The following is a 57,671-nucleotide window of genomic DNA, read 5'->3' as shown; positions in this document are numbered from 1 at the left end:
GCCATTGAAGGCCAGTCCGTAGGCAATCAGCAGGAATACGGCGAAAATAACGCTCATCCAGCGCTTGCCGAGGCCTCGTTCCATATAATAGGCCGGGCCACCGCGGAAGGAACCATCGGCATGAGGCTCCTTGTACACCTGTGCCAGCGTGGACTCGATAAAGGCCGTGGCCAGCCCCACCAGCGCCGTCATCCACATCCAGAAGATAGCGCCCGGACCACCGACCCACAGGGCAATGGCCACACCTGCCAGGTTACCGGTGCCTACGCGGGAAGCAAGCGAGGTGGCAAAGGCCTGAAAGGCACTGATGCCTTCGCCGCTGCTACGCCCGGAAAAGGTGATTCGCCCCATATGACCTAGCAGTCTGAACTGCATGAAGCGCGTGAAAACAGTAAACCACAAGCCTGCGCCCAGCAGCAGATAGATCAGGACGTAGCTCCAGATGAAGTTACTGACCGGATCCATTACCACATGGATGGCACTCTCGATCTGTTGGATGAATTCCATTATTGGCGTGCTCCAGAGTTACCCGTTTTCATTGCAAAAACGATCACTTGCAGTGACGGGTCTTATTAATGTTATGTGGCGTTTATCAATTTACGCGGGGGGAGTGTACACGATGAAGGAAAAAATCGAATGGATGGCCGCCTGTTTTAGCGGATTCATTGGTGTCATGGCAGGGGCATTCGGCGCGCATGGCCTTCAGGACACCGTCTCAGAGGCCCTGTTTCATGCCTGGGAAACCGCCGTGCGCTATCAGATGTGGCACACCCTCGCCATCATGCTGGTACTGGTCTGGCGACAGCAGCATGCCTTTACCGCACAACGTGCCGCCGTGCGGCTGTGGATGGCGGGCACCGTGATGTTTTCAGGCTCCCTTTATGCACTGACACTCGGCGCCCCGTCCTGGCTGGGGCCGGTAACCCCCGTCGGAGGCACACTTCTGATGGCCGGCTGGCTGACACTGGCCTGGGGCATTTTTCGCCACCAGCGTTGTTAAACCGGAGCCCGGCAGGCCTGATTCGACAGGGCGCACTGACAGGCCCTCATGAAACACCTAGGCTGTGACCTCGGCACTACTGCCCTTTCCATGCGGAAAACGTATTCATGAACCCGATTGTTCACACCATTGTCATTGGCATATGCAGCTACCTGACCCTGATCGTCATACTGAGGCTTTCAGGCAAGCGCACCCTGTCCAAATGGAATGCCTTTGACTTCGTGGTCACGATCGCACTGGGCTCGACGCTGTCTACCGCGCTGACCTCAAGCCAGGTGCCCTTTACGCAGAGCGTTACCGCGTTCGTGATCATCATTTTGCTGCAGTTTATTATCACCTTCACGTCCGTTCGCTCGAAACGCGTCAAGAACCTGGTCAAGTCCAGACCGTCACTTCTGCTGTTCAACGGCAGGTACTGTGAAGACACCCTGCAGCGTGAACGAGTGGTCCGGGCCGAAATCTGCGCCGCCATTCGTGAAAAGGGCATCACTGACGTAGAGAGCGTATATGCCGTAGTGCTTGAAACCGACGGCAGCTTCAGCGTATTACCTCAGGCTGGCAGCAGTAATTCAGCGCTGGAAGGCATCGCCGGCATCCCCGGGTCCACGTAAGCATCAGGCAGGGCATGAAGCACGACCTGCTGACAGGGCGTTTCGGGCCTAAATACGGCCCGGTCATGGCCGAGACATCATGGCAGAGCCCCCTTGACGCCCACCATCGGCCCGGTACCGCTACACTACAGGATTCCAGCCAGGTGCTATCCCGGGTACCATTGCCCGTTATGGCCCGCTTCACGTCAGGTACCCATGACCGATCCACTGCCCGATTTCTGCACGCTGTCCCAGACAGGCCCGCTGGCGCCCGTAACCTCATTGGATGGCGTCCTGGGCGACTACATGGCTCATTACGGGCTGGACCACTGCCTGCCGCATGCCAGAACAGTGCACTGCGGCATGATTGATGCCACGGCCTGGCAGTTGTGGGCGCAGGTCTGGTGTCCTCCCGGCCCACGCGGCACCGTATTCATCGTCCATGGCTATTTCGATCATCTGGGCCTTTATGCCCATATTCTGGAAGCCCTGCTCAAGGCGCACTGGCAGGTCGTACTGTGGGACCTCCCCGGGCATGGCCTTTCAAGCGGAGAGCGTGCCTCGATTACCGCCTTTGACGACTATGTAGAGTGCCTGCACCAGGTGCGCAGCCATGTTGATCGGCAGCGACTGGCACCGACGCCATGGGTCGGTCTCGGGCAGAGTACCGGCAGCGCAATACTCGCCACCGATGCCCTGGCGGATACGCCCACCCCCTGGCAGAGCCTGTGTCTGCTGGCACCGCTGGTACGTCCCAGAGGCTGGCAGCAGACCCGCTGGATACACTGGGCACTCAGCCCCTTTGTCAGCAGCCTCAAGCGCACGTTTCGCCCCAACAGCACCGATGCAGCCTTTGCCAGATTCCTGCGTCAGGATGATCCACTGCAGGCCACGGCGCTGTCGGTGGCCTGGGTCAGTGCCATGAAGGTCTGGATCCGGGATATTCGCCAGCGACCATCCATCTGTCTGCCTGCGATGATCCTGCAGGGCGAGCAGGACCTTACCGTCGACTGGCGATGGAACCTGCCGCTGCTCAGGGAAAAATTTCCCGAAGCACGGGTAGTTCGCCATACCCGCGCCAGGCATCACCTGGTCAATGAATCACCCGAGATACGGGAGCCTTTGTTCAACGCCCTGCTGGCCTTCATTGACGCACCCCTCACCCCGGCTGAGAGGGACATCACCCTATGACACGCCTCGCTGCCCTGTTACTGATGACGCTGTGGCTGGGAGGCTGCTCCCTGTTTTCCTCCAGTGAAACGCCCAAGGAACGTGATCCCCTGCATGATCTCGGGCGTCAGGTCGCGCATACCCTGGCAGAAAAGGCCCCATGGGCCGAGGCTTCCACGCCGGACATCCTGCTGTTGCCACCCACCACCATCGACCAGTTCTTCCCCGCGCCGGTGGGTCACTTCAGGGAAGCCCTGCTGCGTGCAATGCTGACCTCCTCCAGCACACTGCAGGTACTGGCCTGGCCGGACGCCACCCCCCCGGGAGAACTGCAGGCGGATCAGTGGCAACTGCTTACCCGCCTCGACGCCGGCAAGGCGCTGCATCTCACGGACCGCACCCTCTACCCTTATACGCTGGCACTGACCCTTTACCATGGTCATCAGCCTGCCCCGGTGTGGCAACACACCCTTCGCGGCGCGCTGGATGCCAGTGCCCTGAACGAAACCCGACGTTACTGACAGGGTTTGAATCTGCTGTACTGCCTGAAAGGATCTTCCATGCCTCGCTACGCCTCACACCTGACGCCCGATAGTCCGCGCAACCCGTTCCCGGGGCTCAAGGCCCTCGAGCGTCGGCTTGACCGCCGCCTGCCCCATCAATTGGGGTCCAATGAAGGGCTGGACATGCCACACAATGCGCTGGCCACGTTGCTGGGTGAGGAAACCGCCCGTCATGCCCGCGCCTACGGCGATGCCGACGCCTTTGGCGTGCGGACCCGGCTTGGTAAACACCTGGGGCGAGCCATGGATGAACTGATTGTCGATGCCGGCGCAGACAGCCTGATCGCACTGGCACTGCGCGCCTGTTGCGACACAGGAAGCACCGTGGTAACCAGTGCCGGCACCTACCCCACCTTCCGTTACTTTGCTGAAGGTCAGGGGCTTGTAGTGCATGAAGTGGCCTATCAGGATCGCCCCGGCGTGCTCGCACCGGACCTGGTTGCCCTGGATCAGGCGGTGAGGGAGACCGGCGCCGTGATGGTCTACCTGGCCAATCCAGACAACCCCAGCGGCGCGGTTTATACCCAGGAAGAGATCAACACCTTTGCACAGGGGTTGCCCGAGCACTGCTGGCTGCTGCTCGACGAGGCCTATTACGAATTCGGTGCCGAGGTGATCGACAGCCACCCGCTTCCCAATGCCCTGCGGCTGCGCACCTTTTCCAAGGCCCATGGGCTGGCCGGGCTGCGGATCGGCTACGCCATCGCCTCGCCCGAGGTGATTCAGGCGCTGCATACGGTGCGCATTCATTACGCGGTCTCCTCCGTCGCCCTGGCAGCAGCGGAAACCGTACTGGATCATGACACTGAAGTGCAGCAGCACGTGCAGGATGTCATCGACAGACGTACGCGCCTGGCCACACGACTGGCCGATGCCGGCGCTGATGTCATGACAAGCCACACCAACTTTGTCGCCCTGCGCCTGCCCAACAGCGACATGGCCGAAAATATCCAGCGCGACCTGCTTGATGGAGGTGTGGTGGTGCATCGCCCGCCCCATCCGGCGCTGGGACACGTATTACGCATCAGCGCCGTGGAAGATGCCCTGATGCCGGGCCGGCTTGCCCCTCTGATGGAACGCCTGGCCGCTTACGCTTGAAGCGGGCACATTGCCGGGCGATACTGTGCATACATACATGACTCGGGAGCCCGTCGGTCGAATGAACCGGCGGGATCAATCACGAATGGTGCCATCACCCTGTATAAAGCATTGCACGCTGGATGAGCACAGAGTATGCCAGGGCTGTCTGCGTCATATTGATGAAATCGTGGCCTGGGGCGGTCTGAGCGAGACCGATCAGCGCGACATCCTGGCGCGATGTGCGGCTCGTCGCGCCGAACGTGAAAGCCCTCTCACGCCTGCCGGCCTGCATGAAAAAGATTCTTCACGCTGATTGCGACTGCTTCTACGCCGCCGTCGAAATGCGCGACAACCCGGCGCTGGCTGATCGCCCGATCGCCGTAGGCGGTCGCGCCGATCACCGCGGCGTCATCGCCACCTGTAACTATCCGGCCCGCGCCTTCGGCGTACGCTCCGCCATGCCCAGTGCCCAGGCACTGAAGCTTTGCCCGGAACTTGAAATCATTCGGCCGGACTTCGAGAGGTACCGCGCCGTTTCCGCCGATATTCAGGCGCTTTTTTTCGAGCTGACGCCAAAGGTGGAGCCGCTATCACTGGATGAGGCTTATCTCGACGTCAGCGATGTCATCCGGTTTCAGGGCAGCGCCACCTGGATGGCGCGCTGGCTGAAGGAACAGGCGTTGTCGAGGACCGGCATCACGCTTTCAGTCGGGGCAGCGCCCAACAAGTTTCTCGCCAAGATTGCCAGTGACTGGGACAAGCCCGATGGGCTGCGCGTCATTACCCCTGACCAGGCAGATGCCTTCATCGACCAGCTGGCCGTCAGCAAGCTGCACGGCGTAGGCCCGGCGACCGCTGCCAAACTAGAACGGCTGGGCATCCGCACCTGCCCGGAACTCCGGGACGTGTCACTGGCCCGTTTGCTCGAGAACTTCGGCAAGTTCGGCCAGCGCCTTTATGAACTGTCGCGTGGCATCGACCACCGGGAGGTCAATATCACCCGCGAGCGCAAGTCCGTCAGTGTGGAAACCACCTTCGATCAGGACCTGCCCGACCTTGCGGCCTGTCAACAGGCCGTGACAGCGCTGGTCGTCAAACTCGACGAGCGGCTGGCCCGTCACGAGCATCCCCCGCTGAACAAGCTGTTCGTCAAGGTGCGTTTCAACGACTTCAGCATCACGACCCTTGAAACCAGCGGCGTCACGCCCGGCCTTGAGATCTATCAGCACCTTTTGGATGAAGCCTGGCACCGCCGGGCCAGACCGGTACGCCTGCTCGGTGTCGGCGTACGCCTGACCCCGCCCGATGACTTGAAGCAACTGGGGCTCTTCTAATCAGGCCTCAGCGCAGCCCCAGACGCTTGCCCAGGGAAGGCAGGCGGGTCGAAATGGCCGGTAGCCGCAGACTCATCAGTGCCACCGCGGCCAGCGCGTACCCGGCCCAGTCGGTCATGTCAGCGCGTACGACCCAGAAAAAATGCAGCAGCACCAGCGCCAGCACGAGATAGACCACCTTGTGCAGGGGCTTCCAGCGCTTGCCCAGTCGGCGCATGGCCCAGCGATTGGAGGTCAGCGCCATGACCAGCAGCCCCACCAGCGCCAGCATGCCAACAATCACATAAGGGCGGCGCGCGATATCCTGCAACAGCACACTGAAATCCAGCCCCAGAATGAATACCAGATAGCTGCTCAGGTGCAGCAGCGCATAGAAAAATGCCCATAGTCCCAGCTGACGGCGAATGAGGGTAAAGCCCTTCCAGCGGGTCAGTTTCGATAGCGGCGTCAGGCTCAGGGTCAGCAACAGAATCACCAGGGCGCACAGGCCAAACCCCAGCAGCAGATACTTGCCAGGCTCCGGACCGGCCTGCTGAAGCGCAACCTGAGTGCTCCAGTACACCAGTGGAGACAGCGCTGCCATGAAAACAAGCACTCGCCAGAGCAGCAGTACACGCGGCGACGACAGGGTCATCAAAAGTGTTTCCTCAGGTCCATGCCGCTGTACAGCGAGGCTACTTCCTCGTACCCGTTGAACATCCGAGTATCCATGCGGTTGGGGTTGAACAGGGAGTTCGGCAACCGGCGCTCAGTGGCCTGGCTCCAGCGGGGGTGATCCACATTCGGATTGACGTTGGCGTAAAAGCCATACTCGCTGGAGGCAATCTTCTGCCACGAATTCAGCGGCTGGTCACGGACCAGCGATATCCTGACAATCGACTTGATGCTTTTGAAGCCGTACTTCCAGGGAACGACCAGCCTGAGCGGTGCCCCGTTCTGATTCGGCAGCACCCGGCCATAATTGCCTACGGCCAGAAAGGCCAGCGGATGCATGGCTTCATCGAGCCGCAGACCTTCCACATAAGGCCAGTCGATCAGGTTGAAGCGCGATTGCTGCCCGGGCATTTCCTCGGGACGCACCAGCGTCTCGAACCGCACATAACGGGCTTCGCCGGTCGGGTCGGCGCGGCGAATCACGTCCGCCAGCGGAATCCCCAGCCATGGAATCACCATCGACCACGCCTCGACACAGCGCAGACGGTAGATCCTCTCCTCGAGGCGGGAAGGCGTCATCAGCGCTTCAAGCGACAGCTTGCCCGGGTTATTGACCTCACCATCGATCATCACCGTCCAGGGCTCGGTCGTCAGCTGGCCGGCCCGATTGGCGGGATCACTCTTGTCGGTCCCGAATTCAAAGAAATTGTTGTAGCTGGTCGCGTCCTTGAACGGTGTGGTCTTGTCGACCGATTGATCCTCGGGCACTACCGCGTCCCATGCCACGTTTTCCTTCATGGCCGCAAACCAGGCCGGTGCCTCGGCCGGGGTGACATCCTTCCAGGGCGGTTTGGCCCAGGCCGTGCCCGGCAGGGCCGCCGCCAGACCAAGTCCGCCCATCGCCCCCATGAACCAGCGCCGATTGCGGTACATGGCCTCCGGCGTCACATCATTTTCTGTCGGGTCCTGCGGACGTCGTGAACGAATCAGCATGGCGGGGTCCTCCCGTTAAAATACAGCCAGTAAGGTTACTGACCGTTACAAACGCATCAAGTTCCGCACGATGCTCCCTGCGGTGCCGAAGGAAAGGCCGCAGGCCATGCCTTCAGAAAGGCGTGGCAGGCCCGCAGAAGTCTGGCGTCATCAAAACGCGCCCCGGCGAGCTGAATCCCTACCGGCAACCCGTCATCGGTAAAACCGCACGGCAATGAGGCAGCCGGCTGCTGGGTCAGGTTGAAGGGGTAGGAGTACGGCGTCCACTCCATCCAGTCCCGCATGCCGCTGCCCGGCGGTACATCATGACCAGCCTCGAAGGGCGGAATGGCTACACTGGGTGTCAGCATCAGATCATGGCTGTCGAAGAAGCGATCAAGATGGCCATTGAGTCGCGTGCGGGCAGTCTGGGCATCAAGCAGGTCCACGGCACTGAACTGCTCGCCGAAGCGGGCAATTTCCCGAAGCCCCGGATCCATCACCCCGTGATGCTGCGCCGGGATATGACTGAGCTGATTGGCAGAGGCCGACGCCCACAGCACCCGATACGTTTCAAGCGAGCTCTCTATTTCGGGCTCGATGCGCGTGACCGTCGCGCCCAGAGCCTCCAGCCGCTCGGCGGCCTCGCCCAGATGCTCCAGAATCCGGCGGTCCGGTGCGGCACATCCCAGTGTCGGACACATCGCAATACGCAGGCCATCCAGGCGGCCATCGGCCCTGCACTGCTCCCCCCAGTCCGTCGGCTGACCCGGCACGCTGAAGTAGTCATGTGGATCGAACCGCCCGATGACGTTGAGCATCAGCAGAGCATCGTCCACCGTCCGGGTCAGGGGACCAATGTGAGACAGGCTCGCCATGGTACTCGGGGGCCATTGTGGCACCCACCCGAACGTGGACTTGAATCCGAACACGCCACAGAAGGCGGCCGGAATACGAATCGAGCCGCCGGAATCACCTCCCTGGTGCAGCACCCCCATGTTGAGGGCACAGGCCGCTGCGGCCCCACCGGATGATCCACCCGGCGTCCTCGACAGATCCCAGGGATTTCGCGTAATACCGTAAACCCGGCTGTCGGTCACGCCCTTGCACCCGAATTCAGGCGTGGTGGTCTTGCCAAGCAATACCGCACCAGCCTCGCGCATGGCTCGCGCCGGTGGCGCATCCCGAGTACAGGCCGCTGTCGAAGTCGTCAGTGAGCCTTCACGTGCCGGCATGCCCCTGACCTCGGTCAAGTCCTTCATCGAGGTGGGCACTCCATCCACCGCGCTCAGGGGGGATCCGCGCTTCCAGCGTGCTGCCGAGGCACGCGCCGCCTCCCGCGCGCCCTCGTAATCCACATGACAGTATGCATTGACGGCATCGTTGAAACGCTGAATACGCTCAAGGGAGGCGTCGACAGCCTCAACCGGTGTCCAGTCACCGCGCTGAAACCCGGCCACCAGTTCGGTGGCGCTCAGATCGCCCAGTTCATGCTCTACGCTCACATCCAGATCCTGTTATCGTCCATGAATCCAGAGTGTGGTTCAGGCCGGCTTACAACACCAAACGATACATGGCAGGGAAAAGATCCGACCGCCATACTGCGACATCACCTGCTAAAAGCGAGATACCATGGCCCGAAACGTCTGCCTGTTGTTTGATTGCGATGGCACGCTGGTTGACAGCGAACCCCTGCTGGCCGATGTGCTGACCGAGACCTTTAACGAACTGGGGCTGCCCTTCGTCCCGGCGGATTACATGACCCGATTTCGAGGCACGGCCTTTCCCACCATCCTGGCCACCCTCGAACGCGAACACGGTGACATCACCCCGGATGCCCGGGAAGCAGCCATGCCGGCCATGCGTCGTCGCCTGTATGCCAGAATGGATCAGGGCGTCCCTCGCATTGCAGGAATCGAATCCGCACTCGAACGTCTGCCCCACCCCAAGGCCGTCGCCTCCAATGGCCCCATCGAGAAGATTCGACGAGCCATGGCCGCTTCGGCGCTGGCGCATCATTTTGGTGATCACCTTTATTCGGCGTATGAAGTGGGTAGCCATAAGCCTGACCCCGGGCTTTATCTGCATGCCACCCGAGCGCTGGCCTTTGCACCGGAAAACGCCATCGTGATCGATGATGCGGCCGTAGGCGTCGAGGCAGGTCTGGCTGCCGGCATGCAGGTCATTCACATCAATCATTTCCCGGATCAGGAAGCGACCCCGGCAGGCGCCCACGCCCTTTACCACATGGAAGAGCTGCCGGCACTGGTCAATCATCTGACCCGGTAGGTAATGAACCTCTTCCGGCAAATGCATTCAAAGCCTGAAAGCCCCTTTTACGTGAGGACACATTAATGAGTAATGATGCCAACCGTTTTATCGATGGCCTGTTCGACCGGCTGAAAACAGCCGAAGAGAAAAGCGGCGAGCGCGATACCGATGCCGAGCAACGTATTCAGCAACATGTCGAGGCACAGCCTGCGGCGCCCTACTACATGGCGCAGACCATCATCATGCAGGAAGCAGCCCTCAAGCGGCTGCAGCAAAAGGTGGAAGCACTGGAGAAGAAACAGGCTGAACAACCCGCCGGTGGCGGCGGTTTTCTGGCCGGCCTGTTTGGCGGCGGCAGTAATGCCGGTGCCGCGCCGGCCTCTCGCAGTGGCAGCGGCCGCGACCGGGTCCCGGGCACCGGTGGCGGCAACGCCGGCATGGCCCCTGGGTTTGGTGCTCGAAACTCCCAGCCAAGTGGTTACGGCGGTTCTCCCATGGGAGGCAGCCGGGGGGGCGGTTTCATGAGCGGGGCACTACAGACCGCCGCCGGTGTCGCCGGCGGGCTGATGCTCGGCAACCTGATGATGGACATGTTCCACGATGACAAGCCCGAGGATGTCGCCAATACGCTCGATGACAATGATACCGGCAGCGACATGAGTGACCCCGGCGCCGAGGACATGGGCGGTGACATGAACAATGACATGGGCCAGCCTGATTTCGCCGATAACGGGGGCATGGATGACCCCTCCCGGTATGACGATGGCGGCTTTGACGATGGTGGCGGCTTTGATGATTTCGGTGGCGGATTCGACGACGTCTGAATACCCGATAAACAAAAGGGTCGGCCAGAAGGCCGCCCCTTTGTTAACCATGAGCCTGCGCACGATCTACTTGCGCACCGCTTCCTTCTCTGGCCAGACACTGCCGTCCACCTGTTCGGGGTGCTTCAGCACCCTGCGAGGATCAAAGCGAGGCTCACGCACGCCATCGCGGCGCTGCTGCTCATAATCCCTGAGCACCTTGAGGGCCACCGGTGCCAGCAGCACGATGGCCACCAGGTTCACGGTTGCCATCATCCCCATGGCCAGATCCGCGAAATGCCAGATGAAATCCAGCGACGCAACGGCCCCCACCATGACCATCAGCAAAACGACGATACGCAGCACCTGATCCGCCTGTTTCGCATGGCGCGGAAACAGATACTCGATATTGACCGATGAATAGGCGTAGTCCGCCAGAATCGAGGTAAAGGCAAACATGAAAATGGCCACGGCAATAAACCAGGTGCCGAATACACCAAGATGGTCGGTCATGGCATCCTGGGTCAGTTGAATGCCCTGAATATCGGCACCGGGTGAGCCGGCCATCAGCGTTTGATACACACCGGACAGCAGGATCACTACCGCCGTGCAACTGCAGATGATCAGCGTGTCACACACGACCCCGAAGGACTGAACCAGCCCCTGGGCCGCCGGATGACGCACCGTGGCGGTGGCTGCAGCATTGGGTGCCGACCCCATACCGGCCTCATTGGAAAAAAGGCCCCGCTTGACGCCGTTTTCCATCGCTGCCTTGATGGCAAACCCGGCCGCCCCGCCGACGGCAGGACCGAACCCGAAGGCACTTTTGACAATCAGCGCCAGCATCGCCGGCACCTCACTGGCATTGGCGAACAGGATATAAAGCGCCACCAGCAGATAGGCAATCGCCATGAACGGCACGATCTTCTCGGCGGCCTGCGCCACGGACTTGATGCCGCCATAAATGATCATCGCCGTCATGATCACCAGCACAACGCCTGTCAGCCAGGACGGTACCTCAAACGCCGCATCCAGCGCCCGGGAAATGGTATTGGCCTGTGCCCCGCAAAAGGCCAGCCCGAAGGCGATAATCAAAAAGACGGCAAACACGCATCCAAGCCAACGCTGTCCCAGGCCGTGCTCGATGTAATAGGCCGGACCACCGCGAAATACGCCGTCTTCATGACGAACCTTGTATACCTGCCCAAGCGTCGACTCGATGAAAGCCGTCGCCAGCCCGACCAGGGCTGTAATCCACATCCAGAAGATGGCCCCCGGCCCGCCGACCCACAGCGCCAGCGCCACGCCTGCCAGGTTCCCCGTGCCGACTCGCCCGGCAAGCGATGTAGAAAAGGCCTGAAAGGCACTGACACCATCACCACTGCCGCGACTGGTGAAGGTAACCCGAGCCATGTGACCGATCAGCCGAAACTGCATGAATCGGGTGATAACGGTAAACAAGACACCGACCCCCAGCAGCAGATACACCAGAATATAGGTCCAGATAAAATTGCTGACAGGATCCGTCACCGCATTGACGGCCTGCTCGATACTCGTCAGCCACTCCATGGGCCAGCTCCTTGCAACGTTGTTGTGATTGTTCTGGATACAACAGGACAGCAGCATGCATGACGCACTGCCACTGCCTTAAGCGTTCAAGTATAGATAAGCCCATCTGCAGCGCCATGCCCCGGATCAGGGCACATCAGCCTGTTCTTCAGCGGTCGCGGCAGTTACCGCCACCAGACAGCTGTTGGCGGCGCACCCGCGAGCAAGTTCGGAGGTCGGCCGGTCGGCCGTCAGTACATTCGGATTACCGGCACGTTCAAGCGGGGTACCGTTGGGAGCCAGCAGGGTATCAGACGGGCTGAACCAGGCACCGGTCGGCAACACAATGACACCCGGCATCAGGGTATCCGACAACGCAAGCCCGGCCAGACACGCTCCGCGGTCATTGAACAGCTTGATACACTGCCCATCGATCAGCCCCAGGGCGATTCCGTCGGCGCGGGCCATGACAGCGACTTCCCGCCCGTGCTGCTTGTGACGGGCGCTGGCGCCTACCTTGTCGAGCTGACTGTGCAGGCGATGCAGGGGCTGAGGTGACAGGAGATGGAAAGGATAGCGCGCGGCCAGAGGGCTTCCAAGCCACTCCTCGGGAGGCTGCCATGCAGGATGCCCGCCACACTCTTCAAGCCCCATGGCCGCGATAGTGGCGCTGTAAAGCTCGATTCGTCCGGAAGGTGTAGACAACGGGCAGGCAACAGGATCGTCCACGAACGCCGCCAGAGGCGTCTGGACAACCGGCGCCAACGCTGCTTCATCCAGCGTTACCGCGCCCTTTGCAGTAAAGCCCTCAAAGGAAGGCAGCTCCGGAAAACGGGCCTGGTACCCGGCATAGAGATACGCGAGCCAGTCACCCTCGCTGCGCCCGTCTCGAAAGACCTCTTCCTGCCCGATGGCAGCCGTGATACGGGCACAGATGGCATGATCGGTAAGCGCCTGCCCCTGAGGTTCCCGCCCGGCCGGGCTATAAACCAGAGTACGATCATTGGACGAGCCACTGATATCACTGCGCTCCTGAGGCAGGGTAACCGGCAGTACGATGTCGGCCTGCTGCGCCGTCGCGCTCCAGACCGGCTCATGCACGATGACCGTGTCAGGGCGTTTCCAGAGATCGCGCAGGCGGTTCAAGTCCTGATGGTGATGAAACGGGTTACCGCCGGCCCAATAGATCAACCGCGCCCTGGGCCAGCGGCGCAGATCGCCATTGACGCGATAGGGCTGCCCGGCGCTCGCCAGCATATCGCCCAGTCCGGCCACGGGAATACATGATGAGACAGGGTTAATCCCCTGGAAAACGCCCGGTGCCTTGAGTGGACGCACCGGCTGACCGACCGAGTTGACCGATCCCAGCCCGAAGGCCACCCCTCCACCCGGGGCCCCTATATGACCAAGCCAGGCTGCCAGCGATACCGCTGCCCAGCAGGGCTGCTCGCCGAACCGTGCACGCTGCAGGGACCAGCTCATGGCAATCAGGGGCCGTCGAGCTTCCGCCAGCTGGCGTGCCAATGCCTCGATACGGGCTGGTGACATACCGGTAATTTCCGCGGCCCAGGCCGCATTGCGTACCGTTCCGTCGTCTTCACCCAGCACATGCCGAGCCAGTGCCTCATGGCCGGTACAGTAGCGGGACAAAAAGTCATGCTGCCCCTGCCCACGGGCTTCCAGCTCTCCGATCAGACCAAGCATCAGCGCCGTGTCAGTGGTTGGACGAAGGGGGATATGCGTTACGTTCGGCCAGGCCGGTGCATCAGCGGCATCCGGCGACACCACAATCAGCGTCATCCCCCGCCGACACGCCTTCTCAAGCCAGGATCGCGCCGTATGGGCAAAGACACCGCCTGCATCACATCGGGTATTACCCGGCCGGAACCCCCCAAGCGCCAGCATCACATCCGTATGGGCAGCAACCTGATCCCAGCCAGGGGCACAGGCATTGGTATCTCCGAACGGGGCGCCCAGCACGTGGGGCAGTATGACGGCACCGGCACCATAGCTATAGGAATGTTCCGAGCAGGAGAAGCCGCCAAACAGGTTAAGCATCCGCTTGATCTGGCTCTGGGCATGATGAAATCGTCCGGCACTTCCCCAGCCGTAGCTGCCGGCGTAGATGGCGTCATTGCCATGTTCACCAGCCACACGCTGAAGTTCATCAGCAACAAGACGGGTCGCTTCCGCCCAGCTGACCGGCTCGAAGCTGTCCGCTCCCCGCCCGGCCCCGTTATCTCCCGATCGCCAGCCACGCCGCACCATGGGGGCCTGTACACGGACCGAATGAGAGGCCAGTTCGAGAAATTCCTCGCCGGACAGGCCCGGCGCCGGATCATGAGGATTGATTGAGGTGCCTTGCGGGCCAAGCGGCCAGGTTCCCAGGTGAGTCGAAAACCAGGACGCCTCCGATGAGTGAGCCATTCAGCCAGTACCCCGTGCGCACAAAAGAGCCGTCAGACTGCCAGTCCCTGCCCGGTGGTTCAACACAGACCACCCGGGAAGGAACCGGCATGGACTCTGCTGCTCAGCGCGCAGGCTGAGCCATTGCATGAAGCCACTGGGCAGCATCATCAAGCATATAGCGCCCCTGATCGATGGCTCCGGCCATGACAGCGCAGCTGTGAACGGTGCCCAGATAACGACGCCAGGTCACGGCAATTCCCTGCTGTGCCAGACGCATGGCAAACACTTCGGCTTCATCGCACAACGGATCATGCTCGATGGAGGCCACAAAGGCGGGCGGAAGTCCCCACAGCTCGCCCAGATAAAACGGTGAGGCCGTCGGCGCGTCCCAGTCAAGGCGCGGGTCGTAGAGCAGGGCGAACTGGTTCAGATCGCTCAGCTCCACCCCATACCCCTGCCCCCAGTGACGTTTGGAAGGCGAATCCGGCGCCGGCGAGAGTCTAAGCCAGGGATACAGCAACATCTGCCCGGCCAGCATGATGTCATCACGCCCGATGCAGGCATGAGCCAGCACAACTGCAATATTCCCGCCCGCGCTGTCACCGCCCACCACGACACGGGACAGGTCTATTTCGTATTCCTCGGGCGCCATGGCAATGGCATCCAGCACGGCCAGTGCATCTTCATGCGCCGCCGGGAACGTGGCCTCGGGTGCCCGTCGATAATCCACGGCCAGTACCTGTACGCCGCCTTCTGAACACAGGTAACGGCACAGGGCATCATGCGTCTCGAGGTCCCCGATAACAAAACCGCCGCCATGAAAATAAAGCAGGGTCGGCCACCCATTCTGTGGCACCGGTCGGTCCGGCTGGTAGGCACGTACAGGAATATCCTGTGCCGGGCCGGCCACGGCATAGTCGGTCACCTTGTCGAGCGGTGTTCGTGCCAGCCCGTAGCGGTCACTGCGGGCCTGAGCCTGCAGCCGCATCTGCGATGGGGCCAGCGGGAGCTCCAGCGTCGCCAGTTGCTGCTCGATTTCTGCCATTACCTGACGTGTCTGCTTATCCAATCCCATGCCATTCCCCTTGTACTGTTATCATGAGCCAGCAGCCTGCTCGCCCCTTCCCTGGTATGACACCACACTAGCCTGTTTTAATTAAAATTAGCTAGCTTTAAAGTACCAGATACAAGTATTAGGTCGGCTTACACACAGCCTGTCATGTCAGCCAGGACAAGGCAAAATCCGCAATGGCCTGATCACTCCTGCGCCCTGGCGCGCCCTCGGCCAGCAGTACGCCCAGCCCGGTCACCTCAACAGGCACGGGCTCACCCGACCAGGCCTTTAACTCACCGTTATGCTCGCTCTGCGTCCGCGTATCGACAACCATGTGATCGGCACGACTCATCACCGAGCGGTCCAGTTCCTGCTTGTCCGGGCTGTCCGACCCCATTGCTGTCACATGCACACCTGATGACAGCATATCGCCAAACAGCAGCGGCATGCGAGAGGGGGTAGTGGTCACTATAATATCCGCCTGGCGGCATGCCGCGCCCAGACATACACCTGACGAATATCACGCACCAGTGTAAGCGCCTCGACCCGAAGCCTGGCCTGCATGCCAGCACCGATCACCGTCACACGCTGGCTGTCAGGGCGAGACGGCGCATTGGCGGCCACCGCACCGGCCAGAGCTTCCGACAATACGCCGCCGGGCGGCGTAGACATCCTTGAGCAGGACAGACGTTGAATCCATGAACCGGCCCGTTGAAAGGCAGCAGGCCCGGTCTCCCGGGCCCGCGTCATTGATGGCATGGCATCGTCAGCTGCCCGATACGCTCGGCATGTTACCCAGGCAGAAGTACTTGGTGTCCAGATATTCTTCGATCCCGGCGTGACCACCTTCCCGGCCCAGCCCCGACTGCTTGATGCCACCAAAGGGCACGGGGGCGCCGGTCATCTTGATGGTATTGACACTGACCATGCCATAATCAAGCCCGCGCATGAACCTGTAGATTCGGCGCACATCATGGGTATACACGTAGGCCGCCAGGCCATATTCCGTATCGTTGGCCGCAGCAATGACAGCCTCTTCATCCTCCCAGGCACACACTGCCGCCACTGGAGTAAAGGTTTCCTCCCGGAAGACCCGCATCTCCGGCGTAATGTCAGCCACCAGCGTCGGCATGAAGAAGTTGGCACCCGGCGCCATGGACTGTTCACCGGCGATCAACCGGGCGCCCCTGTGAACGGCATCGTCGACCAGGGCGCAGGCCATGTCCACGGCACGTGAGTGAATGAGCGGCCCAATGTCGACATCCATCAGACCATTGCCAACACGAAGCTGCTTCATGTGCACCGCAAACCGCTCAATGAACTGCTCATAAATGCTGGCGTGTACAAAAATGCGGTTGGCGGCAAGACAGTCCTGCCCCGCCGTCTGAAACCGAGCGGCCAGTGCCTCCCTGGCAGCCTCGTCCGGGTCCATGTCCGGTCCGACGATAAAGGGTGCATTGCCCCCCAGTTCCAGTGCCATGCGCTTGACGCTTGATGCACTCTGCTTCATCAACAACTTGCCGACCCGCGTAGAGCCCGTAAAGGATACCGACCGAACGCGCGTATCGTTGCACAGCACCTCCGAGACCATTTCGGCATCACCGGTGACCACATTGAAAACGCCAGCCGGAATGCCGGCCCGCTCCGCCAGCTCCGCCAGCGCCAATGCCGAATACGGCGTTTCCCCCGCCGGTTTGACAATGACCGGGCAACCAGCTGCCAGCGCAGCCGCCGCCTTGCGCGTAATCATGGCCAATGGAAAATTCCACGGCGTAAACATGACCGAAATTCCCACCGGCTCACGAAGGGTGCCCAGCATGGCATTGGGCAGGTGGCTGGGAATGGTCTCACCTCCGGCTCGCTTGCCTTCTTCGGCAAACCACTGAATGAAGCTGGCGCCGTAATCCACCTCGCCCCGTGCATCAGCCAACGGCTTACCCTGCTCCCGGGTCATGATGACCGCCAGGTCCTCCCTGTGCGCCTGCAACAGGTCATGCCAGGCATGCAGCCTGGCGGCACGTTCATTGACGCTCAGCGAGCGCCAGTGGGCAAAGGCCTGTTCAGCGGCCGTCACCGAGGCAGTGATCTGATCGCGCTCAAGCAATGCCACATGGCCCAATACTTCATTGGTGGCCGGGTCATCGACGGCCAGATCACGACCCTGGTCACCGGCAGTCCACATACCGTTGACATAGGCCAGCTGGCGAAACAGGCGGGGATCATTGAGTTGCATGAGATATCTCCTTCATCAGCGATACCTCAAGCGTGCGGCAAAACAGCACACAAAACTTTTTGTTACCGGCTTCTACACCTGGGATTTTTTTTATAAACCCTCATGCAGGGTGCGGTTTTTTTGCCACACCTCAGTACATGCAACACGCGCTGGTACGCCGGGCACCTGGCGATGACGTAGAAATGGCATGAAGGGGAAAGGCCGGGTTCGAGAACATGCGAACCCGGCAGAACGTCAGTGTGGCCGCTGACGCCAGCGCAGCATAGCGTGCAATATAATGCCGCCAAAGGTCGCAGTACCGATGCCATCCAGAGTGAACTGGCCGAAGTGCAATGAAAAGTTGCCAGCGCCCAGCACCAGAATGACGGCAATACTGATCAAATTGGCGTTATTGGACAGATCTACCTGGTTCTGTACCCAGATACGGGCACCCGCCACGGCAATCAGACCGAAGACCACAATGGATGCTCCGCCCATGACCGGGCCCGGGATGGTCTGAATCACGGCCCCGAACCGGGGCGAGAAGCCCATGACCATGGCCATGACCGCCGCGGCAACGAAAATCAGGGTGGAGTAGACCCGCGTAACCGCCATGACGCCGATGTTTTCGGCGTAGGTAGTGACGCCCGTACCACCTGCCGCACCGGACAGCATGGTAGCCAGCCCATCCCCCAGAAAGGCGCGCCCGGTCCAGGGAGTCAGGTTGCGTTCCGTCATCGCGCCCACGGCCTTGATATGCCCCAGGTTTTCGGCCACCAGAATAACAGCCACCGGGGCAATCAGCCCCATGGCATGCAGGTTGAACGTGGGTGCCGTAAAGGTCGGCATCCCCCACCAGGGCGCCTGGGCAACAGCGGAAAAATCGATGGGGGTTCCCAGCCCGAAGCCATTGGTGAGCAAGGCATACACCCCATACGCGGCAAGCAGCCCCACCAGAATCAACAGTCGCTGAAGCACCCCGCGTGTCAGCACCGCCGCCCCGCCAATGCAAATGACGGTCGCCAGAGCCATCCAGCTTGAAAACGGTGACCCGGAGACACTCTCGACCGCCACGGGGGCCAGATTGAGCCCGATCATCATGACGATCGCCCCGGTAACGGCAGGCGGCATCAAGGCCTCGATCCAGCCGGTGCCGGTGCTCATCACTACCAGGCCGATCAGGGCATATACAGCACCGCAGGCAATAATGCCTCCCAGTGCCATGGCCAGATTGGGATTGGCTCCCTGGCCGGCATACCCCGTGGCGGCCATGACCACACCGATAAAGGCAAAACTCGACCCCAGATAGCTCGGCACCCGGCCGCCCACCAGCAAAAAGAACAGCAGAGTGCCAACCCCGGACATGAAGATGGCCACGTTGGGATCAAATCCCATCAGCAGCGGCGCCAGCACCGTCGAGCCAAACATGGCAATCGTATGCTGAATGCCCATTACCAGTGTCTGCGCGCCCGACAATCGCTCATCGGGGGCCACCAGCGCCTGCTCCGAAATACCTACCTTCTTCCAGTGGGGAAACCACGACCCGGCCATAACCCGCTACTCCGCCAATACGTTGTGATAAAAGAGATGCCACCCTGCGCAACGACAGCATCATACCTCAACTCGGCCGAGGTCGGTTTACCGCGGTGCGACCGACAGATGCGGGTAGTGTGCAGCCAGCGTTGTCAGGTAACGCTCGTAATGTCCCTGATAGGCCTGTGACCTGGCCGGATCAGGCCGAGTCCGTGTTGATTCATCCACCTGTACTGCCTGATCACACAGCGTCTGCAGACTCGTGGTGTCTCCCCGGCCTGTCAGATCACACCACCAGGCTTGCAAGGCTGCGCCCAGCGCTGCCGCCTCCCCCGCCACACACACCAGCGGCACATTCATGACGTCAGCGACCATCTGACGCCAGACCGCACTGTTGGCCCCACCACCGACCAGGCGAATGTCGCGGGGTGTGATGCCCTGTGCCCGCAGCAGATCCAGCCCGTATCGCAGTCCGAAGGTGGTGCCTTCCATGACGGCACGACACAGGTTGGCAGGCGTGGTGTTATGCGCCGAGAGGCCGATGAAACTGGCCGTGGCCTCGGGCAGCATCGGCACCCGCTCGCCATCGAAAAACGGCAGCACCTGAACACCCTCCGCGCCTGGCGGCGCGGCAGCCACGGCTGACGTAAAGCCGGGCAGGTCCAGGCTCAGCAATGTCTGTACCTGCCGGGTAGCCGAGGTAACGTTCATGGTGCAGATCAGCGGTAACCATCCCCCATGACTGGCACAGAAGTTGGCAATAAGCCCTGGCTCGGCTACCACCGGCGCATCAGCACAGCCATACACCGTACCGGAGGTACCCAGACTCATGGTGATGGCACCAGGCGACAGATTCCCCGTGCCAATGGCCCCCATCATGTTATCGCCCCCGCCGGAAGACACCGGAATTCCCGCAGCAAGGCCCAGTCGAGCAGCCATCTGTGGCGTCAGCATGCCGGCAGGTTCATCCGATGCGATCAGTCGAGGCAGGACCCGTTCAGGGTCAAGCTCCGGCGCCACATGGTGAAAGGCCTTTGTATCCCAGCACCGCGTACGGGTATCAAAGTAGGCCGTGCCTGACGCGTCACCACATTCTGCAACCCGCTCACCGGTCAGGTAGAAGTTAAGGTAGTCATGCGGTAACAGCACGGTGGCAATCCGATCATAGGCAGCACGATGGTGCGCGCGTAGCCACGCCAGCTTGGGCGCGGTATAACCTGGCTGTGGAACCACTCCCAGCCGCGCCAGACAGCCGGCCTCTCCGCCCATGGCCTCGATCAGGGCCGCACACTCGCGAAAGGCCTGAGTATCATTCCAGAGCTTGGCGGGATACACCGGACAGCCGTCAGCATCCAGAGCCACCAGACCATGCTGCTGGCCGGAAATGCCTATGCCACGTACCTGCCGGCCATCAATGCCGGCACGTCGAAGTGCGGTAGCCAGTGCCTGCTCCAGCGCATCGATCCAGACCTGCGGGTCCTGCTCTCGCTGCCCATCAGCACCACTGATCAACTCATGCGGGGCCTGCCCCTCGCCGACCAGTATCTGTCGGTCAGGGTCGAGCACCACCACCTTGGTGCTCTGAGTGCCACAATCCACACCGATATACATGCCGTCTCCCTGAGTTGTCCTCAGCGCAGCGCCTCGAGCGTGGCCCGGGCTCCCGTTGTATGTAGAAGTGAAAGCGCCGACAGGTATGCCTCGACAAACCGTGGCTCACTGGCCAGGTCACCGAACAGATCCTGATTTTCGATAAAGGCTGTCGGATGTCGTCGGTTATCTGCTGCCATCGCCATCAGGTCATCCTTCAGACGATCCACTATCTCGATGGGCTCGCCCTGCTCGTCCTGTCCCTCGGCGTAACGGGCCCAGCTGGCAACCACCGCAGCAGAACGCTTGATATCACCGCCGCGTGCCAGCTGCTCCCGAATCACCGGCAACAGCCACTTCGGAATACGGTCCGAGCTTTCGGCACACAGCCGAGCCAGGGTGTCGCGAATTTCCGGGTTGGCAAAACGCTCGATCAGCGTATGACGATAGGCCTCAAGATCAACGCCTGGCACCGGACTGAGCGTAGGTGTGGCCTCAAGCGTCATGTAATCCAGCAGAAAATCATTGAATAGCTGATCACTGCAGACTTCGTGGGCATACCGATAACCGGCAAGGTAACCGAAATAGGTCAGCGCCTGGTGACTGGCATTCAGTAAACGCAGCTTCATCAGCTCGTAGGGCATGACATCATCCACGACCTGAACACCAACGTCTTCGAAGGCAGGTCGCCCCTGGGAAAAATGATCTTCCAGTACCCACTGGGTGAAGGGCTCGCACACGACCGGCCAGCCATCTTCGATGCCAAAGCGCGACGCCACATCGGCGCGGTCCTGGTCCGTGGTGACCGGGGTGATGCGGTCGACCATCGAATTCGGGAACGGTACCGACGCCTTCATCCAGGCAGCGACGTCCGGTGCCTTGTGCTCGGCGTAAGCCGTAAACATGGCGCGCGCAACATCACCGTTCCCCTGAATATTGTCGCAGGACATGACCGTAAAGGGCGGCAAACCACGGGACAGGCGGCGGGACAGGGCCTCGACCACCAGCCCGAATACCGTTACAGGCACGGCTCCCTCGGCAAGATCATGCATTACATCCGGATGAGCCAGATTGAATTCGCCGGTCACATGATGAAAGTTGTAGCCTCCTTCGGTAACGGTCAGCGACACGATGCGGGTGCTCTCGGCTGCCATGGTTTCGATGACCATCTCCGGGTCATCCGGAGCGTACAGATAACGTACCATCGAGCCGATTACCCGCGCTTCGTACTGCCCATCGGCATGCTTTTGCACCAGCGTATACAGCCCATCCTGGGCGGCCAGCACATCCCGCATTCGAGTATCGGAAGGCATTACACCGACGCCGCAAATGCCCCAGTCCAGCGCCTTGCCTTCATTCATCAGCCTATCGAGATACATGGCCTGATGCGCGCGATGAAAGCCGCCCACACCAAAATGCACGATGCCGACGGATACCTGGCTGCGATCAAAACGAGGAACATCAACTCCTTCAAGGGCATTCAGGGTCGTTGCTGAAAGTGCCTGCATGGGTATCTCCCTGGTGGCTTTTAATCAAGTGTTCAGACTGTCGTGGTCGACATTGCGTGAGTACGGGGCAGAGCCAGTTCGGTCTCGGTGTCAAACAGGTGCAGCTGGTCACTGTCACAGGTCAGCGTCAGCGTATCGCCAATGCTGACGCGAGTATCACCATCAAGCTGGGCGGTAATGCGATGACCATCAACCGTCATCTGGACCATGGTGACCGCCCCCAGAGGTTCGACCACATCCACCTCACCGGTCAGCAGAGCGGCACAGTCATCGGCATCGGTGGGCCGCAGATGTTCCGGTCGAATACCGGCCCACAGGGTCTGGCCCCGGTGATTCGACAGATCCTGACGCTCGGGGCTGGCCAGCAGTCGAGCCGTCGGCCCGGTGAGCATCATGCCGTGCTGACCAAGCGTCATCTTCAGAAAGTTCATGGAAGGGGTGCCGATGAACCCGGCCACGAACAGGTTGGCAGGACAGTGATACAGCGTATTGGGCGTATCAATCTGCTGGATTCGACCATCTTTCATGACCACGATCCGCTCGCCCATGGTCATCGCTTCGGTCTGATCATGAGTTACATAGAAGGTCGTGACCTTGAGCTTGCGGTGCAGTTTGATGATCTCGGCCCGCATGTCCACTCGCAGCATGGCGTCCAGATTGGACAGTGGCTCATCCATCAGGAAAACCTGCGGACTACGGACTATGGCACGCCCCAGGGCGACCCGCTGCCGCTGCCCACCGGACAGGGCCCGTGGCTTGCGGTCCAGCAGCGCGGTAATACCAAGAACCTCTGCGGCCTCTTTAACGCGCTTCTGGATATCTTCCCCTGGGTACTTCTTGAGCTTGAGCGCAAACGCCATGTTGTCAAAGACCGTCATGTGCGGATAAAGCGCATAGCTTTGAAACACCATGGCGATATCACGATCCCGGGCAGCGACCTGACTGACATCCCGGCCATTGATGCGTATCTCACCGCCGGTATTGGCCTCAAGGCCTGCAATCATTCGCATGGTGGTGGACTTGCCACAGCCCGAGGGCCCCACCAGCACGATGAACTCCCCATCGCGGGTTATCAGATTGAAGTCATCAACGGCATTGGCGGCAGCACCCTTGCTGCCACTGCCGGGATAGCGCTTGGCAACGTTATTGAGTTCGACAACGGCCATGTCCTGCTCCTGTGCGTAATCCGGCGAGCTCCAGGCTCGCCTCATGTAAAGAGAAGAGCCCGGGTTACTTCACCGCGCCGAACGTGAGCCCGCGCACCATCTGTCGCTGGGCAAACCAGCCAAGGACGATAATCGGGGTAACGGTTAGTACTGACGCGGCCGACATCTTGGCCCAGAAAAGCCCCTCGGCACTTTTGAACGAAGCGATGAACGGTGCCAGCGTCGCAGCGTTGTGATCCACCATGGTCAGACTCCAGAAGGCTTCGTTCCAGGCAAAAATCAGTGCCAGCAGCCCCGTGGAGGCAAGCCCCGGCAGCGCCAGCGGCAGGATGACCTGCACCATGGTCTGAAGGGTGCCGGCGCCATCAATGTCTGCAGCCTCGACGATATCTCTGGGGATATCCTTGAAGTAGGAGTACACCATCCAGACCATGATCGGCAGGTTCATGGCAGCAAACAGCATGATCAGCCCTGCATCCGTGTCCAATAGCCCAAGTGACTTGTAGACCAGAAAGATCGGAATCAGGACCCCGACCGCCGGGATGAACTTGGTGGATACCATCCAGACCAGCGTGAAATCCGTGCGTTTGGAGGGAAAGAATGCCATGGCATAGGCGGCCGGAATGGCCAGCGCCAGCCCGATCAATGTCGATATCACCGAGGTGATCGCTGAGTTCAGAGCGTAGTGCCAGTACCCTGCCCCCTGGTCCAGCGCCGTTCTGAAGCTGTCGAGAGTAGGGCTGAAGATGAACTGCGGTGTCATCGAGAACGCCGTCTGCTCGGTCTTGAACGCGGTCAGTATCATCCAGAGGATGGGAAAGAACATGATCAGAGCCACCAGCCAGCCTACGACTGCCAGCCCGATTGAACGTTTTGGTTCCATCAGCGCTGCCCTCCCGCATTGAGGTTGCCGGCCACAAACCGGATCAGGAAAAAGGCAAAGATATTGGCCAGAACCACCGCCCCGATCGCGGCAGCAGAAGACAGACCGATGTCATACTGGAAAAAGGCCGACAGATAGATGTAGTACGGCAGATTGGTTGTCGCCGTTCCCGGACCACCACTGGTTGTTGCGTAGATTTCGGCAAAGGAGGTCAGGAAGAAGATACTTTCAAGCATGACCACCACATAAAGCACCTGCCCCAGATGGGGAATCACGATATGGCGAAACTCCTGCCAGCGATTGGCCCCATCCAGCCGTACCGCCTCGATCTGGTCTTCCGGCAACGACTGCAGACCGGTCAGCAGAATCAACAATGCAAACGGGGTCCATTCCCAGGAAATCATCATGATGATGGAAAGCATCGGGTAATGGGCCAGCCAGTCTATCGGCTCAAGGCCCAGCGTACGCATGGCCCATGAAAAGATGCCGTAGACCGGATGAAACAGCATGTTCTTGAAAATCAGCCCGGTCACCACAGGCATGACAAAAAACGGCGAGATGGCAAGCGTGCGCGCAATGCCGCGCCCGATGAAGGTACGGTTGAACAACAGTGCCAGTACAAGGCCGAGCCCGACGGTCACGATCAGGCAGGCTCCCACCAGTACCAGGGTATTGACCAGAGCCGACCAGAAGGTCGGATCGTTCAGCAGAATCGAGAAGTTTTCCCACCCGGCAAAGCCCCGCATGGTGGGCATCATCAGGTTGTAATTCTGGAAGGCGTAATAAATTGTCATGGCCAGCGGGACGATCATCCACACCAGCAGGAAGATGACCGCCGGCGCCATCAGACGCTTAACCGGTGGGCCGTGCCGTCGGTGCAGTTTTCTGCCGCGATCAGGGCTATCGGACAGGGCTGTTGCCTCTGTATTCATGGGATTATCCTGGTATTCAATGCCAAGGATCGCCCCGGCACGCGATGATATGACCGCATGCCGGGGCAGACGGCTACTTCTTGCCGTAACCGGCGCGGTCAATCAGACGCTGGGTAAACTGCTGACCCTGCTCAAGCCCCTGCTCGATCGTACTCTGACCGGACACGATGCCCGCCATCAGCTGGCCAACCCGGGTTCCGATGGCCTGGAACTGAGGGATACTGATGAACTGAATGCCGGTATAAGGCACCGGCTCGGCGGTGGGGTGGTTCGGATCAGCGGATGTAATGGCCTTGAACACCAATGAGGCAAAGGGGGCCACCTTCTTGTAGCCATCGCTTTCATAGGTTGATGTGCGAGTTCCTGGCGGCACACCCAGCCAGCCCTTGTCGGCTGCTACCGAGGAGATGTACTGGCTGGAGGTAGCCCAGTCCACAAAGGTCTGTGCGGCCTCGGCGTGCGGAGCAGACTTCGGCACGGCCAGTGCCCAGACATACAGCCAGTTGGCACCATTTTGTGTGGTCTGATAGGGCGATTGAGCAAAACCGACCTGATCTGCAACTTTTGACGTGGCTGGATCAGAGAGGTACCCGGCAGCGACCGTGGAATCGACCCACATGCCACACTGACCATTGGCGAATAGTGTCTCGGATTCGGTAAAGCCATTGGAGGTGGCACCGGGAGGCCCGTATTCGGTCAACAGGCTTTTATACATGGCAGCGGCCTTTTTCCAGGGCTCACTGGTCAGCTGCGCCTGCCAGTCCATGTCAAACCAGCGCCCGCCGTAACCGTTGACCATGGTGCCGAACAACGCCATGTTCTGCCCCCAACCCGGCAATCCGCGAAGGCAGATGCCGTATACACCGTTCGCCGGGTCATTGAGCGTCCTTGCAAACGTCTGCACCTGATCCCAGGTAGGTCGTTCCGGCATGGTGAGCCCGGCCTTGCTGAACAAGTCCTTCCGGTAATAGGTCATGGAGGACTCAGCATAAAATGGCAGCGCATACAGCGTACCGTCAGCAGACAACCCTTGGCGTACCGAATCGATCAAATCATTGGAGGCATAGCTTTCCGGTAGATTATCCATCGGCTTCAGCCAGCCGTTTTTTGCCCAGATCGGCGTTTCATAGTTGCTGACCGTAATAACGTCGTACTGTCCCCCGCCACTGGCAATATCGGTCGTGATCTTCTGCCGCAATTCATTCTCCGGCAGGGTGACATAGTTCACGTTAATGTCCGGATGCGCCTTCTTGAACGCCGCCGTCATTTTTTGCATGGTCACCATATCCGGGTTATTGACCGTTGCTACCGTAATGGTGGTGTCCGCATGGGCTGGCATGACACAGCCAACAACCCCTGCGATGCCGATACCCTTGACAAGTACTCGCCATGTGCTCATTTGCCGATCCCCTTTATTGTGATGTGCCTGGCCAGTCAACTGCCAGGGGGTGGAAGACAATGATGCACCAATGATACGCAAGCCCTCTCCTATCATTTAGTATCAGTTAATACCAAAAGGCACATGACGTCAGGCACGCCGGAATGTTTTAACCCTTATTCCGATGAAATCGAGGTTAGTGTCACTGCTTTCAATGATACAAAATGATACTATCAATCGACCGTCAAACAGCCGCCCCACCTACTATCTGGATATTGATGATGCCTTCATCCCAGCGTACCCGACTTGAAGATGTAGCCAGAGAAGCGGGCGTCAGCAGAATTACTGTATCGCGTGCCTTTTCGAACCCGGACAGCGTGCACCCCGAGACACTTGTCAGGGTTCATGAGGTCGCTGAACGAATCGGATACCGACCGCATCGACGGACGCGCACCCAGGCATCGCCACAGGTACCGGCGCGCCATCAGCGCATCGGCGTGGTCATGCCCAACCTGAACAACCCCTTTTTTGGTCATATCGGGCAGTCACTGAGCAAGGCGGGGCTCGATCATGATGTGGATATTCTGGTACTGGATTCCTATGAATCCGAAACGCAGGAACAGGTAGCTGTAAAGCGCCTTCTGGCACTGGGGATTGATGCACTGATCATCGCAGTGATTTCTTCAGATGCAGATTATCATCCTGGATGGGCGTCACGGCTGGAGCAAAGTGGTATTCCGGTAATTCTTCTGGATCGCGAAATTGATATCGCGCATGCCGGCGGGGTGTATATCGATAATACTGACTGCGGATACCAGGCAGGCGCATGGATGGTAAGACAGAAGGCAGGCAATGTACTGGTCATCTCAGGCCCTGGTGATTCACGCGTCTCCATTGGGAGAACCTCCGGCATCCGCGAAGCCCTGGGCGATACGCCCATCAGAGTGCATTACGCAGACTTCACTATGGACCCCGCCTATCACTTCATGAAGGAGGTGCTGAGTCAGGGTGATGTCCCCGAAGGAGTGATTGCCGTCAATAACCAGATCGCCCTGGGCATCATCAAGGCCTGCCTTGAAGCAGGACTCGTTCCAGGCAAGGATCTCCTACTGTTCAGCATTGATGCCGTGCCTTACGCGGAAGTATTCGGTTATCGCATTTCGTGCATGAAAATGAATACGGAAGAAGTAGCAACTCGCGCCCTGGCACTGGCACTTCAGGCCATCAACAAAAGTTCACCTGATGGGGGAAAGGTTATAGTCAGGGCAATACTGAATGAACGAATAGAATGATGGATACACTTTCATGCGGGTGCTCCATGAAAGGAATCTCTCCATGAATTTTTTTTTGAAAAGGATTTCACGACCGAACTGACCTCGCCACGAATATCATTCCTTATGGATTCAAACATGGAAAGGTAATCCGGGGGAAAGGAAGCGACCAGGCTTGAGCATTTCACATAATATGGTGCCCTTTTTCCATATAAATCCTGAAAATCACCAACACGCTTGAAAAAAACATTAGAGCCTTTTATCAGCCTTACAAATCTTGGCTCTACCAGGGCAAAAGCATGATCACGGCCTGCAGCACTGACCACAGATGCAATTGATGTAGCCAGAGCATGCCGTGATAGCCCCAGGAGTAATAACTCCTCATCATCAAGAAAATTGAAATTCTCTTTCTCGTAAGATACCCGGGTTAACAGCGAGAATCTTGATAGTTCACATATACCATCACGATTCATGGCATCAGGATTAATATCGCTAAAAAAACAGTCCTGGTAGTAGGACTCTATCGGTAACAAGGTAGATTCTATCGAACATACCACTCTGAAATAACCAACCATCGTGTCAGAGGCTTTATGTTTTAAAGCAAGGTGCACGGAGCGATCATCAAACTCATCCCACTCATCAATCAAGTCATCGCCAGACAGATACCCAAACTTGTTATAATAAACACCCCGACGAAACTCACAGCACGCAACATAGTCCTCGAAAGAATTTATTACCGAAAAACCAAAAGCGTCGCAATAACGCTCAAACTCACTTACGTTCATCATCACACCTTATAATTTTATTTATATGCTCAGGTTTCCCAACAAGATATCCCTGAGCGTAATCAACACCTATTTCACTCAATATATCAAGCACCTCGTCACTATCAACAAATTCAGCTATAACCTGCTTACCAAAGGATCTCGACACTTCAAATATAGAGTTAACAATAACTCGGTTACTGGGGGACCTTTCAAGCCCGGAAATAAATTCACCATCGATTTTTACAAAATCAGAAGGCAGACGGTCAAGGTATCTAAAGCTACTAAACCCTGATCCAAAATCATCCAGTGCAACCTTACAGCCAAGCTCCTTTATATCCAAAAGAGTTTTGCTGGCCAATCCAAAATCAGTAACTGCTTCAGTTTCCGTGATTTCGACTATCAACCTTTCTGCCTGAGCGCCAGACTCTTCAAGCTTCTTGCTCAAGAATTCGGCAAGAGACTCGTCTCTTAATGATTTACCTGAAATATTGATCGAAAAGCTGACACCATTCATGCAAGAGAGATAATGAACACCCTTCTCAATCACATATCTATCAATATCTATAATCAACCCACTACGCTCAGCCACAGGTATAAATTGACCTGGGGAGAAAAATCCACCTACTGAATCCGGAAGCCTTATAAGTAGCTCATAGTGCTTTATCGTATTATCACTTACATTCATGATTGGCTGGGCAAAGAATTCAAAACTATCATCTTGCAGAGACTGTTTCAAAACTTCATCCCAGTAAATACGGTGTTGAATATTTTCCTTACTCAAATCCTTTTCAGTAATTAGATGCCAGTCGACCATAGGGTTATCCTTGGCCAAATACATTGCTATGTCGGCATTTGCCATTATTGATTCAGTATTATCACCGTGCATGGGATAAGATGCGATACCGATGCTGGCAACAGCACGATGACGCTGTTTATCTACTATGAAATTTATTTCATCCAAGGCATCATTTATTTTAGATGCAATGTCAATGGCTAGACTATCTGCATAAAATGGCAGCAAGACAGAAAATTCATCACCGCCCAATCTGGCTATAAAACATTCGTCTGGTAGAAAATCCTTCAGCTTATCTGCCACCATGCAAAGCAGTTTATCACCGGAGCCATGCCCACTTAACTCGTTGACTTCCTTGAATCTGTCAAGGTCAAGGTAAAATACGGCACCATATTCTTGATTAGAAAGTGATTCCTCAAGCCTTTCCTTGAAAAACCTTCGATTATAAAGCCCTGTTAGAGAATCCTGATTTGCCAACCAGACCAATCTGCTCTCGGCCTTTTTCTTCTCAGTAACATCGACTCCTACAGAGACCCAATAAGCATCCTCGCTCGATAGGCTCGAAAGGGGAGAATGATACCATTCGATGATAATTTCATTATTGCCAGCCAGAGTATGCTCTTGCTGAAATTCCGACCTGAAATAATTGAATCTATCATTGTCATTCAGGAAGGTGTTCTGAAACCCTTTTCCAATAATATTATCCAGGCGCAACCCTGTTTTTTTAAGAGCAAGTTGATTGGCAATAACCACGCCTGACTTTTCGCCATGGGTTATTATTAGCGCACTGGCAGTAGATAAAAGACTATTCGTAAAGTCCCTTTCCTTCGCAAGATCTTCTACTCGATATTGCAACTGTGAATTCATGTCATGCAACTCGATCTGAAGTTGCTGAAGCTTTCCTGATACTGCAAGAGCTGTTCTTTGCAGCACACCGATCTCGTCGTGAGAGTAGCGCCCTGGAATCTTCATTACTTTAGCAAAATCATCAAACTTTCCTTCAGCCAGCATCGGAAGATATTCTATAATCTTCTTCAAACTGGACATTGGCTTCCACAAAAGTCCAAAAATAGCTGCCTCTGCAAAAAGCCACCCCAAAAGAATAATCAAAAAGGCTCTTTCCGATTCTTTATTTACACTTTCATATTCATCAGTAATATTGGAAAAAACAACAACATGTCCGCCATCCTCAATGGCATGACCATTATCTCCGACAGGAAACATCATTACATAATAGTACTCATCGTTCAGCTTGATCCTGACTGGAGAATCGACTATTTCTTTCTTTGAAAATCCCTGAGACAGATAATCTATTTTCTTTATCGTCTCTTCCTTATTAGTAGCAGCGACCACATCGCCACCCCAGGACTTCAAGTAGGAACTTCGTTGTCTTTCCTTGATATCAGCAAGAATTGCTATATCACTTTTTCCATCTATATTTATATATCGTGCCACATCAGCTATGGACAAAGATGCCACAACCACACCAATGCTTTCTCCGTTGCTAAGTATAGGTGAAAAAGCATACTGCCTACATTCCTTGCTGCATATTAATCTCGAAACCGGCCTTTCGAGATCAAGAGACTCTTTAGCCCATCTTCTGTAAAAAACGTTATCTATATTTTCATTTTTATTTCTTGAAAAAATATAGGCACCCTTCTCCAGAACAACCTTCCCCTCCTTATCCAGAATCTTTAACTCATCTATCCCTATATCAAGTTGAAGGGATGGCCATATCTCGTTTATTTTCGCTGAAACTTTTTTATTATCATTAATACCAAACAGGGAGTCCGTCGCCGCGACAGCAGAAATCATGCTTGTATAACCCTGCAGGGTATTTCGCGACATTTTTATAGCATTTATTATATCCAGCTTCTGTTTCTTGTAATTTATAAATTGTCGCTGTTCCAGCTGACTCTCAAGCTCTGACTGACTTACAAAAAAGAAGGTAAATGCGAGAAAGACAAGAACAAGCGTAGTAACAAGAAAAACCTTGAGCCTCAGACTTATAAAAAATATTGAGCTGGTAGAAAAGCAACTCATGACGAGCCTCCCTTGGCTTTAAAAGCGATACGAGGCCTGAAAGAGGAAAAGATCCCAATATTTCTTGTTGTCATTTTCGTTTGGCTTGTACAACCATCCCGTCCCTTCAATATTATGATACTCAGCCGCTAACATGAACTTTGGTGTAACCAACCACTTCAACCCCAAAGTATTATCAAATGCATATCTTGAATAATCATCGCCATTACCTTGGGATGCAAACTCTTTGCCGTGCATGTCGCTCAGGTCAGAAATCAAGGCATCATATCTTAAAAAACCCTGCCACTTATTATTGAATCGATAAGCATATTGTAAATACCAGCTGCCAGATGTTGAAGAATCATTGAACCTTGAATCCGGGATTCCGCTGAACTCGCGCTTCCTAACTGCAATTTCTGAAGTAAGGCTCCATAGCATGGAATTATATTGAGCCGAAAGAATAACGGGCTCATAGGAAAACTCACCATTTCCCGGGCCATTTGATGAAGAATCGTACTCAGCGGTAATCTTCCCATAGGTGATTGCGGTAATAAATCGTCCACCGCCATACTCATAGGAAAGCTGACTTATCAAGGAATTTTTAGCCTTGATAGAGCCTGGCAAGGCATCAGGGAGAATTGTATTTTTTACGTTATCATCAACCTGTGGCAACCCCCAGCCAACCTGAAATCGAATACTGCTATCTGTAAATCTTTTTTCAAAATATTCAGCGACACCATCGCCTGATATTGATTGGGTTCGGGTTCTATCAAAATAGATAGACTGTGGAAGCAATATGCCAGTACGAGTAAAGGGCACATCTCGCGTTTCGTTATAGAATCCGAACGGATTCTTGACACGGCCAATCTTTATTCCAAGGGTCGTTGAGTTTCCCGAGTAGACTTGGTAATCAATTACGCCATAATCCAGTTCAGGTTTTGCACTATCATCGCCCGCCCGCCGGCTGAGCACCTGAGCAGAAATCAGCAGGTTATCGCTTGGGCGTAACGAAGCATTGAGCCCCAGCTCATAAAACTGCAGGCTGCCCCCCTTGCTGCTGCTGGGGCCAAAGAAATCGTTGTGATCCGAAATCACCAGCGCCTGACTCATGAAGCCATGAAATTGCAGTGTATCCAGAGTATCGGCAACAGACTGAGCAAATACGGGAGAACTGCCCACAAAAGCCATCATCCCGAGAGGCCATTTAATCCAGCGGCAAAATACGCACGCGCTCATCCGCTTGTCCTTTTTGTACATAACCAATACTGCCGGGCAGTGCAGCGACCTTTTCCATCATTTCTTCTACAGACTCCACTACGTTTGGTGCCTGTCCCGTGCCGGAAAATACCGCGCGGTCCCATGCCAGCCGAAGCTGATGGGGGTAAACACCCAGCACCTGCTTGCAAAAGTCATCATGCAGGGGATTATCATCCGGCAATACAAATACATGCGCAGCGCTTCCATCCGGAAGGCTGCGCAATCTCATGGCAAAAACGGCTCGGGCGGTTTCAGTTGTGATGCTGTCTAGCGCTGTATCTTTATTGGTAATCAGCACGATCGAGGAGTCAGCGCGGGCAAGGCTGCTCTCTGCTCCGGCCAGCCAGAGCGTTATTACCACCAGTATGCCAGTGGCGTACTTTACGAGACCTGGGGCTGACACGTTGAATTTATACCCCATTAGCATGAGTGGCGCTCTGACCATGCAGCAGCAGACGTCTCACTGATTTGGCTTAAAGGAGTACACAACACTCTCCACGTACCTGTCACTCACTGAGAGCGAAAAGGTTACCTATATTCTCCATGCTACGACTATCGGCAATGCGCTAATAAGGTTGATATTTTGAGGCCAGCCATTCCTTTTTACCAGGCTGATCCGAGCATAAAAAAGCCGCCCCGATGAGAAGGGCGGCTTTTTCGACCATTACTTCCTCATACGTTCAGGTAATCAAGGATGCCCTGAGCCGCCTGGCGCCCCTCATAAACGGCCGTCACGACCAGATCTGAACCACGCACCATGTCTCCTCCGGCAAATACCTTTTTATTGGAGGTCTGGAAAAAGAACTCTCCATGCTCAGGAGCCGTCACGCGGCCGCGCTCATCCACGGAGATACTGGAAGGATCAAACCAGTCAGCCGGACTGGCCTGAAATCCGAAGGCAATGACAACTGCATCGCAGGCGATTACCTCTTCAGACCCCGGCACCACCTCAGCACGCCGCCGCCCATGCTCATCAGGCTCCCCCATGCGAGTGCGCACGAGCTTGACCCCCTCAACCCGGTCATCGCCAACGATGGCTATCGGCTGACGGTTGAACAAAAATTCAACGCCCTCTTCCCGCGCATTGGCTACTTCCCGGCGGGAACCAGGCATATTGGCTTCATCTCGCCGATAGGCACAGGTAACGTTTTTGGCATGCTGACGAATCGATGTACGATTGCAGTCCATGGCTGTATCACCGCCACCAAGCACAACGACACGCTGCCCTTCCATGGAGACATAATCTGCCGGGTCAGCTTCAAATCCCAGAGTGTGATTGACGTTGGCAATCAGAAAATCGAGAGCCTTGTGCACCCCGGGTAGCTGCTCCCCCGGGAACCCGCCTTCCATGTACTTGTACGTCCCCATTCCCATGAAAACGGCATCGTACTCTTCGAGCAGGTCATCAAACTGGATATCACGGCCGATTTCCGTATTCAGCCTGAACTCGACCCCCATCTCCTCAAGCACGCTACGACGCCGTTTCATGACATGCTTTTCAAGCTTGAACTCGGGAATGCCGAAGGTAAGCAGCCCACCGATTTCAGGGTAACGGTCATAGACAACCGGGCTGACGCCGTTGCGCACGAGGATATCGGCACACCCGATACCTGCCGGTCCGGCACCGATGATCGCCACCCGCTTGCCGGTTGGCTCTACGCCGCTCATGTCAGGGCGCCACCCCATCGCAAAGGCTGTATCAGTGATGTACTTTTCCACTGAGCCTATCGTGACGGCACCAAACCCGTCATTGAGGGTACAATCCCCCTCGCACAGGCGATCCTGAGGACAAACACGCCCACAGACTTCCGGCAGGGAGTTGGTACGGTGCGACAACTCTGCCGCTTCCAGGATATTGCCTTCCGATACCAGCTGAAGCCAGTTGGGAATGTAGTTGTGAACCGGACACTTCCACTCGCAGTATGGGTTACCACAGTGCAGGCATCGGTGAGCCTGGCTGGCAGCTTCCTGCGGACGGAAGGGCTCATAGATCTCGGCAAATTCCTGAACACGCCGCTGAGCATTCTTCTTGGCAGGGTCCTGCCGGCCGACGTCGATGAACTGGAAATCATTTGAAAGCTGTTGTGTCATGTCAATACCTCCTTATTCCGGACGACGCCGTGATTCAGCCAGCAGGTTATTAAGGCTGGCGGCCTTGGGCTTCACCAGCCAGAAATGGCGAATGAAGTCCGAAAAGTCATCCAGAATCTCAGCGCCCCATGCCGACTTCGTTTCACTGACATAGTCAGTAATCACTTCGCGCAAGTGCCGGCGGTAGGCTTCCATGGCTTCTGTATTGATGCGATGAATCTCGACCAGCTCGTGGTTATAGCGATCCACGAAATTACGGCCCATATCAAGAACATAGGCAAAGCCACCGGTCATTCCGGCGCCGAAGTTGAGTCCGGTCTCGCCCAATACACAGACCAGACCGCCGGTCATGTATTCACAGCAGTGATCCCCCGCACCCTCGATGACGGCATGAGCTCCCGAGTTACGCACACCGAAACGCTCACCTGCAGTCCCCGCAGCATACAGGGTGCCCCCGGTGGCGCCATAAAGGCACGTATTGCCAATGATGGCCGTGTCTTGGCTCTTGAATCGGCTACCCGCTGGCGGCGTCACCACGAGCTTGCCACCGTTCATGCCCTTTCCGACGTAATCGTTGGAATCGCCTTCCAGGTACATATTGAGGCCACGCGCATTCCAGACCCCGAAACTCTGCCCGCACACACCAGACAGCTTCAGCGTGATCGGTGCCTCTTCAAGGCCTGACTCACCGTATTTCTTGGCAATGTATCCGGAAACGAGCGCCCCGACGGACCGATCACAGTTGGTCACGCGGAAGCTGAACTCACCACCGGACCTGGCATCAATGGATGCCTGCAAGGCATTTAAAAGCTCCTTGTTCTTGGCCCCCGGGTCATTCGGCTCGTTACGCTCATGCGTACAGTACTGTGGCGCATCCTTCGGCACCCAGTCATTCTCAAGCAGGGAGGACAGCTCCAGTCGCGCGTGAGACTGCGTAGTGCCTTCAATCTTTTCGAGAAGATCGGTACGACCAATCAGGTCCGTCAACTGCCTGACGCCCAGCATGGCCATGATTTCACGCACTTCTTCAGCAATGAAACGGAAGTAATGCTTGACCATATCCACGGTACCGCGGAAGTGCTCGTCACGCAGTGTCTTGTGCTGCGTGGCCACACCGGTCGCACAGTTGTTCAGGTGACAGATACGCAGGTACTTGCAGCCCAGGGCTACCATGGGAGCCGTGCCGAAGCCGAAACTTTCCGCGCCGAGGATCGCTGCCTTGACCACATCCAGCCCCGTCTTGAGACCGCCGTCTGTCTGTAGACGGATCTTGTCGCGCAATCCGTTGATACGCAGCGCCTGATGAACTTCGGGCAGGCCAAGCTCCCAGGGAGATCCTGCATGCTTGATCGAGGTCAATGGGCTGGCTGCTGTACCACCGTCATAACCGGAGACGGTAATCAGGTCTGCGTAGGCCTTGGCCACCCCGGTCGCGATAGTGCCGATACCAGGCTCCGAGACCAGCTTGACCGAAACCTGCGCATGAGGATTGACCTGCTTGAGGTCAAAGATGAGCTGTGCCAGATCCTCGATGGAATAAATATCATGATGCGGCGGCGGTGAAATCAGGGTGACACCCGGCACGGCGTAACGCAGCCTGGCGATCAACTCGTTAACCTTCCCGCCCGGCAGCTGACCGCCCTCACCCGGCTTGGCCCCCTGCGCCACCTTGATCTGCAGAACCTCGGCATTGACCAGGTAAGCCGGAGTAACCCCGAAACGTCCTGATGCAATCTGTTTGATCTTGGAGCTTTTGATGGTGCCATAGCGGGCCGGATCTTCACCGCCTTCGCCCGAGTTGGAGCGGCCACCCGCTTCATTCATGGCTTGTGCCAGAGCCTCATGTGCCTCGGGAGACAAGGCGCCGAGCGACATGCCGGCGCTGTCAAAGCGCGGCAGCAGGGACTCGATTGATTCAACCTCGTCCAGCTCAACAGCCGTCTGCCCCGGCTTCAGCGCCAGCAGATCACGAATGGTAGCGATCGGCCGCTCATTGACCAGTTTCGCAAACGCCTTCCACTTTTGATAATCCCCCTGCTGCACGGCCTGCTGAAGGGTCATGACAATGTCCGGGTTATAGGCGTGATACTCATGGCCATGGACATACTTCAACAAACCGCCGTGACGAGGTGGCTTACGCTTGAGCCAGGCATCACGCCCCAGCAGTTCCTGCTGAAGCTGTAGTTCGGCAAATCCGGTCCCTTCGATGCGCGATGCCATGCCAGGGAAGCACATCGCCATGATGTCGGAGTCCAGCCCCACGGCCTCGAACAACATTGACCCACGGTAAGAGGCAATATGGGAAATACCCATCTTCGACAGAATCTTGAAGATGCCCTTTTGCATCGCGCGGCGATAGTTCTCGCGGCCGTCAGCCGGGTCACCCTGGATATCACCGGTACGATGCATATCTGCCATGACCTGATAGGCCAGGTAGGGATAAACCGCCGTTGCGCCTACGCCGAACAGGACCGCCATCTGGTGAGCGTCCCGCGAGAAACCGGTCTCGACAATCAGGTTGACACGCGGACGCAGCGCCTTTTTGGCCAGGTAGTGATGCACGGCTCCTACCGCCAGGGCCGGATGAATGGGCAATAGCCCCTTCTCAAGTCCAGCGTCACTCAGAACCAGCAGCACCTTGCCATTGCGTGCCGCATGCTCCGCCTTTTCACACAACGCCACCAGCGCCTGCTTCAACCCGTACTGTTGCGGGTCATAAAGTGTAGAGAAGGATACACACGCGAAAGTCGGGTCAGTCTGGGTTGTCACGGCGTTGAACTTGCGCGGCGACAGGATAGGCGTAGTCAGGATCAGGCGGTGAGCGTGTTCGGGGGACGCCTCGAACACATTCATCTCCGCACCAAGACACGTTTCCATCGACATGACGATGGCTTCGCGCAAGGGGTCGATGGGCGGGTTGGTAACCTGAGCAAAACGCTGCCTGAAGTAGTCGCTCAGCAACCGCGGCTGGCCCGACAGTACAGCCATGGGCGTATCATCCCCCATGGATCCCACGGCTTCCTGTCCGGACTCGGCCAGGGGGCGAAGAATCTGGTCCCGCTCCTCGAAGCTGACCTGGAACATCTTTTCGTGAACCCGCAGCTCTTCCTCGCCCATGGGCTGAAAGCGAGCCAGCTCGGTCAGGGCAGACTCAAGGTACTGCGCCTGCTCCTTGAGCCAGGTCTTGTAGGGGAAGGTTACCTTGAGGCGCTCGTCGATATCACGCGTATGCAGCACTTCGCCGGTATGGGTATCCACCGATAGAATCTGCCCCGGACCGACGCGCCCCTTGGCCACCACGCTTTCAGCCGGGTAATTCCACACCCCGATCTCGGAAGACAGTGTGATATAGCCATTATCGGTAATTACCCAGCGCGCCGGGCGCAATCCATTACGGTCGAGCATGCATACCGCATGGCGACCATCGGTCAGCACGATGCCTGCCGGGCCATCCCATGCCTCCATGTGCATGGAGTTGTATTCATAGAATGCCCGCAACTGGCCATCCATGGTTTCAACATTCTGCCAGGCCGGCGGCACCATCATGCGCACGGCCTTGTAAAGCTCCATCCCCCCGGTCAGGAGCACTTCCAGCATGTTGTCCATGCTGGACGAGTCGGATCCGGTGGTGTTGACGATTTCATCAAGCTCTTCGATATCGGTCAGGATATCGTTGACAAAGTTTTCCTTCCGCGCATTCGCCCAGCTGCGGTTGGCTTCGATGGTGTTGATTTCGCCATTATGAGCCAAAAACCGGAACGGCTGTGCCAGCGGCCAGCGAGGCGCTGTATTGGTAGAAAACCGCTGGTGGAAGACACAGATGGAGGTCTCGAGGCGCTCGTCGCTCAAGTCGCTGTAGAAGGTGGGCAGGTCCACCGGCATCATCAGGCCCTTGTAGGAAATGACCTTGGATGACAGCGAGCAGACATAGAACTCATCGTCATGGCTCAATGCCTGCTCGGCCAGGCGGCGAGCCATGAACAGATCCACATTGAAGGACATGTCATCTGTCCGCCCTTCCTTCGGCGCAACGAATACCTGACGTATACGCGGCAGGCAGGACAGCGCAATCGGGCCACATACCGAAGTATCGACCGGCACGTCGCGCCAGCCATGAAGCGTCAGACCACGTGCCGTGATGGCGTCCTCAAGCACACCACAAGCATGCGCTTCGCGCTCATCATCGTTGGCAAAAAACACACACCCTACGGCGTACTGGTCACCCAGGGCTTCACCCAGCGCCTCTTCTGCCTTGGCACGCATGAACGTATCAGGCATCCGAATCAACAGACCACAGCCGTCACCGGTTTTGCCATCCGAGTTGATGCCACCACGGTGTGTCATGCACGTCAGGGATTCGATTGCTGTTTGCAGCAAGTGATGACTGACCTGACCTTCCATGTGGGCAATCAGGCCAAAGCCACAGTTGTCACGGAATTCGTCGGGCCGATGGAGACCTCTCATCATGGGCGTGCCTCATTCGGGATTTATTGTATGCTTGTCAATATGGTGATATAATTTAAGGTTTTTTATTATTTTAAAAGGCGATAACCCGCTATAACACGGCAGACAAAGGAAACCGAGCTTACCCGCACAAGCGCCAGCCACGCAAACCCCTGCCTCACGTCTATACCAAAAATCCCCTTCAAATCGGCAGGTTACCGAAAAATATCGGCAAAAAACCTTCCTATTCAACATGTTATGTTCAAACTGAAAAAGATCACACTCATTTAGACTTTAGTCGCAAATGACGTCTCGACCCCATGCCGATAATGCATGACGCATACCAATATTCGCAACAACCCTCATTACCATTAAAAAAGCCGCCCCTGAAGGCGGCTTTAATATCGGACATCATGGCTCAACAGGCAGTAAAATCATCGATGGTGCGGGTCAACAAGGACTCGGGCACTTCTTCTGTAACGCAGGCCTGACCAGGACGGGACAGCAGGACCAGCCGCATGCGTGCGTTGACATTTTTCTTGTCCAGCCGCATCAATTCAAGAAACCGTGACGTGGACACACCGGAAGGAGGCCTCAGAGGCAAACCTGCCGCCTGAAGAATGCGGCCTGTCCGCTCAACATCGGCATCCGTCAACCAGTCCAGATTTCTGGATAGCGTTACCGCCATGTTCATTCCTGCACTAACGGCCTCACCATGCAGCCACGTGCCATACCCCATCGCATTTTCTATGGCATGCCCAAACGTGTGCCCCAGATTGAGAATCGCACGTATGCCCTGTTCGGTTTCATCCTGATTGACAATGTCAGCCTTGATCTCGCAACTTCTGACAATGGCATGCGTCAGGGCCACTGACTCCCTTGCCAACAACGCGGGCATGCTGCCTTCAAGAAAATCAAGAAAATCGCTGTCATGAATAAGGCCGTACTTGATGACTTCCGCCATGCCCGCTGAAAACTCACGATCAGACAACGTTGCCAGTACCGAAGTGTCCGCAAGCACAACACGCGGCTGCCAGAAGGCACCGATCATGTTCTTGCCCCGCGGGTGATTGATACCGGTCTTTCCACCCACGGAGGAGTCCACCTGAGAAAGCAGCGTGGTGGGAATCTGAATGAAGTCAACGCCCCGCTGATAGCTGGCCGCCGCAAATCCTGTCATGTCGCCAATGACACCGCCACCGAGGGCAATCAGCGTGCAGCGCCTATTGAAACCAGCCGTCAGCAGCGCATCCCAGATGGTTTCGAGACATTCAAGCGTCTTGAATTGCTCACCATCCGGCAACACCACCTCTGCCACGTCCAGGTCCGGCAGCATGGACCTGACAACATCAAGGTACAGGTCGGCCACCGTATCGTTGGTCACGATCATGACCTGACTACCGGTGATATAGGGCGCCAGAAGCTCCTTGCGTCCCAGAAGGCCCGGGCCCACATGGATAGGGTAACTGCGCTCGGCAAGATCGACTGTCAGCGTCTGCATCAACATTATCCTGGTTGAGAAATCATTCACGCCGGTTACGGCTCGTGATTAAGCGGGTCCATCAACTGACGCACATCTCGCTTGATGGTGTTGATTACACTGCGAGGGCTGCGGCGCTCGGTAGATACGATCAGATCAGCCGTCTCCAGATACAGCGATTCACGCTGCGCCATCAACTCACGCAGGCGGGCGGCAGGATCCTCACATTGCAGGAGGGGGCGATTACGATCACGGGAAGTCCGCTTGACCAGCTGCTCGAGCGAGGCATGCAGATAAATGACCGTCCCACGCTCCTGCAGCATGCGCCGGTTGGCCTCTCGAATGATCGCCCCGCCGCCGGTTGCCATGACGACGCCGCGATGTCGAGTCAAACGATCGATGGTCCGGGTTTCGCGATCGCGAAATCCGGACTCGCCTTCCACATCAAAGATCCAGGGAATATTACAGCCACATCGTCGCTCGATTTCATGATCACTGTCATAGAAAACGCGACGCAACTCGGCCGCCAGAAGGCGGCCGATCGTGCTCTTCCCGGTCCCCATGGGGCCGATCAAAAAGATATTCGGTAGCTCTTGCATCAGCGAATCAGGCTGTCATCTATAATTTTGGGTGTAATGAATACCAGCAATTCTACCTTGGAATTCGATTCCTCGGTATAGCGAAATAGATGACCCAGCAAAGGAATGTCGCCAAGCAGGGGGGTCTTGTACAGATTGCGCAACTGTTCAGTCGATAGAATACCGCCCAGCACAACCGTTTCACCGTCGTTGACCAGCACCTGGGTCTGGATCTCATTGGTGTCGATGGCCGGCGCGCCCTCGTACTGAGTGCTTGATACATCATCATTCTTGATCAACAGATCCATGATGATGCGATTATCCGGCGTGACCTGGGGAGTGACTTCCAGTGACAGCACTGCCTCCTTGAATGCGACATTGGTCGCACCACTGGAGGTCGATTCCTGATAAGGGATTTCCTGCCCCTGCTTAATGACCGCCTTGCGCTGATTGGCCGTGATGACCCTTGGCTGGGAAATCGTCTGACTCTTGCCTTCGGTTTCGAGCGCGTTGAGCTCAAGATCAAGCAGCACATCACCTGACAGATAGCCGAAACTGAAGGAGGTCGTCGGATTATTGTCACTTCCCAGATCCACCGCCAGCCCCCCGTTACCGGCGATCCCGCTGGAAGCGCCGGATACATTGATACCACTGCCAGGCACTCGGCTTTTTGAAGCCCCCCAGCGCACGCCCAGTTCATTGGTAACACTCTCGCGAGCAATGACAATACGCGCTTCGATCTGTACCTGACGTACCGGAATATCAAGCCGGGAAATCGACTGACGCATTTGTGCCAGCTGCTCTCGCGTATCACGAACAAGCAATGTGTTTGTGCGGGGGTCCACCATGACGCGCCCTATTGGCGACAAGAGCCCCATGCCCTCCTCCCCCTTCAATAAAAGCGCCAGATCCTCCGCCCGCGCATACCGCACCTGAATATAATCTATTGCCAGCTCTGCCAACTGCATCGCATTCTGATCCGCCGCCATTCGACGCTGAGACAGGGATACCAGCTCGTCCGCTGGCGCCACCATCAGCACACTGCCTTCCTGGCGACTGGCCAGCCCCTTGCTTTTCAGCACGATATCCAGCGCCTGATCCCATGGCACATTCTGCAGATCGAGGGTCACACTGCCCTGCACACTGTCGCTGACCACCAGGTTCAACCCTCCCTCCTCGGCCAGCAGGGACAGCACCGCACGAATATCGATGGCCTGAAAATCAAGCGTAATCAACTGCCCGGCATAATCGCGCCGGGCCGCCGGCGCAGAGCTTGCGGTGCGCGACGGGCGAGGAGGGATATCGACGGTCAAAAGACGCCCCTGCTGCGCCACCAGTGGGGTTCCGCCGTCATGTGCGATGATAAAGCGGGTATCACCCTGTTCAACAGCCGGCGTAACACGTGATACCGGCGTGCCGAAATCGGTCACGTCCAGCACCTGATCCCAGGCTCGTGGCAACCGTGTCTCGGGCAAAACAAGTATCGCGCCCCGAGGCGTGGATTCCAGCCGGGCATCGACACCCGGGCGTGCGAGTTCGATCAATAGCCGTCCACGGCCGTCATCCCCACGCTTGAAGTCAATCGAAGTTACCTGCTGAATGGCCGACGCAGGCGATGAAGCCACTGGCGCAGGCGACCCAACGCCGCTTCCGGTAGAAGATGACGCATCCCCCGCAGCACCTTCCGGCATCAGGGTGATCCGCAGCACATTACCTGTTGCCGTATTGCTGACCTGATAAGGCCTACTGGCATTGATCACCAGTCGGAGCTTGCTGCGATTGCCCGACACCACTACATCATCCACCCCGTAACGCTTGACTGGCACCCGCGCCGAGGCCAGCCCATTGTCCACCCCGGCCAGATCCAGCACATAGCGCCAGGGGGAGGCGAGACTGTAACTTTGCGGCGCTGGCGGCATCTGATCAAAATGCAGATCAAGAAATACACGCTCGCGGGAATCTGCCGACACATTGATGGCATCAAGCGTTGCGCCCCACGCCGAGTCGGCCAGCAGGCACCATACTCCTGCCAGCATCACCCACTGCAGCACGGCCCGCATTGTTGTCATGAAAAAGCGCATCACCTTCTCTCTTTTTCAGGGCTGACCGGCCTCATTACCGCCCAGCGTCAAGACTGTCATTACGGCTTTCCAGCCACCCGAGGGTGACGACACAAGCTCTCGAATCACTACCTGCCGTGGTGATATCGCCACCACCTGCCCACTGTTCTCGCCCAGATACCCGCCCCTTTTAAGGCGTGACAACTTGCCATCCGGCCGCATGATCAATGCCACGACCTCGGAGCGGGTAACCAGCGAGCCCGCCAGACGCAAGGAGGAGAGCGCAAAAAACTCCAGCGGCTCCTTTACACGGTCCGGCTGAGGCCGCAACCCTGCCACCGCCATGTCACTGTCATCGCCGCCATCACCGGGCTGATACTTCATGAACGGGTCGCGCTGGCCACTGCCGGTATATGCCGGGACATCAAAGACCGGCACGACCGGCAGTGGCGCCACATTACCGCGCGGCTTGTCCCTCAGAACGTCAAGCTCGCTTCCCAGCCGGTCAAGCTCCGGCCTGTCACACCCCACCAGCACCGTGGTCAGAAGAACAATGACCGCGCCATATCGCCTCATGTCCCCTCCTTCGTACCGGCCAAAGCCTTGTCATGCCGATAGGTTCGGGCCTGAACATTCAGGATCAGCAAGGGGTCGATCGTTGAGGCAACACCCTGCTGCGCATCCGCCGTAACAGACACGGGGCTCAGAGTGAAATCATGCAGTGTCACGATCCGGGACAAGCTTGAAACACCTGCCACAAAGGCCGCCAAATGATGGTATTGACCCTGAACCTGGATCATGAAGGGCTGTTCGATATAAAAATCATGCTGTTGAGGGTCCTGAAGCCGAATGAAATCGATCGTCAGGGCATGCTCATGCGCCAGATCACTGACATCATCAATCAGTGCCGGGAGTTCGGCGCCGGAGGGCAGCATGCTGACCAGAGAGGCCATCTGCTGGTCAAGCTGCCTCATCTGCAGCGACAGCAGGGGCAGATTGGCAGCCTGAAAGGCCCGCAGCTCATAGGAGGACATCAACTGCTCTTCACGTGCACGATTGCTCTGAATCAGCTGGTCCACGTCATGAACCAGATACTGGTGCGCCGCCCACCAGGACAGCAGGGCAATCACCATACAGACCAGCGCCTTCAGCAGCCGTGGCCAGCTGCCGGCATTTGAGAGATCAAGGTCGGATGCCTCCATGGCACGAATGGCACGCCACTGTTCATGCCAGAACTGACGCCTCATGGCTTGCCCTCCATGGCACGAATGGCACGCCACTGTTCATGCCAGAACTGACGCCTCATGGCTTGCCCTCCATGGCACCCTGTTTGCTGGAAGCCACCACCGCCATGTCGTGCGCTGTCACATCCATGGTGAAGCGCCGGGCACTCTGTCCTGCCGTGCCTGCCTGCACCTCTTCCAGACGTGGCTGTTCAAACACTGGCGAGCGCGACATGGCACGCAGCTGATCTGATACCTGACGGTTATTCTCGGCCATCCCCTGAAGCACAAGCCGGTCCCCCGTACGACTAATACGCTCGAAGTAGACTCCCGTGGCCAGCGTGGCGGTCAATTGATCAAATATCATGGGCGTCAGTGGCCGACGATGCTGTAGCTCATTGATCAGCAGCATCTGCTGCTTCATGACTTCACGACGCTCCTCGAGGCTCTTTACCGCCTCGATGTTCTTTTCAAGCGCCTGTGTCCGCGCCTCGATGAATTCCAGACGAGCGCTGATCACCCCTTCAACATGTTTGGCATAAAGAAGCTCGCCCCCCGCCACCAACCCCCCCAGGCAGACGGCCATGACCAGCACACGCTGGAACCGACGGGTATGACGCTCCCGCAGCCGTTCACGCCAGGGCATCAGGTTGATATCCACTCGCCGCCCCAGCGTATTCATGACGCAATCTCCTTCAAAGCCAGCCCACAGGCCGTCATCATGGCCGGCGCATCTCGGGACAGCGCGGTCACATCAATGCGCTTGCTGAGCGTCATATCGGCAAAGGGGTCTGCCAGCACCACATCCAGCCCGCTTTCTCTGGCCAGTTGCTGAACAAAGCCGTCAAGCATGCTGGTACCACCACACAGAATCAGGCGACGAATTTCACGTGCACCGGCAGCCGAGTAATAAAGCTGAAGCGAGCGCAACGCCTGCTGCACCAGTGATGTGCGAAACGGGGCCAGCAACCGCTCCTCGTAACGCTCCCGATCGCCCCGTTTTTTGGCAATGCCCGCCTCCTCCAGTGTCAATCGGTAGGTCTGACGAATTTCATCAGTCAGCTGGCGCCCTCCCATGACGCTATCCCGGGTATGCACGATGCGGCCGCCAGTGACTGCATGAAAACTGGTCATCGAGGCGCCGCAGTCCAGCAGGGCATCCGTGGTCTTTTCGAGCTGTTCAAGCGTGAGCGAAGCCGGCAGGAGTGCGCGGTAGGCACGCTCCATCGCGAAGCCTTCAACATCCACTGCCACAGGTGTAAGGCCGGCCTCCGTGACCGCCGTAGTCAGCAGTTCAACATCCTGAAGGCGACAGGCCACCAGCATGATATCCTGCTGGTCCGGATAGCGATGATGTGGACCAAGACGCTGAAAATCGAGTGCGACTTCACTGAACGGATAAGGAATATGCTTGTCTGAGTCGAGCGCGATGCGTGCTTCGATATCATCATCGGAAAAGGACATCGGCAGCTGGATGATCTTGGTAATCGCCGCGGACGTCGGCAATGCCACGACGGCCCGGGTTGTTCTGGGTGACGCGTGATCAATGGCACGCTTGAGCGTCATGACGACCTCATCCATGTCACGGATGCGTCGTTCAACCACGGCGCCTTCAGGCACCGGACGCACGGCATAGCTTTCCACGCCAAAGCGTGAACCCTGACGGTTCAACTCGATCAACTTGACAGTCGCCGAGGTAATGTCGATGCCCAGCAACCCCTGGCCCTTAGCCTTGAAACCGAACACGGACGGTTCTCCCCATGAATGCAAGACACCCCGGTCTTGATGTTTTCAACGTCACGCCGATAGTGCTTCATGAACGGGACTGATTCCGGCAGGATGTGGCCGCAGTGCGCATACCCGCTTCAGGCGCTGGTGACACTGCGCCACACTCCTTATAATGCGGAGGCTGTGGATCGTCTCACCCATCCAGGCATGACCGCCTCCCCAATCGACGGACTGCGTTTTTCATGAAGTTTTTCAGACGTTTCGTTTCCCGGATCCTGTTCTTTCTGGTGTCTTTAACGGCAGGCATAGCCCTGTCTGTAACCGGCGCGGCACTGTACTTTGCACCCAGCCTGCCGGACGTTCATCAGCTCCAGAACTATCAGTTGCAGATGCCACTTCGCATCTATACCGAAGACGGCAAGCTGCTTGACGAATTCGGATCCCAGAAGCGCCAGCTGGTAACCTACGATGAAATTCCACCGCAGTTTGTCCATGCACTGATGGCTGCCGAGGATTCAGGCTTTTTCCATCATCCGGGCATTGACCCCAAGGGGCTTCTGCGAGCCTTCGTACAGCTCGGGGCCAGCGGAGACATTCAGTCCGGTGGCAGTACCATTACCATGCAGGTTGCACGTAACTACCTGCTGACGCTGGATCAGACCTTCACCCGCAAGATCCGCGAGATCCTGCTGTCATTGCAGATGGAACAGATCCTGAGCAAGCAGCAGATCATGGAACTCTACGTCAACAAGATTTACCTCGGGCAAGGCTCCTACGGTATTGGTGCTGCGGCCGAAGCCTATTTCGACAAGCCGCTCGGTGAGCTGTCCCTTCCGGAAATGGCGACCATTGCCGGGCTGCCCAAGGCGCCTTCAAGCCTGAATCCGATTGCCAACCCGGAACGCTCGTTGATTCGCCGCAACTGGATCCTGTTGCGCATGCGCAACCTGAATTACATCGACGAAGCGACCTACAAGCAGGCTGTTCAGTCCCCCATCGAGGTCTCGCGTCACCGCACGGAGCCTGAAGTCCAGGCGCCCTATATCGCTGAAATGGCGCGGCGCTACGCCCTTGAACATTATGGCGACAAGGCCTATACGGGCGATTACCGCATCACTACCACGATCAACAGCACCTATCAGGAAGATGCTCGCAAGGCACTGGTCAAGGGACTGATCGACTATGACACCCGCCATGGCTGGCGCGGCGTCGAGAAAAAGGGCATTCCCAAGCGCCTGGCTGATGCCCAGGACAGTGCAGATCGCCGGGGGCTGGAAGAAGAACTGGCAGAATCACCGGAAGTGGAACAGACCGCACGCCAGGCCGCGGAACGCAGCCGCACACAGGTCGACGGGATCGAGGGCGATGCCAGTAACTGGGTCAATGTGCTGGACAATACGCCGGCCTATGGACCACTTCAGCCTGGTATCGTGGTCAGCACCGATGGCCGCCAGATGAAGGTACTGTCCCGCTATGACGGCGTCATCACCATCGACTGGGATGGCCTTGAGTGGGCGCGCGAATTCAAAAGCGCCAAGTGGCGTGGCGGTGTACCCGCATCAGCCGAGGCCATCGCCCACCGTGGCGACCTGATCCGCATCATGAAGGACGGCGATCACTGGCGCCTGTCACAGATGCCCGATGCTGAAGCCGCCATGGTGGTTCTTGACCCCCGGACCGGCGCAGTGCGCGCCCTGCAGGGCGGATTCGATTTCCACTACAGTGAGTTCAACCGCGCCACGCAGGCACGTCGCCAGGCAGGCTCCAACTTCAAGCCGTTCATTTATCTGAGCGCGCTGGAAAATGCCGGCATGTCGCCGGCGACCATCATCAACGATGCACCGGTCGTCCAGGGCGGTCCAAAGGATGGCTGGCGCCCGGAAAATGCCGAGCTCAACTTCATGGGCCCCACCCGGCTCCGGGTCGGCCTTTATCGCTCGCGCAACCTGGTATCCATACGCACCCTGCAGGCTACCGGCCTTGATACCACCATCGCCTTCCTTGAAAAGATGGGCTTCAATAAGAAGGAGCTGCCCCACGGCCTGTCGCTGGCCCTTGGCAGCGCCTCGATCAGCCCTCTTGAAATGGCCCGCGGCTACGCTGAAATTGCCAACGGGGGCTACAAGGTAACGCCCTGGTTCATCAAGCGCGTACAGCAGGGTGATGAAGGCCCGAACCTGCTGGATACCACGCCGCCGCCGATCGCCTGCCCCCAGTGCGATCCGACCCAGAGCACAGTCAGGATGGATGGGCGCATCTACCCGGTAGCCGAACGCATTGCATCTCCTGAAGCGGTCTACATGCTGCGCAGCATGATGGAAGACGTCATCCAGAAGGGCACCGGCCACGCAGCGAAAGCCCTTGGCCGTGATGACCTGGCCGGCAAGACAGGGACCAGCAACGATCAACGCGATGCATGGTTCTCCGGCTTCAACAGCAAGCTGGTCGCCTCGGTATGGGTCGGCAAGGACTCCAACAAGACCACTGGCGAGTACGGCGCGCAGGCCGCCCTGCCGATCTGGATGGATTTCATGGGCAAGGCACTGAAGGGAACGCCTTCTGCTCGCATGGAACGCCCGGCAGATATCATTACCGCACGAATAGACCCGGAGACCGGAAAGCGGCTGCAGGATAACGAGCCGGGTGGCATCACGGAAATCTTTACGAAAGACCGCCTGCCCCCCTACCAGGAGCGCTCCGTTCGCCCCGAACTGGAAGATCAGAGCGGCTCACAGGGCACCGGCAGTTACGACGCCATTTTCTAGGCACACAAGGCCACCGACTGGTATCGGTGGCCTTTTATATCACCCGACTATGCCGATACCATGACAACTTCAGCTTCACCCCGACCGCTGTCCGGATGGCCCCTGATGACAGGCATCCTGTGGCTTGTTGCCTCGACTTCCGCCATGGCGGCCGACGATAACCTGTTTTATGCGCCTCCGGCAGCCTCTGACAAGGAAACGGGCATCAGTGGCAACGCCGAGCTGGGCTATACCAGCCTGTCCGGCAACAGTAACAGCGAGACCCTGCTCGCCAAGGGGTCGATGACCTGGTACACAGGGCCCTGGACACGCACCCTGCGGGCCGAAACCAAGCGCGTGGAAGACAATGACCGGGTCAGTGCCGAAGAATACCTGCTGGGAGCCAGGCAGCGATTGAGCCTTGAAGGCCCGCACTACCTGTTCAACCTGGCACGGTATGACAAGGAACGGTTTTCAGGCTATGACTATCAGGCTACGGTCATTGCCGGCTATGGTCGCCATATTCTGAGTGAGTCACCACACCACCTGTCGCTGGAAACCGGCCCGGGATTTCGTCGCGACGCCCTTGAAAGCGGGGGTGACCGAAATTTGCTCGTCGGTTACGGCGCGCTTGACTACGTATATGACTTTTCAGCCAGTGCCACCTTTGAACAGGAGCTTTCTGTCGAAGCCACCATAGACAACATTATCTCACGCTCCTACAGCGCCATCTCCGTGCCGCTGAATGACCATCTCGCACTGAAGTTTTCCCACGAAATCAAAAACAACAGCAACACACCTGACGAAGCGGATGTAGATACGGATACCACCACAGCCGCTTCGATTCTTTACAATTTCTGAACACTGTTTTATTTCACTGACGCTAGAGTAGATGGCCTGGTATCGCCCCATTAGACGGGTTGAGCCTACACGGTAATGTCAGTCTTTCCATCACGTATTTCCCTCGCTCGAGAACATGATCCCATGGCCATTTCCTATACCGGCTGCCTCACCCTTGGTGGCTGTCTTGCGATTGCGACCGCCCTTTCGCTGCCTGCCCATGCAGACGACGATATCGACTTCGATGACACATTCAATGCACTTGACCATCGCACCGAGAAGGGCTTTGAGGGCAGCGCCGAATTCGGCTATACCCGCCTGACAGGCAACAGTGACAGTGAAACCCTGCTGAGCAAGGGAACCGGTACCTGGTACGACGACGCCTGGAGTTACAGCCTGCACGGGGAAGCTACCAGTGCCAGCGAAGACGGCGAGCAATCTGCCGAGGAATATATTGCAGCGGGCCGCACGCGCTATAACCTGGATGACCGGAACTACCTGTTTGGGGTCGTACGCTGGGACAAGGACCGCTTCAGCGGTTATGACTCTCAAACCACGCTGGCGGGTGGTTACGGGCGCCAGCTGCTCGAAGGCCCCGTCCATACCCTATCACTTGAAGGCGGCCCGGGGCTTCGCCATGACGTCTACGACGACGGTGACGTCAAGAACCTGGCGCTGGCCTACGGCGCGGTGAACTACAAGTGGCAGGTCTCCGACACGGCAGCCTTCACGGAAGGTGTGGTCGGCGAAGCTACCGATGAAAACGTGATTGGTCGCTCGGAAACCGCACTTCAGGTGGCGATCAATCAAACACTGTCACTGAAGGTAGCCTACCAGGTCGAGCACAATACCAATCCACCATCAGACGCCGAATCCAAAACGGATACTCGGACAGCCGTTTCGTTGGTGTACGGCCTGTAAGACAGTAACCCTGTCCTGCAGACGTAAAAAAGCCCGCTTGCGCGGGCTTTTTTACGTCACTGCACGGCGAATCAGCGCGCGTAAACGTCTTCAACACGCTTCAGCGGATAATGTGCCGGGAAGCCTTTCTCTGCCACGCCGGAATCGATCGCAGCCTGCGCTACCGCAGAGGAAACACGATCCAGCAAACGGGAATCCATCGGAGTCGGCAGAATGTACCCACGGCCAAAGGACAGGGCGTCAACTTCATAGGCATCCAGAACTTCCTGGGTTACCGGCTCCCGTGCAAGATCCTTCAGTGCATGCACTGCCGCCACTTTCATGGCCTCGTTGATTTCAGTGGCCCGCACATCAAGCGCACCACGGAAAATGAACGGGAAGCCCAGTACATTATTGACCTGATTGGGGTAATCGGAACGCCCGGTCGCCATGATGACATCATCACGGGCTTCATTGGCCACGTCCGGATGAATTTCAGGATCAGGGTTCGAACAGGCAAAAACGACGGGTGAGTCCGCCATCTTCTTCAATTGCTCAGCCGAGAAAAGGTTCGGGCCGGACAGCCCCAGAAACACGTCGGCTCCTTCGATGACATCATCCAGCGTCCGATGATCAGTCTCGTTGGCAAACATTGCCTTGTACTGATTGAGGTCTTCACGCTCGGCGTGGATAACACCATTCCGGTCGAGCATGGCCATGTTCTCAACCTTCGCCCCGCAGGAAATCAGCAGTTTCATGCAGGCAATGGCGGCCGACCCCGCGCCCAGACAAACGATACGCGCCTCTTCAAGCCGCTTGCCGGCAATCGACAGGGCATTCAGAAGGCCGGCCGCTGTGACAATGGCTGTCCCGTGCTGATCATCATGAAACACGGGGACGTTGCAGCGCTCCTTGAGGGCCTGTTCGATTTCAAAGCACTCCGGCGCCTTGATGTCTTCCAGATTGATGCCGCCCCAGGTATCGGCAATGCGGGCAACCGTATCGATAAATGCCTGCGGGCTTTCCGCGTCTACCTCGATATCGATGGCGTTGACCCCGGCGAAGCACTTGAACAATACCCCCTTGCCCTCCATCACCGGCTTGCTGGCCAGCGGGCCCAGGTTACCCAGCCCCAGAATGGCCGAACCATTGGAGATTACCGCCACAAGGTTGCCCTTGCCGGTATAGAGATAGGCGGTTTCAGGATCCTTCGCTATTTCACGAACAGGCTCCGCCACGCCGGGACTGTAAGCCAGCGCCAGATGCTTCGCGGTTGTCGTCGGCTTGGTGACCTCAATCGACAATTTGCCAGGAATCGGTTTGGCGTGGTAATCCAGCGCCGCCTGTCGTTTGGAATCGCTCATGGTCTCTTTTCCTGTATCGTCATGGTGTCACTCAGGACCAGAGTATATAAAAAGCCCACGCTCAACAACTTTACTAACCCCCCGCCACCATTGAACTTTTATCCATCACAAGGGGGTTATGGGTAGCCTTTTCGACATAATGAAACCCTTATCCGAGTGCCACATGCAGACACAAAAAAGCCCGCCGAAAAGGCGGGCTCCTTGCTGGCCGGGAGGACATCCCGACCACACCACTCAGCGCTTGATGGAAGCACCGAAACGCTTGTTGAAGCGCTCGACACGGCCACCGGTAGTCGCCTGCTTCTGCTTGCCGGTATAGAAAGGATGGCACTGTGAGCAGACGTCGACAGTAAAGTCGTCGCTGGACGTGGTGCCAATTGCAAACTCTGCGCCGCAGGAGCAGGTAACGTTGACGTGGTTGTAATTCGGATGGATCGACTGTTTCATCGGGATGACCTCTTGAGGCATGCCGCCACCTGATCTACTGCCAGGCACCGCATACGGATGTGGAAAAGTGAAGTCCCTGGCACACGCCGGGATGCCATTACTCCGGGAGTATGTTCTACTGGCGTGCCCAGAAGGCCGCGAATTCTAGCAGTTTTTATTGACAGAGGCCACCCGTTTTGCCCGACCCGTTTTCGGCCGCACCACGTATCATTGAAGTGGCCATACCGACTCCCTTGCGCCGCTGCTTTGACTACCTGCCAGGCCCTGACACGCCTGTTCAGGGCTGGCAGCCAGGCCTGCGTGTAAAACTGAGCTTCGGCCACCGGGACATGGTCGGTATCGTGGTAGGCACCAAACAGGACAGCGATGTCCCCACGTCACGCCTCAAGCCCATCAAGGCCTTGATCGATCAGACCCCGCTGCCGGCAGACTGGCTGGCCCTGTGCCGCTTTACGGCACGTTATTACCAGCATAGCCTGGGCGATACCCTGTTTCAGGCCCTGCCGGTACTGCTTCGTCAGGGAAGACCGCTGGAAGCCCGAACCCTGGACCGCTGGCGATTGACGTCGCGAGGCCAGAAAACCAGCGCCGAGCAGCTGGGCCGGGCTCATAAACAGGCCGAGCTGCTCGATATGCTGCGTCAGCATCGACGCGGCATGCCGCATACTGCCATTACGGCACAGGGCTTTACACGCCAGCAGCTGGAAGCCCTCGCCGGCAAGGGCCTGGTAGAGGTACATACGGAACAGGCCATTGCCCCTCCACGGGACAACCATGAAACTCTGGCCGAGCCGTCCCTGACACTCAGCAGGGAGCAAAGCGAAGTGCTCGCGGCCCTACATGCCCAGTTGGGCCGGTTTTCTCCCAGTCTGCTTCACGGCGTGACAGGCAGCGGCAAGACCGAAGTGTATCTTCAGCTGATCGAAGCCGTCCTGCACCGTCGGCAGCAGGCGCTGGTCCTGATACCGGAAATCGGTCTGACACCCCAGACCCTCGACCGGTTTCGGCGTCGCTTCAATGTGCCGATCGTGGCCCTTCACTCGGGCATGAGCGACAACGAGCGGCTTGACGCCTGGGAAGCCGCTGGCGCGGGGCGCGCCCGGATCATCATCGGGACCCGCTCCGCAGTCTTCACCCCCATGGCAGCCCTGGGCATCATCATCATCGATGAAGAGCATGACGATTCCTTCAAGCAGCAGGATGGCCTTCGCTATCACGCACGCGACCTGGCACTGGTGCGCGCCCAAAGTGAGCATATTCCCGTGGTACTCGGCACGGCCACCCCTTCACTGGTCACGCTCAGGCATGCGAGGGATGGCCGCTATCACCACCTCCACCTGACCAGGCGCGCCGGTCACAGCCGCAAGGCGCACATCGAACTGCTGGATATTCGTGGTCGTCCTCAGGATGGTGGACTCACGCCTCCGGCACTGGAGGCCATCCGCGAGCAGCTTGCGCTCAAACGACAGGTGCTGATCTTCATCAACCGTCGAGGCTACGCGCCCACGCTGGCATGTCATCAGTGCGGCTGGCTGGCTGAATGCCCCCGGTGCGATGCCAGACTGACCCTGCACCGGCATCCTCCGGAACTGATCTGCCACCATTGCGATCATCATGTCGCCCTCCCGGATGCCTGTCCGTCCTGTCACAGCGGCGACCTTCGTCCGCAGGGCAGCGGTACCGAGCGCACCGAGGATGCCTTGGCTACCGCCTTTCCGGACACGCAGGTACTTCGCGTCGACAGGGACAGCACCCGCCGCAAGGATGCCCTTCAGCACACCCTGGACATCATTCACCGGGGCGATCCCTGCCTGCTCGTCGGTACCCAGATGCTGGCCAAGGGCCACCACTTTCCCCACATTACGCTGGTGGTAGTGGTCAATGCCGATGGCGGCCTTTACAGCGCCGATTATCGCGCCCTTGAAACCAGCGCCCAGCTACTGATCCAGGTGGCAGGCCGCGCCGGGCGCGCCGAGCACCCCGGCCGCGTATTGATCCAGACCCACCACCCGGATGACCCCGGCCTGCTTCTGCTCGCCGAGCAGGGTTACGATGCGCTGGCAGAGCGGCTGCTGGTAGAGCGCAGGCAGGCAGGGCTGCCCCCCTACCGCCACCTTATGCTGCTGCGCGGTGAAAGCCCTCATCAGCAGAACCTGCTTGAGCTGTTCGGTCGTATCGGTGAGGCGCTGAGGGGCCATGTCGCTGCCCACGACATCAGGGTGGACTGCCTGGGCCCCGTACCGGCACCGATGGAACGGCGCCAGGGTCGCTATCATGTTCAGCTCATGCTGGCCGCCGATGGCCGGGCGCCCCTGCACGATGCCGGCGCCTGGCTAGTACACTACATGGAGCAGTTACCGGAGGCTCGACGACTCCGCTGGTCCCTCGATGTAGACCCGGTGGCACTCGACTAGTACTGCAGAAGTTTTGACACGGCGGCTGCTTGCACGATAATGGCCGGTTCGGACACCATCGCGAACCTCTTCGCGGCCGGCGCCCTGACGCACACCCTTTCGGCGCGCCTCGCTACGCCGCCCGTATTTTTGCCATCAACGGTGAGCGGCCCTCACCAGGACTTTCGAACCGACTAATCATGAAAGAGACCATCCTCGAACTGCTCACCGCCGCGCTTGACACCCTGAAACACCAGGGCGTTCTGCCTGCTGACGTCGCACCGTCCATCAAGATTGACGCCACGAAAGACAAGGCACACGGCGACTACGCCACCAATCTGGCGCTGATGCTGGCCAAACCGGCCGGCAAGCCGCCCCGCGCCCTGGCCGAAGCACTGATCGATGCCCTGCCCGAGAGCAGCGCCCTCAGCCGGGTCGACATCGCCGGCCCCGGATTCATCAATTTCTTTGCCAATACCGAAGCAGCTGCCCAGGTCATCACCACGATTTTCGAGCAGGGCGATGCATTCGGTCGCAACCAGAATGGCAACAATGAGCAGGTTCAGGTCGAGTTCGTATCCGCCAACCCGACCGGCCCGCTTCACGTCGGTCATGGCCGTGGCGCGGCCATCGGCGACAGCCTCAGTCGACTGCTGGAAGCCAGTGGCTACGCCGTGACTCGCGAGTTCTACTACAACGACGCCGGTGCACAGATCGATAACCTGATGCTGTCGGTGGCCGCCCGCGTCAAGGGGCTGGAACCCAGCGATCCGGCCTGGCCCAAGGATGGCTACCGGGGCGAGTACATCAAGGACGTCGCCCGCGCCTATATGAGTGGCGAGACAGTGACCGCCGGCGACCGCGCCACTACGGCCAAGGGTGACCCGACGGATGAAAGTGCCATTCGTGACTTTGCCGTGGCATATCTGCGCCGCGAGCAGGATCTCGACCTGCGCGCCTTCGGCGTTGAATTTGATGTCTATTTTCTGGAATCGGCACTGTACCGTGACCACAAGGTCGATGAGACGGTCAAGGCGCTGGTCAGTGGAGGACATACCTACGAGTCCGATGGTGCCCTGTGGCTCAAGACCACGGATTTCGGGGATGACAAGGACCGGGTCATGCGCAAGCGTGAAGGCGGCTATACCTACTTCCTGCCTGACGTTGCCTATCACCTGGACAAGTGGAACCGCGGCTTTACCACCGTGATCAACGAACAGGGCGCAGATCATCACTCCACCATCACCCGCGTGCGCGCCGGTCTGCAGGCACTGAACGCCGGTATCCCGCAGAACTGGCCGGACTACGTGCTTCACCAGATGGTACTGGTCACTCGCTCCGGTCAGGAAGTCAAGATTTCCAAGCGGGCCGGCAGCTACGTTACCCTGCGCGATCTGATCGATGAAGTCGGCCGTGATGCCACACGCTACTTCCTGGTTGCACGCGCCGCCACGTCCCAGATGACCTTTGATATTGATCTGGCTCGCTCACAGACCAATGACAACCCGGTCTATTACATTCAGTATGCCCATGCACGCGTCTGCAGCGTGCTGCGCAAGGCCGAGCGTGATGACAGGGCATTCGATTCATCCGAAGGACTGGCCAACCTCGCCCTGCTTGAAGATGATCGTGAAAAGAACCTGATGAACCGTCTTGCGGCCTGGCCGGAGCTGGTTGCCCGTGCAGCCGCCGCTCGTGAACCCTATCAGGTCGCACAGTACCTGCAGGAACTCGCCGGAGAATTCCACTCCTGCTACAACGCGGTCAAGGTCATGGTTGACGACAGCGCCACACGCAACGCGCGCCTTTGCCTGGGTGTCGCCGTACGACAGGTACTGCGCAACGGTCTGGCCATTCTGGGCGTCAGCGCGCCCGAGGAGATGTAAATGGCTCGCACGCCTGCCAAAAAGCCGGCACCCAAACGCAAGGGCGCCACCACACAGCGCGGCGGTGCCAGGAAAAAGCCGCTGACCGGCCCGCTGATTCCGGGGTGGCTGTGGGCCGCCTTCGGTATCGTCGGCGGGTTTGCCTTTGCCTATTACCTGCTGCACGACGAGCCGGCACCGGCAACGCCGTCTCAACCGGCCGCAGTGATTGCCAAGCCTGCGAACAAGCAGGACTCGGCCACGGCCCGCACGAAGGATGGCACGCCGGCATCGAAGGACGAGAATGCCGATGGCGAAAAGATGCCGACCTTCGAGTTCTATACCCTGCTGCCTGAAACCGAGGTCATTGCCCCGGATGTGGATGCTTATCGGTCGACGCCACGCACCCCGGATCCCATTGCCACCATTGCAAGCAAGGCAGAAACGCGCCAGAAAACCGCCACCGCTGACAACAGCGCCGCCGCTCCTCAGCTTGAGAAGGGCAAGCGCTATCTCCTGCAGGCCGCCTCGTTTCAATCCAAAGACGATGCACAAAAGCTGGCCGACAAGCTCAAAAACCTTGGTATCACGACTCAACTGACCAGTGTCACCACCGCGGACAACACCACCTGGTACCGTGTTCAGGGTGGGCCTTACAGCGACACACGTGAACTGGCACGCGCTCGTGGCCTGATGCAGACCCAGGGCATCGACCCGCTGGTAATGAAACAGAAATAAGCCCTTTCCGGCCCCCT

The 57,671-nt window shown here is 57.7% G+C and carries 46 protein-coding genes and 1 pseudogene (1 of these 47 cut by a window edge); 16 read left to right on the top strand and 31 right to left on the bottom strand.

Annotated elements, in window-relative coordinates:
• Positions 1–507: the start of an alanine/glycine:cation symporter family protein gene (locus NAT21_RS02530; RefSeq protein WP_250935428.1), read on the bottom strand. Its footprint begins 960 nt before the window's first position; the window shows 507 of its 1,467 coding nt (coding positions 1–507); it begins with the start codon at positions 505–507; its stop codon lies beyond the left edge, outside the window.
• 112 nt (positions 508–619) lie between these two features.
• Between NAT21_RS02530 and NAT21_RS02525 the strand changes: the two genes are divergently transcribed.
• The 7 genes from NAT21_RS02525 to dinB all read left to right on the top strand — a co-directional run bounded on the left by NAT21_RS02525 (position 620) and on the right by dinB (position 5,737).
• Complete coding sequence (locus tag NAT21_RS02525) at positions 620–1,000, top strand: DUF423 domain-containing protein (RefSeq protein WP_250935426.1); 381 nt, start codon at positions 620–622, stop codon at positions 998–1,000.
• A 107-nt stretch (positions 1,001–1,107) separates the two neighbouring features.
• Complete coding sequence (locus NAT21_RS02520) at positions 1,108–1,611, top strand: DUF421 domain-containing protein (RefSeq protein ID WP_250935424.1); 504 nt, start codon at positions 1,108–1,110, stop codon at positions 1,609–1,611.
• A gap of 195 nt (positions 1,612–1,806) precedes the next feature.
• Entirely contained in the window at positions 1,807–2,781 is a 975-nt protein-coding gene (locus tag NAT21_RS02515; RefSeq protein ID WP_250935421.1) for an alpha/beta hydrolase, read from the top strand.
• On the top strand, positions 2,778–3,281 hold the full coding sequence (locus NAT21_RS02510; protein ID WP_250935419.1) for a hypothetical protein: 504 nt from the start codon (positions 2,778–2,780) through the stop codon (positions 3,279–3,281). Before NAT21_RS02515 ends, NAT21_RS02510 begins: the two co-directional genes overlap by 4 nt.
• A gap of 39 nt (positions 3,282–3,320) precedes the next feature.
• Complete coding sequence (locus tag NAT21_RS02505) at positions 3,321–4,421, top strand: pyridoxal phosphate-dependent aminotransferase (protein ID WP_250935416.1); 1,101 nt, start codon at positions 3,321–3,323, stop codon at positions 4,419–4,421.
• A gap of 37 nt (positions 4,422–4,458) precedes the next feature.
• A complete protein-coding gene (locus NAT21_RS15550) occupies positions 4,459–4,716 on the top strand; it encodes a DUF1289 domain-containing protein (protein ID WP_350355148.1) in 258 nt (85 codons plus the stop codon).
• Complete coding sequence (gene dinB, locus NAT21_RS02500) at positions 4,694–5,737, top strand: DNA polymerase IV (protein WP_250935413.1); 1,044 nt, start codon at positions 4,694–4,696, stop codon at positions 5,735–5,737. The genes NAT21_RS15550 and dinB overlap by 23 nt, the downstream gene beginning before the upstream one ends.
• A 7-nt stretch (positions 5,738–5,744) precedes the next feature.
• Here the strand turns inward: dinB and msrQ are convergent, their stop codons facing one another.
• Genes msrQ through NAT21_RS02485 form a run of 3 tightly spaced genes read right to left on the bottom strand, consistent with a single transcriptional unit; the run spans position 5,745 to position 8,868 of the window.
• Positions 5,745–6,371 carry a protein-methionine-sulfoxide reductase heme-binding subunit MsrQ gene (gene msrQ, locus NAT21_RS02495; RefSeq protein ID WP_322974112.1) on the bottom strand — a complete coding sequence of 209 codons (627 nt, stop codon included), beginning with the start codon at positions 6,369–6,371 and terminating at the stop codon, positions 5,745–5,747.
• Positions 6,371–7,384, bottom strand: coding sequence for a protein-methionine-sulfoxide reductase catalytic subunit MsrP (gene msrP / locus NAT21_RS02490; RefSeq protein WP_250935411.1), 1,014 nt, complete (start codon positions 7,382–7,384; stop codon positions 6,371–6,373). The genes msrQ and msrP overlap by 1 nt, the downstream gene beginning before the upstream one ends.
• Before the next feature lie 56 nt (positions 7,385–7,440).
• Positions 7,441–8,868 carry an amidase gene (locus NAT21_RS02485; RefSeq protein ID WP_250935408.1) on the bottom strand — a complete coding sequence of 476 codons (1,428 nt, stop codon included), beginning with the start codon at positions 8,866–8,868 and terminating at the stop codon, positions 7,441–7,443.
• A gap of 127 nt (positions 8,869–8,995) precedes the next feature.
• On the opposite strand from NAT21_RS02485, the gene NAT21_RS02480 reads away from it, so the two are divergent.
• Both NAT21_RS02480 and NAT21_RS02475 read left to right on the top strand, forming a co-directional pair.
• Positions 8,996–9,652 (top strand): HAD family hydrolase, encoded by a 657-nt coding sequence (locus NAT21_RS02480; RefSeq protein ID WP_250935406.1) that lies wholly within the window; start codon positions 8,996–8,998, stop codon positions 9,650–9,652.
• A 65-nt stretch (positions 9,653–9,717) separates the two neighbouring features.
• Complete coding sequence (locus tag NAT21_RS02475; protein WP_250935405.1) at positions 9,718–10,458, top strand: DUF2076 domain-containing protein; 741 nt, start codon at positions 9,718–9,720, stop codon at positions 10,456–10,458.
• Between the two features lie 66 nt (positions 10,459–10,524).
• Here the strand turns inward: NAT21_RS02475 and NAT21_RS02470 are convergent, their stop codons facing one another.
• The 12 genes and pseudogenes from NAT21_RS02470 to NAT21_RS02415 form a co-directional block, all read right to left on the bottom strand.
• Positions 10,525–12,006, bottom strand: a complete 1,482-nt coding sequence (locus tag NAT21_RS02470; protein WP_250935404.1) for an alanine/glycine:cation symporter family protein — start codon at positions 12,004–12,006, stop codon at positions 10,525–10,527.
• 126 nt (positions 12,007–12,132) lie between these two features.
• On the bottom strand, positions 12,133–14,412 hold the full coding sequence (locus NAT21_RS02465; protein WP_250935403.1) for a molybdopterin-dependent oxidoreductase: 2,280 nt from the start codon (positions 14,410–14,412) through the stop codon (positions 12,133–12,135).
• Between the two features lie 103 nt (positions 14,413–14,515).
• On the bottom strand, positions 14,516–15,469 hold the full coding sequence (locus tag NAT21_RS02460) for an alpha/beta hydrolase (RefSeq protein WP_250935402.1): 954 nt from the start codon (positions 15,467–15,469) through the stop codon (positions 14,516–14,518).
• Positions 15,470–15,611: 142 nt separating this feature from the next.
• A pseudogene (locus NAT21_RS02455) lies at positions 15,612–16,120 on the bottom strand (hypothetical protein).
• A gap of 94 nt (positions 16,121–16,214) precedes the next feature.
• Positions 16,215–17,681 carry an NAD-dependent succinate-semialdehyde dehydrogenase gene (locus NAT21_RS02450; RefSeq protein WP_250935401.1) on the bottom strand — a complete coding sequence of 489 codons (1,467 nt, stop codon included), beginning with the start codon at positions 17,679–17,681 and terminating at the stop codon, positions 16,215–16,217.
• A gap of 234 nt (positions 17,682–17,915) precedes the next feature.
• On the bottom strand, positions 17,916–19,211 hold the full coding sequence (locus tag NAT21_RS02445) for a solute carrier family 23 protein (RefSeq protein ID WP_250935400.1): 1,296 nt from the start codon (positions 19,209–19,211) through the stop codon (positions 17,916–17,918).
• 87 nt (positions 19,212–19,298) lie between these two features.
• Positions 19,299–20,804 carry a xylulokinase gene (gene xylB / locus NAT21_RS02440; RefSeq protein WP_250935399.1) on the bottom strand — a complete coding sequence of 502 codons (1,506 nt, stop codon included), beginning with the start codon at positions 20,802–20,804 and terminating at the stop codon, positions 19,299–19,301.
• Positions 20,805–20,824: 20 nt separating this feature from the next.
• Entirely contained in the window at positions 20,825–22,291 is a 1,467-nt protein-coding gene (locus NAT21_RS02435; RefSeq protein WP_250935398.1) for a mannitol dehydrogenase family protein, read from the bottom strand.
• Between the two features lie 32 nt (positions 22,292–22,323).
• Positions 22,324–23,457 carry an ABC transporter ATP-binding protein gene (locus tag NAT21_RS02430; protein ID WP_250935396.1) on the bottom strand — a complete coding sequence of 378 codons (1,134 nt, stop codon included), beginning with the start codon at positions 23,455–23,457 and terminating at the stop codon, positions 22,324–22,326.
• A 64-nt stretch (positions 23,458–23,521) separates the two neighbouring features.
• Complete coding sequence (locus tag NAT21_RS02425) at positions 23,522–24,340, bottom strand: carbohydrate ABC transporter permease (RefSeq protein ID WP_250935394.1); 819 nt, start codon at positions 24,338–24,340, stop codon at positions 23,522–23,524.
• Positions 24,340–25,185 (bottom strand): carbohydrate ABC transporter permease, encoded by an 846-nt coding sequence (locus NAT21_RS02420; protein ID WP_250937957.1) that lies wholly within the window; start codon positions 25,183–25,185, stop codon positions 24,340–24,342. Before NAT21_RS02420 ends, NAT21_RS02425 begins: the two co-directional genes overlap by 1 nt.
• A 160-nt stretch (positions 25,186–25,345) precedes the next feature.
• Positions 25,346–26,671 (bottom strand): ABC transporter substrate-binding protein, encoded by a 1,326-nt coding sequence (locus NAT21_RS02415; protein WP_250935392.1) that lies wholly within the window; start codon positions 26,669–26,671, stop codon positions 25,346–25,348.
• A gap of 257 nt (positions 26,672–26,928) precedes the next feature.
• Between NAT21_RS02415 and NAT21_RS02410 the strand changes: the two genes are divergently transcribed.
• Positions 26,929–27,942: a LacI family DNA-binding transcriptional regulator gene (locus tag NAT21_RS02410; protein WP_250935390.1), complete on the top strand. Its 1,014-nt coding sequence runs from the start codon at positions 26,929–26,931 to the stop codon at positions 27,940–27,942.
• A gap of 11 nt (positions 27,943–27,953) precedes the next feature.
• Here NAT21_RS02410 and NAT21_RS02405 read toward each other — a convergent pair whose 3' ends face one another.
• The 13 genes from NAT21_RS02405 to pilM all read right to left on the bottom strand — a co-directional run bounded on the left by NAT21_RS02405 (position 27,954) and on the right by pilM (position 46,381).
• Positions 27,954–28,706 carry a GNAT family N-acyltransferase gene (locus NAT21_RS02405; RefSeq protein ID WP_250935388.1) on the bottom strand — a complete coding sequence of 251 codons (753 nt, stop codon included), beginning with the start codon at positions 28,704–28,706 and terminating at the stop codon, positions 27,954–27,956.
• The gene (locus NAT21_RS02400) at positions 28,693–31,524 is read right to left on the bottom strand and encodes a bifunctional diguanylate cyclase/phosphodiesterase (RefSeq protein ID WP_250935386.1); all 2,832 of its coding nucleotides are present in this window, start codon (positions 31,522–31,524) and stop codon (positions 28,693–28,695) included. Before NAT21_RS02400 ends, NAT21_RS02405 begins: the two co-directional genes overlap by 14 nt.
• An 18-nt stretch (positions 31,525–31,542) precedes the next feature.
• On the bottom strand, positions 31,543–32,739 hold the full coding sequence (locus NAT21_RS02395) for a hypothetical protein (RefSeq protein ID WP_250935384.1): 1,197 nt from the start codon (positions 32,737–32,739) through the stop codon (positions 31,543–31,545).
• Positions 32,708–33,187: a type 2 periplasmic-binding domain-containing protein gene (locus tag NAT21_RS02390; RefSeq protein ID WP_250935382.1), complete on the bottom strand. Its 480-nt coding sequence runs from the start codon at positions 33,185–33,187 to the stop codon at positions 32,708–32,710. Before NAT21_RS02390 ends, NAT21_RS02395 begins: the two co-directional genes overlap by 32 nt.
• A gap of 245 nt (positions 33,188–33,432) precedes the next feature.
• Positions 33,433–34,851, bottom strand: a complete 1,419-nt coding sequence (locus tag NAT21_RS02385) for an FAD-dependent oxidoreductase (protein ID WP_250935380.1) — start codon at positions 34,849–34,851, stop codon at positions 33,433–33,435.
• A 12-nt stretch (positions 34,852–34,863) separates the two neighbouring features.
• The gene (gltB, locus tag NAT21_RS02380) at positions 34,864–39,318 is read right to left on the bottom strand and encodes a glutamate synthase large subunit (protein WP_250935378.1); all 4,455 of its coding nucleotides are present in this window, start codon (positions 39,316–39,318) and stop codon (positions 34,864–34,866) included.
• Between the two features lie 394 nt (positions 39,319–39,712).
• Complete coding sequence (gene aroB / locus NAT21_RS02375; protein ID WP_250935376.1) at positions 39,713–40,795, bottom strand: 3-dehydroquinate synthase; 1,083 nt, start codon at positions 40,793–40,795, stop codon at positions 39,713–39,715.
• A 35-nt stretch (positions 40,796–40,830) separates the two neighbouring features.
• Positions 40,831–41,373 (bottom strand): shikimate kinase AroK, encoded by a 543-nt coding sequence (gene aroK / locus NAT21_RS02370; RefSeq protein ID WP_250935374.1) that lies wholly within the window; start codon positions 41,371–41,373, stop codon positions 40,831–40,833.
• Positions 41,373–43,421 (bottom strand): type IV pilus secretin PilQ, encoded by a 2,049-nt coding sequence (locus NAT21_RS02365; protein ID WP_250935372.1) that lies wholly within the window; start codon positions 43,419–43,421, stop codon positions 41,373–41,375. Before NAT21_RS02365 ends, aroK begins: the two co-directional genes overlap by 1 nt.
• A gap of 27 nt (positions 43,422–43,448) precedes the next feature.
• Positions 43,449–43,988: a pilus assembly protein PilP gene (locus NAT21_RS02360; RefSeq protein WP_250935370.1), complete on the bottom strand. Its 540-nt coding sequence runs from the start codon at positions 43,986–43,988 to the stop codon at positions 43,449–43,451.
• Positions 43,985–44,659, bottom strand: a complete 675-nt coding sequence (locus tag NAT21_RS02355) for a type IV pilus inner membrane component PilO (RefSeq protein WP_250935367.1) — start codon at positions 44,657–44,659, stop codon at positions 43,985–43,987. The genes NAT21_RS02360 and NAT21_RS02355 overlap by 4 nt, the downstream gene beginning before the upstream one ends.
• A gap of 55 nt (positions 44,660–44,714) precedes the next feature.
• Complete coding sequence (locus tag NAT21_RS02350) at positions 44,715–45,317, bottom strand: PilN domain-containing protein (protein WP_250935364.1); 603 nt, start codon at positions 45,315–45,317, stop codon at positions 44,715–44,717.
• Positions 45,314–46,381 carry a type IV pilus assembly protein PilM gene (gene pilM, locus NAT21_RS02345; RefSeq protein WP_250935362.1) on the bottom strand — a complete coding sequence of 356 codons (1,068 nt, stop codon included), beginning with the start codon at positions 46,379–46,381 and terminating at the stop codon, positions 45,314–45,316. Before pilM ends, NAT21_RS02350 begins: the two co-directional genes overlap by 4 nt.
• A 224-nt stretch (positions 46,382–46,605) precedes the next feature.
• On the opposite strand from pilM, the gene NAT21_RS02340 reads away from it, so the two are divergent.
• From NAT21_RS02340 to NAT21_RS02330, 3 genes are all read left to right on the top strand, one after another.
• Positions 46,606–49,128, top strand: a complete 2,523-nt coding sequence (locus NAT21_RS02340; protein WP_250935360.1) for a penicillin-binding protein 1A — start codon at positions 46,606–46,608, stop codon at positions 49,126–49,128.
• Between the two features lie 105 nt (positions 49,129–49,233).
• A complete protein-coding gene (locus tag NAT21_RS02335) occupies positions 49,234–49,968 on the top strand; it encodes a DUF481 domain-containing protein (protein ID WP_250935359.1) in 735 nt (244 codons plus the stop codon).
• Between the two features lie 123 nt (positions 49,969–50,091).
• Positions 50,092–50,868, top strand: a complete 777-nt coding sequence (locus NAT21_RS02330) for a DUF481 domain-containing protein (protein ID WP_250935358.1) — start codon at positions 50,092–50,094, stop codon at positions 50,866–50,868.
• Positions 50,869–50,939: 71 nt separating this feature from the next.
• On the opposite strand, the gene NAT21_RS02325 is transcribed toward NAT21_RS02330, so the two are convergent.
• Both NAT21_RS02325 and rpmE read right to left on the bottom strand, forming a co-directional pair.
• Positions 50,940–52,211 carry a malic enzyme-like NAD(P)-binding protein gene (locus tag NAT21_RS02325; RefSeq protein ID WP_250935357.1) on the bottom strand — a complete coding sequence of 424 codons (1,272 nt, stop codon included), beginning with the start codon at positions 52,209–52,211 and terminating at the stop codon, positions 50,940–50,942.
• Between the two features lie 234 nt (positions 52,212–52,445).
• Positions 52,446–52,658 (bottom strand): 50S ribosomal protein L31, encoded by a 213-nt coding sequence (rpmE, locus tag NAT21_RS02320; RefSeq protein ID WP_250937955.1) that lies wholly within the window; start codon positions 52,656–52,658, stop codon positions 52,446–52,448.
• Between the two features lie 176 nt (positions 52,659–52,834).
• Here rpmE and NAT21_RS02315 point away from each other — a divergent pair, with 176 nt between their 5' ends.
• The 3 genes from NAT21_RS02315 to NAT21_RS02305 all read left to right on the top strand — a co-directional run bounded on the left by NAT21_RS02315 (position 52,835) and on the right by NAT21_RS02305 (position 57,654).
• Positions 52,835–55,072, top strand: a complete 2,238-nt coding sequence (locus NAT21_RS02315; RefSeq protein WP_250935356.1) for a primosomal protein N' — start codon at positions 52,835–52,837, stop codon at positions 55,070–55,072.
• 179 nt (positions 55,073–55,251) lie between these two features.
• Positions 55,252–56,937 (top strand): arginine--tRNA ligase, encoded by a 1,686-nt coding sequence (gene argS / locus NAT21_RS02310; RefSeq protein WP_250935355.1) that lies wholly within the window; start codon positions 55,252–55,254, stop codon positions 56,935–56,937.
• On the top strand, positions 56,938–57,654 hold the full coding sequence (locus NAT21_RS02305; RefSeq protein WP_250935354.1) for an SPOR domain-containing protein: 717 nt from the start codon (positions 56,938–56,940) through the stop codon (positions 57,652–57,654).
• The last annotated feature ends 17 nt before the right edge of the window (positions 57,655–57,671 follow it).

The organism is Larsenimonas rhizosphaerae (assembly GCF_023700005.1).
Classification (GTDB): domain Bacteria; phylum Pseudomonadota; class Gammaproteobacteria; order Pseudomonadales; family Halomonadaceae; genus Larsenimonas; species Larsenimonas rhizosphaerae.
This window is presented reverse-complemented; position numbering and strand designations above follow the sequence as displayed.

Coding starts and splice junctions, on each gene's coding strand:
- NAT21_RS02525 (WP_250935426.1), top strand. CDS start 620: ATGAAGGAAAAAATCGAATGGATGGCCGCCTGTTTTAGCGGATTCATT.
- NAT21_RS02520 (WP_250935424.1), top strand. CDS start 1,108: ATGAACCCGATTGTTCACACCATTGTCATTGGCATATGCAGCTACCTG.
- NAT21_RS02515 (WP_250935421.1), top strand. CDS start 1,807: ATGACCGATCCACTGCCCGATTTCTGCACGCTGTCCCAGACAGGCCCG.
- NAT21_RS02510 (WP_250935419.1), top strand. CDS start 2,778: ATGACACGCCTCGCTGCCCTGTTACTGATGACGCTGTGGCTGGGAGGC.
- NAT21_RS02505 (WP_250935416.1), top strand. CDS start 3,321: ATGCCTCGCTACGCCTCACACCTGACGCCCGATAGTCCGCGCAACCCG.
- NAT21_RS15550 (WP_350355148.1), top strand. CDS start 4,459: ATGACTCGGGAGCCCGTCGGTCGAATGAACCGGCGGGATCAATCACGA.
- dinB (WP_250935413.1), top strand. CDS start 4,694: ATGAAAAAGATTCTTCACGCTGATTGCGACTGCTTCTACGCCGCCGTC.
- msrQ (WP_322974112.1), bottom strand. CDS start 6,371: ATGACCCTGTCGTCGCCGCGTGTACTGCTGCTCTGGCGAGTGCTTGTT.
- msrP (WP_250935411.1), bottom strand. CDS start 7,384: ATGCTGATTCGTTCACGACGTCCGCAGGACCCGACAGAAAATGATGTG.
- NAT21_RS02480 (WP_250935406.1), top strand. CDS start 8,996: ATGGCCCGAAACGTCTGCCTGTTGTTTGATTGCGATGGCACGCTGGTT.
- NAT21_RS02475 (WP_250935405.1), top strand. CDS start 9,718: ATGAGTAATGATGCCAACCGTTTTATCGATGGCCTGTTCGACCGGCTG.
- NAT21_RS02470 (WP_250935404.1), bottom strand. CDS start 12,006: ATGGAGTGGCTGACGAGTATCGAGCAGGCCGTCAATGCGGTGACGGAT.
- NAT21_RS02465 (WP_250935403.1), bottom strand. CDS start 14,412: ATGGCTCACTCATCGGAGGCGTCCTGGTTTTCGACTCACCTGGGAACC.
- NAT21_RS02460 (WP_250935402.1), bottom strand. CDS start 15,469: ATGGGATTGGATAAGCAGACACGTCAGGTAATGGCAGAAATCGAGCAG.
- NAT21_RS02450 (WP_250935401.1), bottom strand. CDS start 17,681: ATGCAACTCAATGATCCCCGCCTGTTTCGCCAGCTGGCCTATGTCAAC.
- NAT21_RS02445 (WP_250935400.1), bottom strand. CDS start 19,211: ATGGCCGGGTCGTGGTTTCCCCACTGGAAGAAGGTAGGTATTTCGGAG.
- xylB (WP_250935399.1), bottom strand. CDS start 20,804: ATGTATATCGGTGTGGATTGTGGCACTCAGAGCACCAAGGTGGTGGTG.
- NAT21_RS02435 (WP_250935398.1), bottom strand. CDS start 22,291: ATGCAGGCACTTTCAGCAACGACCCTGAATGCCCTTGAAGGAGTTGAT.
- NAT21_RS02430 (WP_250935396.1), bottom strand. CDS start 23,457: ATGGCCGTTGTCGAACTCAATAACGTTGCCAAGCGCTATCCCGGCAGT.
- NAT21_RS02425 (WP_250935394.1), bottom strand. CDS start 24,340: ATGGAACCAAAACGTTCAATCGGGCTGGCAGTCGTAGGCTGGCTGGTG.
- NAT21_RS02420 (WP_250937957.1), bottom strand. CDS start 25,185: ATGGCGCCGGCGGTCATCTTCCTGCTGGTGTGGATGATCGTCCCGCTG.
- NAT21_RS02415 (WP_250935392.1), bottom strand. CDS start 26,671: ATGAGCACATGGCGAGTACTTGTCAAGGGTATCGGCATCGCAGGGGTT.
- NAT21_RS02410 (WP_250935390.1), top strand. CDS start 26,929: ATGATGCCTTCATCCCAGCGTACCCGACTTGAAGATGTAGCCAGAGAA.
- NAT21_RS02405 (WP_250935388.1), bottom strand. CDS start 28,706: ATGAACGTAAGTGAGTTTGAGCGTTATTGCGACGCTTTTGGTTTTTCG.
- NAT21_RS02400 (WP_250935386.1), bottom strand. CDS start 31,524: ATGAGTTGCTTTTCTACCAGCTCAATATTTTTTATAAGTCTGAGGCTC.
- NAT21_RS02395 (WP_250935384.1), bottom strand. CDS start 32,739: ATGAGCGCGTGCGTATTTTGCCGCTGGATTAAATGGCCTCTCGGGATG.
- NAT21_RS02390 (WP_250935382.1), bottom strand. CDS start 33,187: ATGCTAATGGGGTATAAATTCAACGTGTCAGCCCCAGGTCTCGTAAAG.
- NAT21_RS02385 (WP_250935380.1), bottom strand. CDS start 34,851: ATGACACAACAGCTTTCAAATGATTTCCAGTTCATCGACGTCGGCCGG.
- gltB (WP_250935378.1), bottom strand. CDS start 39,318: ATGATGAGAGGTCTCCATCGGCCCGACGAATTCCGTGACAACTGTGGC.
- aroB (WP_250935376.1), bottom strand. CDS start 40,795: ATGCAGACGCTGACAGTCGATCTTGCCGAGCGCAGTTACCCTATCCAT.
- aroK (WP_250935374.1), bottom strand. CDS start 41,373: ATGCAAGAGCTACCGAATATCTTTTTGATCGGCCCCATGGGGACCGGG.
- NAT21_RS02365 (WP_250935372.1), bottom strand. CDS start 43,421: ATGACAACAATGCGGGCCGTGCTGCAGTGGGTGATGCTGGCAGGAGTA.
- NAT21_RS02360 (WP_250935370.1), bottom strand. CDS start 43,988: ATGAGGCGATATGGCGCGGTCATTGTTCTTCTGACCACGGTGCTGGTG.
- NAT21_RS02355 (WP_250935367.1), bottom strand. CDS start 44,659: ATGAGGCGTCAGTTCTGGCATGAACAGTGGCGTGCCATTCGTGCCATG.
- NAT21_RS02350 (WP_250935364.1), bottom strand. CDS start 45,317: ATGAATACGCTGGGGCGGCGAGTGGATATCAACCTGATGCCCTGGCGT.
- NAT21_RS02340 (WP_250935360.1), top strand. CDS start 46,606: ATGAAGTTTTTCAGACGTTTCGTTTCCCGGATCCTGTTCTTTCTGGTG.
- NAT21_RS02335 (WP_250935359.1), top strand. CDS start 49,234: ATGACAGGCATCCTGTGGCTTGTTGCCTCGACTTCCGCCATGGCGGCC.
- NAT21_RS02330 (WP_250935358.1), top strand. CDS start 50,092: ATGGCCATTTCCTATACCGGCTGCCTCACCCTTGGTGGCTGTCTTGCG.
- NAT21_RS02325 (WP_250935357.1), bottom strand. CDS start 52,211: ATGAGCGATTCCAAACGACAGGCGGCGCTGGATTACCACGCCAAACCG.
- rpmE (WP_250937955.1), bottom strand. CDS start 52,658: ATGAAACAGTCGATCCATCCGAATTACAACCACGTCAACGTTACCTGC.
- argS (WP_250935355.1), top strand. CDS start 55,252: ATGAAAGAGACCATCCTCGAACTGCTCACCGCCGCGCTTGACACCCTG.
- NAT21_RS02305 (WP_250935354.1), top strand. CDS start 56,938: ATGGCTCGCACGCCTGCCAAAAAGCCGGCACCCAAACGCAAGGGCGCC.